Source organism: Sphingomonas sp. SAFR-052 (assembly GCF_051965015.1).
Lineage (GTDB): Bacteria > Pseudomonadota > Alphaproteobacteria > Sphingomonadales > Sphingomonadaceae > Sphingomonas.
Map to the genome: position 1 here is coordinate 57,672 of NZ_JBQCMO010000009.1, position 57,671 is coordinate 115,342.

The 57,671-nt window shown below is 66.7% G+C and carries 44 protein-coding genes (2 of these 44 cut by a window edge); 31 read left to right on the forward strand and 13 right to left on the reverse strand.

The window, feature by feature from the left end:
* Both ACTHQV_RS15205 and ACTHQV_RS15210 read left to right on the forward strand, forming a co-directional pair.
* Positions 1-735 carry the 3' portion of a purine nucleoside permease gene (locus ACTHQV_RS15205; RefSeq protein ID WP_440491449.1) on the forward strand. 366 nt of this gene lie to the left of the window's left edge, so 735 of the gene's 1,101 nt are visible here — the last part of the coding sequence; the start codon falls outside the window, past its left edge; the stop codon is at positions 733-735.
* The gene (locus tag ACTHQV_RS15210) at positions 735-2,093 is read left to right on the forward strand and encodes an 8-oxoguanine deaminase (RefSeq protein ID WP_440491451.1); all 1,359 of its coding nucleotides are present in this window, start codon (positions 735-737) and stop codon (positions 2,091-2,093) included. Before ACTHQV_RS15205 ends, ACTHQV_RS15210 begins: the two co-directional genes overlap by 1 nt.
* Here ACTHQV_RS15210 and ACTHQV_RS15215 read toward each other — a convergent pair.
* Positions 2,083-3,471, reverse strand: coding sequence for a nucleobase:cation symporter-2 family protein (locus ACTHQV_RS15215; protein WP_440491452.1), 1,389 nt, complete (start codon positions 3,469-3,471; stop codon positions 2,083-2,085). The two genes, ACTHQV_RS15210 and ACTHQV_RS15215, sit on opposite strands and share 11 nt — an antisense overlap.
* Positions 3,472-3,661: 190 nt before the next feature.
* Here ACTHQV_RS15215 and ACTHQV_RS15220 point away from each other — a divergent pair, with 190 nt between their 5' ends.
* Together ACTHQV_RS15220 and ACTHQV_RS15225 are read left to right on the forward strand one after the other, a co-directional pair.
* A complete protein-coding gene (locus ACTHQV_RS15220; RefSeq protein WP_440491454.1) occupies positions 3,662-4,699 on the forward strand; it encodes an adenosine deaminase in 1,038 nt (345 codons plus the stop codon).
* 46 nt (positions 4,700-4,745) lie between these two features.
* Positions 4,746-5,297 carry a phosphoribosyltransferase gene (locus ACTHQV_RS15225; RefSeq protein ID WP_440491455.1) on the forward strand — a complete coding sequence of 184 codons (552 nt, stop codon included), beginning with the start codon at positions 4,746-4,748 and terminating at the stop codon, positions 5,295-5,297.
* Positions 5,298-5,327: 30 nt separating this feature from the next.
* Here ACTHQV_RS15225 and ACTHQV_RS15230 read toward each other — a convergent pair whose 3' ends face one another.
* Together ACTHQV_RS15230 and ACTHQV_RS15235 are read right to left on the reverse strand one after the other, a co-directional pair.
* On the reverse strand, positions 5,328-6,353 hold the full coding sequence (locus tag ACTHQV_RS15230; protein WP_440491458.1) for a class 1 fructose-bisphosphatase: 1,026 nt from the start codon (positions 6,351-6,353) through the stop codon (positions 5,328-5,330).
* Between the two features lie 126 nt (positions 6,354-6,479).
* Positions 6,480-9,365 carry a TonB-dependent receptor domain-containing protein gene (locus ACTHQV_RS15235; RefSeq protein WP_440491460.1) on the reverse strand — a complete coding sequence of 962 codons (2,886 nt, stop codon included), beginning with the start codon at positions 9,363-9,365 and terminating at the stop codon, positions 6,480-6,482.
* Between the two features lie 439 nt (positions 9,366-9,804).
* On the opposite strand from ACTHQV_RS15235, the gene ACTHQV_RS15240 reads away from it, so the two are divergent.
* From ACTHQV_RS15240 to katG, 3 genes are all read left to right on the forward strand, one after another.
* On the forward strand, positions 9,805-11,388 hold the full coding sequence (locus ACTHQV_RS15240) for a Na+/H+ antiporter (RefSeq protein WP_440491461.1): 1,584 nt from the start codon (positions 9,805-9,807) through the stop codon (positions 11,386-11,388).
* Positions 11,389-11,478: 90 nt separating this feature from the next.
* Positions 11,479-13,353, forward strand: coding sequence for a glycoside hydrolase family 2 protein (locus tag ACTHQV_RS15245; RefSeq protein WP_440491463.1), 1,875 nt, complete (start codon positions 11,479-11,481; stop codon positions 13,351-13,353).
* Positions 13,354-13,460: 107 nt separating this feature from the next.
* Positions 13,461-15,680, forward strand: a complete 2,220-nt coding sequence (gene katG, locus ACTHQV_RS15250; RefSeq protein ID WP_440491465.1) for a catalase/peroxidase HPI — start codon at positions 13,461-13,463, stop codon at positions 15,678-15,680.
* A gap of 155 nt (positions 15,681-15,835) precedes the next feature.
* Here katG and ACTHQV_RS15255 read toward each other — a convergent pair whose 3' ends face one another.
* Positions 15,836-17,449 carry a M28 family peptidase gene (locus tag ACTHQV_RS15255; RefSeq protein ID WP_440491467.1) on the reverse strand — a complete coding sequence of 538 codons (1,614 nt, stop codon included), beginning with the start codon at positions 17,447-17,449 and terminating at the stop codon, positions 15,836-15,838.
* A 159-nt stretch (positions 17,450-17,608) separates the two neighbouring features.
* On the opposite strand from ACTHQV_RS15255, the gene ACTHQV_RS15260 reads away from it, so the two are divergent.
* The 4 genes from ACTHQV_RS15260 to ACTHQV_RS15275 all read left to right on the forward strand — a co-directional run bounded on the left by ACTHQV_RS15260 (position 17,609) and on the right by ACTHQV_RS15275 (position 21,264).
* Positions 17,609-18,805: an AAA family ATPase gene (locus ACTHQV_RS15260; RefSeq protein WP_440491468.1), complete on the forward strand. Its 1,197-nt coding sequence runs from the start codon at positions 17,609-17,611 to the stop codon at positions 18,803-18,805.
* Positions 18,792-18,959, forward strand: coding sequence for a hypothetical protein (locus ACTHQV_RS15265; protein WP_440491469.1), 168 nt, complete (start codon positions 18,792-18,794; stop codon positions 18,957-18,959). The genes ACTHQV_RS15260 and ACTHQV_RS15265 overlap by 14 nt, the downstream gene beginning before the upstream one ends.
* Entirely contained in the window at positions 18,949-19,992 is a 1,044-nt protein-coding gene (locus ACTHQV_RS15270) for a ParB/RepB/Spo0J family partition protein (RefSeq protein ID WP_440491471.1), read from the forward strand. Before ACTHQV_RS15265 ends, ACTHQV_RS15270 begins: the two co-directional genes overlap by 11 nt.
* 99 nt (positions 19,993-20,091) lie before the next feature.
* Positions 20,092-21,264 carry a replication initiator protein A gene (locus ACTHQV_RS15275; protein ID WP_440491472.1) on the forward strand — a complete coding sequence of 391 codons (1,173 nt, stop codon included), beginning with the start codon at positions 20,092-20,094 and terminating at the stop codon, positions 21,262-21,264.
* A gap of 390 nt (positions 21,265-21,654) precedes the next feature.
* Here the strand turns inward: ACTHQV_RS15275 and ACTHQV_RS15280 are convergent, their stop codons facing one another.
* Entirely contained in the window at positions 21,655-22,119 is a 465-nt protein-coding gene (locus ACTHQV_RS15280) for a hypothetical protein (RefSeq protein ID WP_440491474.1), read from the reverse strand.
* Between the two features lie 140 nt (positions 22,120-22,259).
* Here ACTHQV_RS15280 and ACTHQV_RS15285 point away from each other — a divergent pair, with 140 nt between their 5' ends.
* The gene (locus ACTHQV_RS15285) at positions 22,260-22,754 is read left to right on the forward strand and encodes a homogentisate 1,2-dioxygenase (protein ID WP_440491476.1); all 495 of its coding nucleotides are present in this window, start codon (positions 22,260-22,262) and stop codon (positions 22,752-22,754) included.
* On the opposite strand, the gene ACTHQV_RS15290 is transcribed toward ACTHQV_RS15285, so the two are convergent.
* The gene (locus ACTHQV_RS15290; protein WP_440491477.1) at positions 22,749-23,972 is read right to left on the reverse strand and encodes a threonine synthase; all 1,224 of its coding nucleotides are present in this window, start codon (positions 23,970-23,972) and stop codon (positions 22,749-22,751) included. The genes ACTHQV_RS15285 and ACTHQV_RS15290 overlap by 6 nt on opposite strands.
* A gap of 407 nt (positions 23,973-24,379) precedes the next feature.
* Between ACTHQV_RS15290 and ACTHQV_RS15295 the strand changes: the two genes are divergently transcribed.
* Genes ACTHQV_RS15295 through pelF form a run of 8 tightly spaced genes read left to right on the forward strand, consistent with a single transcriptional unit; the run spans position 24,380 to position 37,175 of the window.
* Positions 24,380-28,462: a cadherin domain-containing protein gene (locus ACTHQV_RS15295; RefSeq protein WP_440491478.1), complete on the forward strand. Its 4,083-nt coding sequence runs from the start codon at positions 24,380-24,382 to the stop codon at positions 28,460-28,462.
* Positions 28,463-28,499: 37 nt separating this feature from the next.
* On the forward strand, positions 28,500-29,897 hold the full coding sequence (gene pelG / locus ACTHQV_RS15300; protein ID WP_440491480.1) for an exopolysaccharide Pel transporter PelG: 1,398 nt from the start codon (positions 28,500-28,502) through the stop codon (positions 29,895-29,897).
* Positions 29,894-30,769: an endo alpha-1,4 polygalactosaminidase gene (locus tag ACTHQV_RS15305; protein ID WP_440491481.1), complete on the forward strand. Its 876-nt coding sequence runs from the start codon at positions 29,894-29,896 to the stop codon at positions 30,767-30,769. Before pelG ends, ACTHQV_RS15305 begins: the two co-directional genes overlap by 4 nt.
* On the forward strand, positions 30,766-32,466 hold the full coding sequence (locus tag ACTHQV_RS15310; RefSeq protein WP_440491483.1) for a hypothetical protein: 1,701 nt from the start codon (positions 30,766-30,768) through the stop codon (positions 32,464-32,466). Before ACTHQV_RS15305 ends, ACTHQV_RS15310 begins: the two co-directional genes overlap by 4 nt.
* A complete protein-coding gene (locus tag ACTHQV_RS15315) occupies positions 32,463-33,911 on the forward strand; it encodes a hypothetical protein (protein ID WP_440491484.1) in 1,449 nt (482 codons plus the stop codon). Before ACTHQV_RS15310 ends, ACTHQV_RS15315 begins: the two co-directional genes overlap by 4 nt.
* The gene (locus ACTHQV_RS15320) at positions 33,908-34,852 is read left to right on the forward strand and encodes a hypothetical protein (RefSeq protein ID WP_440491486.1); all 945 of its coding nucleotides are present in this window, start codon (positions 33,908-33,910) and stop codon (positions 34,850-34,852) included. The genes ACTHQV_RS15315 and ACTHQV_RS15320 overlap by 4 nt, the downstream gene beginning before the upstream one ends.
* Positions 34,849-35,697 carry a hypothetical protein gene (locus tag ACTHQV_RS15325; RefSeq protein ID WP_440491487.1) on the forward strand — a complete coding sequence of 283 codons (849 nt, stop codon included), beginning with the start codon at positions 34,849-34,851 and terminating at the stop codon, positions 35,695-35,697. Before ACTHQV_RS15320 ends, ACTHQV_RS15325 begins: the two co-directional genes overlap by 4 nt.
* Entirely contained in the window at positions 35,694-37,175 is a 1,482-nt protein-coding gene (pelF, locus tag ACTHQV_RS15330) for a GT4 family glycosyltransferase PelF (protein WP_440491489.1), read from the forward strand. The genes ACTHQV_RS15325 and pelF overlap by 4 nt, the downstream gene beginning before the upstream one ends.
* A gap of 161 nt (positions 37,176-37,336) precedes the next feature.
* On the opposite strand, the gene ACTHQV_RS15335 is transcribed toward pelF, so the two are convergent.
* Both ACTHQV_RS15335 and ACTHQV_RS15340 read right to left on the reverse strand, forming a co-directional pair.
* Positions 37,337-37,549 carry a hypothetical protein gene (locus ACTHQV_RS15335; RefSeq protein ID WP_440491491.1) on the reverse strand — a complete coding sequence of 71 codons (213 nt, stop codon included), beginning with the start codon at positions 37,547-37,549 and terminating at the stop codon, positions 37,337-37,339.
* A gap of 48 nt (positions 37,550-37,597) precedes the next feature.
* Positions 37,598-40,300: a TonB-dependent receptor gene (locus ACTHQV_RS15340; RefSeq protein ID WP_440491493.1), complete on the reverse strand. Its 2,703-nt coding sequence runs from the start codon at positions 40,298-40,300 to the stop codon at positions 37,598-37,600.
* A 227-nt stretch (positions 40,301-40,527) separates the two neighbouring features.
* Here ACTHQV_RS15340 and ACTHQV_RS15345 point away from each other — a divergent pair, with 227 nt between their 5' ends.
* Together ACTHQV_RS15345 and ACTHQV_RS15350 are read left to right on the forward strand one after the other, a co-directional pair.
* Complete coding sequence (locus tag ACTHQV_RS15345) at positions 40,528-40,794, forward strand: antitoxin (protein ID WP_440491494.1); 267 nt, start codon at positions 40,528-40,530, stop codon at positions 40,792-40,794.
* Entirely contained in the window at positions 40,791-41,198 is a 408-nt protein-coding gene (locus tag ACTHQV_RS15350) for a type II toxin-antitoxin system VapC family toxin (protein WP_440491496.1), read from the forward strand. Before ACTHQV_RS15345 ends, ACTHQV_RS15350 begins: the two co-directional genes overlap by 4 nt.
* A gap of 23 nt (positions 41,199-41,221) precedes the next feature.
* Here the strand turns inward: ACTHQV_RS15350 and ACTHQV_RS15355 are convergent, their stop codons facing one another.
* The 3 genes from ACTHQV_RS15355 to ACTHQV_RS15365 form a co-directional block, all read right to left on the reverse strand.
* Positions 41,222-41,407 (reverse strand): hypothetical protein, encoded by a 186-nt coding sequence (locus ACTHQV_RS15355; protein ID WP_440491497.1) that lies wholly within the window; start codon positions 41,405-41,407, stop codon positions 41,222-41,224.
* A gap of 174 nt (positions 41,408-41,581) precedes the next feature.
* Positions 41,582-42,652, reverse strand: a complete 1,071-nt coding sequence (locus tag ACTHQV_RS15360) for an ABC transporter ATP-binding protein (RefSeq protein ID WP_440491499.1) — start codon at positions 42,650-42,652, stop codon at positions 41,582-41,584.
* The gene (locus ACTHQV_RS15365) at positions 42,649-43,725 is read right to left on the reverse strand and encodes a LacI family DNA-binding transcriptional regulator (protein WP_440491501.1); all 1,077 of its coding nucleotides are present in this window, start codon (positions 43,723-43,725) and stop codon (positions 42,649-42,651) included. The genes ACTHQV_RS15360 and ACTHQV_RS15365 overlap by 4 nt, the downstream gene beginning before the upstream one ends.
* Positions 43,726-43,855: 130 nt before the next feature.
* On the opposite strand from ACTHQV_RS15365, the gene ACTHQV_RS15370 reads away from it, so the two are divergent.
* The 9 genes from ACTHQV_RS15370 (at position 43,856) to ACTHQV_RS15410 (ending at position 51,883) form a co-directional block, all read left to right on the forward strand.
* Positions 43,856-45,103 carry a hypothetical protein gene (locus ACTHQV_RS15370; protein WP_440491503.1) on the forward strand — a complete coding sequence of 416 codons (1,248 nt, stop codon included), beginning with the start codon at positions 43,856-43,858 and terminating at the stop codon, positions 45,101-45,103.
* Positions 45,100-46,383: an extracellular solute-binding protein gene (locus ACTHQV_RS15375; RefSeq protein ID WP_440491505.1), complete on the forward strand. Its 1,284-nt coding sequence runs from the start codon at positions 45,100-45,102 to the stop codon at positions 46,381-46,383. The genes ACTHQV_RS15370 and ACTHQV_RS15375 overlap by 4 nt, the downstream gene beginning before the upstream one ends.
* On the forward strand, positions 46,380-47,261 hold the full coding sequence (locus ACTHQV_RS15380; RefSeq protein ID WP_440491506.1) for a carbohydrate ABC transporter permease: 882 nt from the start codon (positions 46,380-46,382) through the stop codon (positions 47,259-47,261). Before ACTHQV_RS15375 ends, ACTHQV_RS15380 begins: the two co-directional genes overlap by 4 nt.
* On the forward strand, positions 47,258-48,097 hold the full coding sequence (locus ACTHQV_RS15385) for a carbohydrate ABC transporter permease (RefSeq protein ID WP_440491508.1): 840 nt from the start codon (positions 47,258-47,260) through the stop codon (positions 48,095-48,097). The genes ACTHQV_RS15380 and ACTHQV_RS15385 overlap by 4 nt, the downstream gene beginning before the upstream one ends.
* An 11-nt stretch (positions 48,098-48,108) precedes the next feature.
* Positions 48,109-49,167, forward strand: coding sequence for a glycoside hydrolase family 130 protein (locus ACTHQV_RS15390; protein ID WP_440491510.1), 1,059 nt, complete (start codon positions 48,109-48,111; stop codon positions 49,165-49,167).
* Between the two features lie 121 nt (positions 49,168-49,288).
* Positions 49,289-50,281 (forward strand): DUF1861 family protein, encoded by a 993-nt coding sequence (locus ACTHQV_RS15395; protein ID WP_440491511.1) that lies wholly within the window; start codon positions 49,289-49,291, stop codon positions 50,279-50,281.
* Positions 50,278-51,171: an aldo/keto reductase gene (locus ACTHQV_RS15400; protein WP_440491513.1), complete on the forward strand. Its 894-nt coding sequence runs from the start codon at positions 50,278-50,280 to the stop codon at positions 51,169-51,171. Before ACTHQV_RS15395 ends, ACTHQV_RS15400 begins: the two co-directional genes overlap by 4 nt.
* A gap of 75 nt (positions 51,172-51,246) precedes the next feature.
* Positions 51,247-51,495, forward strand: coding sequence for an AbrB/MazE/SpoVT family DNA-binding domain-containing protein (locus ACTHQV_RS15405; protein WP_440491515.1), 249 nt, complete (start codon positions 51,247-51,249; stop codon positions 51,493-51,495).
* Entirely contained in the window at positions 51,488-51,883 is a 396-nt protein-coding gene (locus ACTHQV_RS15410; RefSeq protein WP_440491517.1) for a type II toxin-antitoxin system VapC family toxin, read from the forward strand. Before ACTHQV_RS15405 ends, ACTHQV_RS15410 begins: the two co-directional genes overlap by 8 nt.
* 55 nt (positions 51,884-51,938) lie before the next feature.
* On the opposite strand, the gene ACTHQV_RS15415 is transcribed toward ACTHQV_RS15410, so the two are convergent.
* Entirely contained in the window at positions 51,939-54,902 is a 2,964-nt protein-coding gene (locus tag ACTHQV_RS15415; RefSeq protein WP_440491518.1) for a TonB-dependent receptor, read from the reverse strand.
* Positions 54,903-55,075: 173 nt separating this feature from the next.
* Positions 55,076-57,671: the 3' portion of a TonB-dependent receptor domain-containing protein gene (locus ACTHQV_RS15420; protein WP_440491519.1), read on the reverse strand. 449 nt of this gene lie beyond the right edge of the window; 2,596 of the gene's 3,045 nt are visible here — the last part of the coding sequence; its start codon lies beyond the right edge, outside the window; the stop codon is at positions 55,076-55,078.

Sequence of the window (57,671 nt, forward strand, 5' to 3'; positions counted from 1 at the left end):
CTGTCGCACGCCTATTGGCTGGTGGCGGGGATCGCCGGCATCGATCCCGAGGACGCCTCGATCGGTTCGGCGGCATGGGCGCGCTATGTCGTCGACGGCGATCTGGCGCATGAGATCGACGCGCGCGAAATCCCGGCCGACTGGAAGAGCGGCTATTTCCCGCTCGACCGCCAGGGGCCGGACGACCCTGCCCCGCCGCGTACCGATGGCGGGGAGGTGTTCGCACTCAACCCGAAACTCGCCGAATGGGCCTATCGCCTGACCCGCGACACCGCGCTGCCCGACGATCCCGGCATCGCCCGCGAACGCGCGCGCTATACCGATCACCCCAATGCGCGAAAGCCGCCCTTCGTGCTGATGGGCGACCAGTTTTCCGCGATGACCTTCTGGCATGGCAGCCTGCTCAACCGCTGGGCCAACGACCACACCCGCTATTTCACGCAAGGGAAAGGCAGCTTCGTCACTAGCGCGATGGAGGAGACCGGCACGCTCCAGGCGATCGAATATCTCTCGAAGATCGGCCGCGTCGACAAGGACCGCGTCCTCGTCCTGCGCACCGGCAGCAACTATACCATGCCGCCGCCGGGCGTCACCGCCGCCGACTATCTGCTGCGCGAGAATGAAGGCTATGCCGGGCTGAACGCCTCGGTCGAAAGCCTGTACCGCGTCGGCAACCGGGTGGTCGACGAACTGCTCGCCCATTGGGACCGCTACCGCACCACGCCGCCGCAATAATGCTGACCGTCCTCCATTCGGCCGCCGCGCTTGTCACCATGGACGATGACGGGCGCGAGATCGCCGATGGCGCGATCGCGTGGCGTGACGGGGTGATCGCCGCGATCGGCACGACCGATGCGCTGGCCCCGCTGCGCCAGGTCGCCGACCGGACGATCGATGCGCGCGGCTGCGTGGTGACGCCGGGGCTGGTCAACACCCATCACCACCTGTTCCAGTCGCTGACCCGTGCGGTGCCGGGCGCGACCGATGCCTCGCTGTTCGGTTGGCTCAAGCGGCTCTATCCGATCTGGGCGCGCTATCGCCCCGACGACGTCCATGCCGCCACGCGCCTCGGGCTGGCCGAACTGGCGCTGTCGGGCTGCTCGCTCAGCACCGACCATCTATATCTCTACCCGAACGGCGTCACCCTCGACGACACCATCGCCGCCGCTGCCGATATCGGCCTGCGCTTCCATGCCACGCGCGGCAGCATGAGTGTCGGCGAAAGCGCAGGCGGCCTGCCCCCCGATGCGCTGGTCGAACGCGAGCCGGCGATCCTTGCCGACACGATCCGCGTGATCGACCGGTTCCACGATCCCGCTCCCGGTGCGATGGTCCGCATCGCCGTCGCCCCCTGTTCGCCCTTTTCGGTCAGCGAGGGGCTGATGCGCGACGCGGCGCTGCTCGCCCGCGACAAGCGGGTGATGCTCCACACCCATCTGGCCGAGGATGCCGATGACGTCGCCTTCTCGCTCGAACGGTTCGGTTGCCGGCCGGGCGTCTATGCCGAACGCCTGGGCTGGACCGGGCCGGACGTGTGGCTGGCGCATTGCGTGAAGCTCGACGCCGACGAGATCGCGCTGTTCGCCGCGACCGGTACCGGCGTCGCCCACTGTCCCTGCTCGAACTGCCGCCTCGGCGCCGGCATCGCGCCGGTCGCGGCGATGCTGGCCGCCGGAGTGCCGCTCGGCCTCGGCGTCGACGGATCGGCATCGAACGACAGCGGCAATTTGTTGCAGGAGGCGCGTCAGGCGATGCTCCTCCAACGCGTCACCGCCGGCGCGGAGGCGCTGTCGCCGCGCGCCGCGCTGCGATTGGCGACGCGCGGCGGGGCGGAAATGCTGGGCCGTGACGATTGCGGTGCGCTGACGGTCGGTCGTCGCGCGGATCTGGCGGTATGGGACGTCGCGACCGCCGACAATACCGGCGCCTGGGATATGGTCGCCGGGCTGGTGCTGTGTCCGCCCGCCGGGGTGCGCGACCTGTTCGTCGAGGGGCGCGCGGTGGTTGCGGGCGGGGCGCTGCTCGGCGTGCCGATGGCAACGATCCTCGCCGATGCCCGCCGCTCTATCGCCCGCCTGAGCACTACACCATAGCGTCCTCCGCCGTCGAACGCGCACTGAAGAAGGCGTTGAGCCCGACCGCGCTGATCGATGCCAGCACGATCCCCGAATGGAGCAGCGGGGCGAGCGCCGCCGGCATCGCCTGGAAAAACCGGTCGGACAGCACTGGGATCAACCCGATGGCGATTGACACCGCGATCGTGACCAGCCGTTCAAAGGTCAGCTCGACCGATCCGAGGATGCGGATGCCGGTCGCCGCGATCATCCCGAACATGACCAGCGCCGCCCCGCCCAGCACCGGCAGCGGCACCGCCGCGACCAGCGCCGCCAGCTTCGGACAGAAGCCGAGGGCGAGCAGGATTACCCCCGCCCCGGCACAGACGAAACGCGACCGTACGCCGGTGATGCTCAGCAACCCGATATTCTGCGCGAAGGAGGTATAGGGAAAGGTGTTGAACACCCCTCCCAGCACCGTCCCCGCGGCATCGCCGCGCAGACCGCGTACCAGCTGCCGCCGGTCGACCGGGCGGCCGACCATCTGCCCGGCGGCCATGAACATGCCGAACGATTCGATCATCACCGTCATCATGACCAGGCACATCGCGATCGATGCCGGCAGGTTGAACATCGGCAACCCGAACTGGAACGGCCGCACCACCGCGAACCACGGCGCCTCGCGCACGGGGTCCAGGTCGACCTGTCCCATCGCGCCGGCGATGACCGTGCCGGCGACGGTCCCGGCCAGCACCGCGCCGCTGCGCAGCAACCCATGGCCGAACCGCATCAGGCACAACACCACGCCGAGCGTCAGCAATGCCAGCAACAGATGCGCCGGCGCGCCATAGCCGGGATCGGTCGGCTGCCCGCCCGCGGTCCAATTGATGCCGACCCGCATCAGGCTGAGCCCGATCAACAGGATCACCGTGCCGGTCACGGCGGGCGGGAACAACCGCGATACCCGCCCGACGAACGGCGCGACCAGAAACCCAAACAGCCCGGCGACGATCACCGCGCCATAGATTCCGCGCAGCACCGTTTCGGGCGGCGTGCGAGCTGCGTTGCCGGTCGCGATCATCGCCAGCATCGGGCTGATCGATGCGAAGGTCACCCCCATCACGATCGGCAGGCGGATGCCGACCTTGGGCAGGCCCAGCGTCTGGATCAGCGTCGCGAAACCGCACGCGACCAGATCGGCGCTGATGAGCAACCCCAGCTGCGCGGGCGGCAGGTTCAGCGCGCGCCCGACCACCAGCGGCACCGCCACCGCCCCGGCATACATCACGAGCACATGCTGGCACGCCAGCGGCAACAGCCGCCGCGCGGGCAGCATCGCATCGACGTCGTCCGCGATCACGGCGGCGGTGGCGGGTCCCTGCCCGGCGAGGGGCAACTGCGTCGTCGCCGATGGCATGGGACCGGTCTCCGTCTGTTGATTGCGTGCTGCGGCGCAACCTATCGACAGCCGGTCGCTCGCCACCAGCGCCGTTTCTGGAACGAAGCGATCGAGAAAAGGCATCGCTCGGCGGCCACGCCGAGGCTATCGCCCGCGCCGCCGATTGCGCATGATGCGCGCCATGCCCGATCCGATGGAATTTGCCCGCATGACCGACGACGCCTTCATCACCGCGCTGCCCAAGGCCGAACTGCATCTGCATATCGAAGGCAGCCTCGAACCCGAACTGATGTTCGACCTTGCCCGTCGCAACCGTGTCGCCATCCCGTTCGCCTCGGTCGAGGAGGTGCGCGCCGCCTATGCCTTTTCCAATCTGCAGGATTTCCTCGACATCTATTATGCCGGTGCCGACGTGCTGCGCACCGCCGAGGATTTCCACGATCTGGCGGTCGCCTATTTCGACCGGGCGGCGGCGGACGGCGTAGTCCATGCCGAAATCTTCTTCGATCCGCAGACCCATACCGATCGCAGCATTCCGTTCGACACGGTGATGGAGGGACTGCTTTCGGGCATGCGGGTGGCCGAAGACCGGCATGGGCTGACGTCGAAGCTGATCCTGTGCTTCCTGCGCCATCTCGACGAGGATGCCGCGTTCGCGACCTTTGCGCAGGCGGAAAAATGGCTCGACCGGATCGACGGCGTCGGGCTCGATTCGTCGGAGGTCGGCCACCCGCCCGCTAAATTCGCGCGCGTGTTCGCCGCGGCTGGCGATGCCGGGTTGAAGCGTGTCGCCCATGCCGGCGAGGAAGGGCCCCCCGCCTATGTCCATGAGGCGCTCGACCTGTTGCGCATCGACCGGCTCGACCATGGCAATCGCGCGCTCGAGGATCCGTTGTTGACCGCACGTCTCGCGCGGGAGGCGATGACGCTGACCGTCTGCCCGCTCTCCAACCACAAGCTGTGCGTGGTCAAGGACATGGCCGATCACCCGATCGACCGGATGCTGGCGCTGGGGCTGCGCGCGACGATAAATTCGGACGATCCGGCCTATTTCGGCGGCTATATCGGCGACAATTACCGTGCGGTCGCGCAGGCACGCGGTCTGTCGCGTGCCGATCTGGTCACGCTTGCGCGCAACAGCTTCCTCGGATCGTTTCTCGACGACGTCGCCATCGCCGGGCATCTCGCCCGATTGGATGGTTTCGCGCGGTCGGCAGGCGGTGGACAAGCGAACCCGGTCTTGTAGGAATGCGGCGGTCCTGCCGCCCGTCCGGCCCTTCGATGGAAACGCCGTGGTACCCAAAATCTATCTGTCCGCCGACCGCCTGCTCGAGGATTCGTTCCGCCTCGGCAACCTCGTCTTCGATTCCGGATTCCGCCCGACGCACATCGTCGGCATCTGGCGCGGCGGCGCGCCGGTTGGCATCGCGGTGCAGGAACTGCTCGAATATCGCGGGGTGCACAGCGACCATATCGCCATCCGCACCGCCTCCTATACCGGGATCGACCAGCAGGAACCGCAGGTCCGCATCTACGGCCTCGGCCATCTGGTCGACGTCCTCAATCCCGAGGACCGGCTGCTGCTCATCGACGACGTGTTCGATTCGGGCCGCTCGATCCGTGCACTGCTTAAGGAATTGAAGGATCGCTGCCGCAACAACCTGCCCGACGAGGTGAAGGTCGCGACCGTCTATTATAAACCGTCGCGCAACGTCACCGACCTGAAGCCCGACTTCTTCGTGCACCAGACAAACGACTGGCTGATCTTCCCGCACGAGATCAACGGCCTGACCACCGACGAAATCCGCGCGCACAAGCACGGCGCCGACATAATCCTGCGCTGACGGCAGCAGGGGCGTCCGCGCCCCCCGCCCCTATTGCCCCGCGCTCGCGACCGCCACTTCCTGCACGTCGCCGATCACCACCCCGACCCGCTGGTGCAGCCCGTGCGGCGCGATGTCGAGGATGCGGTCATGGCCGTCGGTCGCGCTGCCGCCGGCCTGTTCGACCAGCATCGCCATCGGGTTCGCCTCGTACAGCAGCCGCAGCCGTGCCTTGCCCGCTTCGCGGTGGTCTGCGGGATAGAGGAACACGCCGCCGCGCTTCAGAATGCGGTGGATGTCGGCGACCATCGATGCGGTCCAGCGCATGTTGTAATCGATGCCGATCGGCCCTTCGCTGCCGAGGATGCGTTCCTCGATATAGCCGGCAATGGTCGGCGACCATTGCCGGCGGCGCGCCATGTTGATCGCGAATTCGCGGGTGCCAGCGGGAATCCGCATCGGCCCGTCGGTCAGCCGCCACGAACCCACCTCGCGGTCGAGGGTGAATTCATACACCCCGTCGCCGACCGTCAACACCAGCAGCGTCTGCGGCCCGTAGATCGCATAGCCCGCCGCCACCTGATCGCGGCCGGGCTGCAGAAAGTCCGCCTCGGTCACGTCGCGCCCGGCGCAGTCCTCGGGCGCGCGAAGCACCGAAAAGATCGTGCCGACCGACAGGTCGACATCAATGTTGCTCGACCCGTCGATCGGATCGAACAGCAGCAGATATTCGCCCTTGGGATAGCGATTGGGGATACGGTGGATCGTCTCCATCTCCTCGGACGCCATACCCCCCAGATGCCCGCCCCATTCATTGGCATCCAGCAGCAGTTCGTTGGCGATCACGTCCAGCTTCTTCTGGACCTCGCCCTGCACATTCTCGCTGCCCAGCGCCCCGAGCACGTCGCCCAGCGCCCCCTTCGAAATCGCATGGCCGATCGTCTTGCACGCCCGCGCGACGGTCTCGATCAGCAGGCGCAGTTCCGCCGGACAGCTTTCGGCGTCGCGGCGCTGCTGTTCGATCAGGAACCGCGACAGGGTGATCGCGCCCTGTGTCGCCGGTTGGGGATTCGTCATTCGGTGTCCTTTCGTCGGCCTGCCGGCGCTCGCCCCTGTATGCGATGCATTCGTTTCGCGCGGAAGACAGAAGGACGGCGCAGGCGACCGGTCGGAGCGGGCGTCCGCCGCCCGCTCCGCCGCTGCTTACAAGCCGTAGGACAGGCGCAGATAGCCGAAGCGTCCCGGCACGTCATAGGTCGTCGGATCGTAATTGTTCAGGCTGCACGAGAAACAGGCCGGCGGGTCCTGATCGAACACGTTGTTGACGCCGACCGTCAGCGCGAACCGGCTGTCCATCCACGCCGGACGCAGCGCAAGCTGGACGTCGCCGTACAGCCGTTCCTTCAACGTAGTCGTGTTCTGGATCTCGCGGACATCGTCGATATAGCGGCCGGTGATCGACGCCGTGACCGGCCCGATCGCCCAGTCGATCGTCGCCAGCCCCTTGAACCGGGGATAGGCCTGATCGGGGCTGCCGCGCTCGGTACCCTCATAACGGGTCGTGGTGGTCCCGTTGGTAGCCGGCACGGTCTCTTGATAGCCCAACAGATAGTTGCCGATCACCGACAGCCCGAACACCCCCGCCCCGGTATCGCGGGTGCGCAGCGTGAAGGTCGCGTCGACGCCGCGCGTGCGGATGCCGCCGGTGTTCAGCAACAGGCCGCTAATTGCCGACACGAAGCCGTTGGCGGTCCGCGTCGTTGCCGAACAGGACAGCGGATCGCCGGTCAGCGCGCATCGGCCGAGCAGCACGTTGGCCGGGATCGCCGCGATCGCATCGCGCACGCGGATGTCGTAATAATTGACTTCCAGGCTGAGCGCGCTGGCGAAGCCGCCCCGCGCCCAGGCGGGGCTGTAGACGCCGCCGAACAACAGCGTCCGCGCCTTTTCCGGCTGCAACGCCGCATTGCCGCCGGTCAGCACCGGCAACTGCCCGGCAGGCTCGGCATAGCTGCCATCGGCCGGAACCCCGTCGGCGATACAGTTGGTGCGGGCGGTGGCATTGGTGCGGAACAGGCTGCCGGCGACGTTCGAACACGGATCGGGCAGCGACTGGTCGAAGCGCGACTGCGCGCCGAACAATTCGCCGATCGAGGGCGCCCGGACGCTCTCGGCATAGGAACCGCGCAGCAACAGGTCCGCCGCCGGCTTCCACAACGCGCCGCCCGTCAGCGTCGTATTGCCGCCAAAGGTCGAATAGTCCGAATGGCGAACCGCGCCGTTCAGTTCGAGGCTGTTGAAGAACGGCACGTCCTTCAGGATCGGCAGGCGGATTTCGCCATAGACTTCGTCGACATTGAAGCTGCCGCGCGCCGCCTGTGCCGGAATGTCGGCGCCCAGTCCGGCCTGGATCAACGGATCGGGCGTGAAGCTGCCCGACTGGAACCGGTGTTCATAGCCGATCGCGATCCCGACCGGGCCGCCGGGCAGATCGAACAGCTGGCCCGACAGGTTGGCGGTATAGTCGTTCAGCACCTGGTTGCTGCGCGCGCGTTCGTCGAACCCGATGAAGCCGAGCATCGCCGGGGTGATCGACCCGACCCCGCCAAAGACGTTGAGCGGTACGCATTCGCCGGTGCACTGGGCGACGGGCCCCAGCGCTTGGCGCAAGCGCGCGACGTTGACGTTGCCGGTGAACAGCTGCTTGGCATCGTTATAGCCGACCACCGCGCTGGCATCCCAATACCAGTTGCGGCCCATCATCTCGAACTGTCCGTCGAGCGTGCCGGTCACCGACATCGTGTCGACCGTCTGGCTGTAGGTCCGCTGCCCGGCCTCGACCAGTCGGCGGAAGATCGCCGAATAGGTCGCGGGCTGTCCGTTGCCGCCGCCGTTCAGCGTCCGGCCGAACGGGTTGAACGGGTTGGTGACGTCGATCGAGATGGTGCGCGTCAGCGGCCCGCCACCCGCGTCCGGTCCGATCGGCAGCGGCAGGAACGCCGCCTGGTTCTGCGACTGGCGATGGTTGTACACCGCCTTCACCCGCAGGTTCAGCGCCTCCGAAAATTCGGCGCGGGCGTTGACGAACCCGCCATAGCGTTCGCTGGGCGTCAGGAAATAGTTGAACGGCGCGAAATTGAACCGGTCGGCGTTGGTGAACGCCTTGAAATCGCCGGTCGCCAGCGTCGGATCATACACCGCGTTGCGACCGATGACCGGCGCGCGCAGCGTCAGGTTCTGACCGTTGACGATGAACCGGCCGAGCGGCGTATAGCTCGAACAGCCGCCGATCGGATCGCCGCAGCTGGTCTGGCCCGGATTGGGGAATTGCGAGATGTCGCGATCGGCGGCGCTGACCGACTGCTGCCGAATGTAGAAGGCACCGGCGACGAAATCGACGGGCTGGTTCGATCCGTTGCCCCAGCTCAACTGGTAATTCTCGGTCTCGCCATCGCCCTGTTCGAGGAACTGGCCATATTGCGCCTGGGCGTGGAACCCCCGCTGGCTCGATTTGGTGATGATGTTCACCACCCCGGCGATCGCGTCCGACCCATAAAGCGGCGACGCGCCCGACTGCAGCACCTCGACCCGGCCGATCATCACGTCGGGGATCGAGTTGAGGTCGACCGAGGCCGGAATGCCGCTGGCCGAAGCGCCGCTGACATAGCGCAGGCCATCGACCAGCACGAGCGTCCGCTTCGCGCCCAGATAGCGCAGGTCGATCGCCGCCGACCCGGCGCCGACACCGCCGCCATCGGGCGGGTTGCCGAAATTGCCCGAATTGTTGAATTTGGTGTTCAGCCCGCCGGCCGAACTCGGGATGCGTTGCAGCACATCGGCAATCGACGACAGGCCGGTGCGCGCGATCGCCTGTTCATCGACGTTGATGACCGGCGACGGCTGGTCGAGCGGATCGCGACGGATGCGCGAACCGGTCACCACGATCTCCCCGGTGGCATCGGGATCCTCGGCCACGTTCGGGCTCGACACGGCAGGCGCCACCTGCGCGTGCGCAGCGGTGGCGAGGGTCGTGGAGCAGATGGCGAGGACGGCGCCACCGCACAGAATGGCCGATCGGAAACGCAGCATGATGAAACCCCCATGTTCCTGTTTTATTATGGGACAAGGCTCGCGGGGCGGACGGCGATGCGCAAGCGGGTTTTTGACGATGCGCGCATTTGGTGACGTAATTGTCGCACCATGTTGTCGATCGGCAACATTCCTCGGACGCCGACGTTCTTATGATTACGCAAGTATTTTAATTTGCCATCATCACGGCCGAACGGAAATTTTTGTATGCTGTACGCGCCGCACGAGATAGTCCGTTCCGGTAGACCTTTTCCGAACGTGGCAACGTTCGTTCTACTCTTCCTGCGCACGCGATCCGAAGGCCGTCGCGGGGCAGCGTTTCGCTATCGCCGGAGTTTCGCGCCTGCTGCCCCTGCCCGCGGGCGGTCATGGACCGTTCGCCTTGATCGGTCCGGCTTTTTCCGCTTTCGATCGAGCGTCGGAACGGGGGAACAGCGATATGCATGCCGCGGCGGGGTTCGAGCTGATTATCGCGATGTTCCTCGTGATCGTCGCCCTGCACCATGTCGCACGGCGTCTGTCGTTGCCGCCCGCCGCGGCGCTGATCGTCGGTGGCGGTGCGGTGGCGTTCATCCCCGGCCTGCCCGCCGTCGCCATCGATCCCGAACTGGTCCTTGTCCTGTTCCTGCCGCCCCTGTTGATGGACGGCGCGTGGTTCACCGCGATCGCGCCGTTCCGCCGCCATATGGCCGGCATCCTGTCGCTGGCGGTCGGTGCGGTGTTCTTCACCACGGCGGTCGTGGCGGTGGTCGCGAAACTGCTGCTGCCGGCATTGCCTTGGGCGGCCTGCGTCGCGCTGGGTGCGATCCTGTCGCCGCCCGACGCGGTATCGGCACGCGCCGTCCTGCAACGGGTTCGGTTGCCGCGCCGCCTGTCCACGTTGCTGGAGGGGGAGAGCCTGCTCAACGATGCCGCCGGCCTGGTGCTGTTTCGCTTCGCGGTTGCGGCGGTGGTGACGGGGGCGTTCAGCCTCGGCGCGGCGACGGGTACCTTCTTCCTGCTGGTCGCGGGCGGCATTGCGGTGGGTGCGGCGATCGGCGGGCTGTGGGTGTTGCTGCTGCGTCGGTTGAACGACGATACGCTGATGATCGCGGCGACGTTGCTCGTATGCTGGAGCGCCTATATCGCCGGCGAACTGCTCCACGTGTCGGGCGTGATCGCGGTGGTGACCGCGGGCCTGACCTGTGGTTGGTTTCAGCATGTCGTATTTAGCGCCAGCGTGCGTATCCGCGCGCTCGCCTTCTGGCAGGTGCTCGTCTTCCTGCTGGAGGCGGCGGTGTTCACGCTGATCGGCCTGTCGCTGCGCGGCCTGCTCGACCGCGTCGGCGATCCGGCACGCATCGTCGACACGATGGCGGTGCCGGTCCTGGTCATCGTCGCGGCGGTGGTCGTCGCGCGCTTCGTGTGGATCTTCGCCGCCGATGCGGTCGTCGCCATCCTCCACCGGACCGGCGTGACCGCCGCGCGTCCGCTGGGGGGACGCGCCGCACTGGTCATGAGCTGGGCGGGGATGCGCGGGGTGGTGACGCTCGCGGTCGCCCTGTCGCTGCCCGAAACGATGCCCGAACGCGACCTGATGCTGGTCACCGCCTTTGCCGTCATCCTCGTCACCGTCCTGATCCAGGGGACGTCGCTTGGCTGGGTGATCCGGCGTGCCTGCCCGGCGGAGGACCCGTCCGCGCTGCCGCCGCTCGATCTGCACGCCGCCGAGCATGCGATGTTTCGTGCGCAGCTGGCGGCGGTCGAACGGGACGCCTATGACGATCGCGGAACGCTGATCCACCCGCAGCTGCTGCGCCGCTATACCGTGCGTGCGACGGCGGGCGAGGCGTTCGACGGCACGCCCGAGGAACGGACCGACGCGATCGCGCGCCATTTCGACGTCATCATCGCCGCGGTCGCCGCCGGGCGCGCCGAACTGGTCCGGCTGCACCGCGCCGGGCAGATCGATGACGAGACGCTCCACGATCTCGAACACGACCTCGATCTCGAGGAATTGGGCGCGGTCGCCGCCAAGGGTTGAGGCGCGGCGTGGCGATGGCGGAGTCGCCGCGATTTTGGGCATGGGCGCAATCCCCTTGTCCCCCGTCCCGCCAACGGCAATGATGCCGCGATGATCGCCCGCCTGCCCCTCGCTCTGCTCGGCGCGTTCGCGCTGCTGCTCCCCGCCCGCCCGGCGCTTGCCCAGACGCCGCCGCCCCCGGTCGCGATGGTTGCGGGCGACCTGCGCCCGGGCAGCGACCTGACCGGGCAATGGCATTATTCGATCGACCCGTACCGCGCGGGCATGCGCGGCTTTCATGGCGAGGATGCGAACGTCACCGAACGCCGCTGGGCCGAGGTCGACGTGCCCGCCGAACTGCGCCGCAACCAGCAGGCGCTGTTCGAATATGACATGGACGCCGCCCCGCTCGCGACGCTGCCCGGCGGGTGGATGACCCATGCGGCGGAGATGCGCCATTATCAGGGGCTGGTCTGGTATCAGCGGCATTTCAGCGCCCAGCCGAGCGCGGGCAAGCGCCGCTTCCTGCGCTTCGGCGCGGTCAATTACCGCGCGCGCGTGTTCCTAAACGGGCAGTTCGTCGGCGAGCATGAAGGCGGCTTCACCCCCTTCGCGATCGAGGTGACCGATCGGGTGCGCGCCGGCGACAACCAGATCACCGTCGCGGTCGATTCCGCGGTCGACGCCAGCAGCGTGCCGCCGCCGGTCACCGACTGGGAGAATTATGGCGGCATCACCCGCGACATCCGCCTGATCGAAACGCCCGCGACCTTCGTCGACGATGCATGGGTCCGGCTGACCCGCACTGGCCGGATCGCGATCGATGCGAAGCTGAACGGCAGCACCGCCGCCAATGCGCTGATGCGGCTCACCATTCCGGCGCTGGGGGTCACGCTGTCGGGGCGCACCGATGGCGAGGGCCGCTGGCATGGCGAGATCGCCGCCCCGAAGCGTATGCGCCGCTGGTCGCCCGAGACGCCGACCCTCTATGACGTGACGCTCGAAGCGGGCGAGGATCGCTGGCACGACCGTATCGGCTTCCGCACGATCGAGCGGCGCGGCGCACAGATCCTGCTCAACGGCCGCCCGGTCTTCCTGCGCGGGATCAGCGTGCATGAGGAGGAATTCGGCAACAATCCCGCGCGCAGCATCACGCCCGCTGCGGCACGCGCGCTGCTGGCCGAGGCGAAGGACGGACTGCATGCCAATTTCGTCCGCCTCGCCCATTATCCGCATGGCGAGGTGACGACGCGGCTTGCCGACGAACTGGGGCTGCTCGTGTGGAGCGAGGTGCCGGTCTATTGGCTGATCGCGTGGGATAATCCCGCGACGCTCAAGACCGCCCGCGCGATGCTGGCCGACAATATCGTGCGCGACCGCAACCGCGCGTCGATCGCGATCTGGAGCATCGCCAACGAAACCCCCAATTCGCCCGCGCGCAACGCCTTCCTCGGCGCGCTGGCAGACGATGTCCGGCGGCTCGACGATACGCGGCTGCTCGGCGCGGCGCTGCTGACCGATCGGTCAACCCGCGACGGTCATCCGCTGATGACGATCAACGATCCGCTCGCCGAACGGCTCGATGTGATGGGCGTCAACACCTATAACGGTTGGTATTCGCCCGACCGCCTCGCCGACCTGCCCGCGATCGCGTGGCAGGTGCCGACCGACAAGCCGCTGATCCTGTCCGAGTTCGGCGCGGGCGCGAAGGCCGGTTTCCACGACGACCGCCCCGCCCCGCAGAAATTCTCCGAGGAATATCAGCGCGACTATTACCGCGCGACCCTGGCCATGGCCGATCGCATCCCGACCCTGACCGGCCTGTCGCCGTGGCTGCTCAAGGATTTCCGCTCGCCGCGCCGCCAGAACGGTTGGCAGCAGGGCTATAACCGCAAGGGATTGGTATCCGAAACCGGGCAGCGCAAGCTGGCGTTCGACGTGCTGGCGGGATTTTATACGGAGCGGGCGCAGCGCGAGGCGAAATAGGCGCGATCGATCGAAAAAACCGATCAATGGCATTGGTTCAAGTCATTAGCCTTACCCAACCCGCTGGTTCATCCTGCCGCCATTAGACGGTCGAGAGGAATTTACCGATGGACGCCATTACCGAAGGCAGCCCGATCAACGATCCCAAGAAACAGCCGGCCGCGATGCGCCGCCTGCTGGGCCAGACCGCCCGCGACTGGTGGCCCGAAGCGCTGTCGATCGACATCCTGCATCAAAAGGGTGTCAGCGGGAATCCGATGGGCAACGACTTCGATTACCGCAAGCAGTTCGAAGCGATCGATTATGCCGCGCTGAAGGCCGACCTGACCGCGCTGATGACCGACAGCCAGCCTTGGTGGCCGGCAGACTATGGCCATTACGGCCCATTCTTCATCCGCATGGCGTGGCACTCGGCCGGCACCTATCGCACCGGCGACGGTCGCGGCGGGTCGTCGGCGGGGCAGCAGCGCTTCGCCCCGCTCAATTCGTGGCCGGACAACGGCAATCTCGACAAGGCGCGTCGCCTGCTGTGGCCGATCAAGCAGAAGTACGGACGGCAGTTGAGCTGGGCCGACCTGTTCATCCTGGCGGGCAATGTCGCGATTGAATCGATGGGCGGCCCGACCTTCGGCTTCGGCGGCGGACGCGAGGACGTGTTCGAGCCGGAGAAGGACGTCTATTGGGGCACTGAGGAGGAATGGCTCGGCCAGACCCGCATCGATGAGGAAGCCGGCCTCGCGCTCGAAAGCCCGCTCGCCGCGATCCAGCACGGGCTGATCTACGTCAATCCCGAAGGTCCGGGCGGCTGCCCGATGCCCAAGGGGTCGGCGCGCGACATGCGCGAAACCTTTGCGCGCATGGGCATGAACGACGAGGAAACCGTCGCGCTGACCGCTGGCGGCCATACCTTCGGCAAGGCGCATGGCGCGGGTGACCCCAAGCATGTCGGCCGCGAGCCCGAAGGTGCCGATATCGCCGCACAGGGTCTGGGCTGGGCCTCGACCCACGAGACCGGCATGGGCGACCATACCATCACCTCCGGCCTCGAAGGGGCATGGACGCCGACGCCGACGAAATGGGACATGACCTATTTCGACATGCTGTTCGACCATGAGTACGAGCTGGTGAAGAGCCCGGCGGGCGCGCACCAGTGGCAGCCGGTCGGCAATCCCGAGGATACGCTGGCCCCGGCCGCGCATACCCCGGGCAAGAAGGTGCCGACGATGATGTCGACCGCCGACATGGCGCTGAAGGTCGACCCGGCCTATAACGCGATCTGCCAGAAATTCCGCGCCGATCCCGATTATTTCGCCGATGTCTGGGCGCGGGCATGGTTCAAGCTGACGCACCGCGACATGGGACCCAACGTCCGCCTGATCGGCCCGGAAGTGCCGAAGGAAGACCTGATCTGGCAGGACCCGGTCCCGAAGCTGGAAGGCGAACCGCTGGGCGAAGGCGACGTCGCCACGCTGAAGCAGGCGATCGCCGCATCGGGCCTGTCGATCGCCGAACTGGTGACGACGGCCTGGGCCTCGGCCTCGACCTATCGCGGGTCGGACAAGCGCGGCGGCGCCAATGGCGGCCGCATCCGCCTTGCCCCGCAAAAGGACTGGGAGATCAACGAACCGGAACAGCTCGCCAAGGTGCTGAACGTCTATGAAGGCATCAAGGCCGATTTCGACGGCAAGGGCGGCAAGACCGTCTCGATCGCCGACCTGATCGTGCTGGGCGGTGTCGTCGGGCTGGAACAGGCGATCGCGCCGACCGGTCATGACGTCGCCGTGCCGTTCACGCCGGGGCGGACCGACGCGACGCAGGAATGGACCGATGTCGAGAGCTTCGCGGTGCTCGAGCCGAAGGCCGATGCGTTCCGCAACTATCTGCAGGTGCAGTTCAACGTTCCGACCGAGGAGCTGATGATCGACCGGGCGCAGTTGCTGGGTCTGTCGGCGCCGGAAATGGCGGTGCTGGTCGCGGGGCTGCGCGTGCTGGGCGCGAACCACAGCAAGGCGAAGGAACACGGCGTGTTCACCACCCGTCCGGGCCAGCTGACCAACGACTTCTTCGTCAACCTGCTCGACATGGGCACGGCGTGGAAGCAGATCAGCGACGAAAGCGACCAGGAGTTCGTCGGCACCGATCGCCACACCAAGGAGCAGAAGTGGACCGCGTCGCGGACCGACCTCGTCTATGGCTCCAACTCGCAGCTGCGCGCGATCGCCGAAGTGTATGCGTGCGCCGATGCCGGTGAGAAGTTCGTGCAGGACTTCGTCGCGGCATGGACCAAGGTGATGATGGCCGACCGCTTCGACCTCGGTCAGGCATAAGCGTCACCATCGCTGGAAAAGGGAAACGCCCGGGCCGCAAGGCTCGGGCGTTTTCTTATGCGTGGCGACCGGGAAACCGATCCATCCATCCCGAGCCGAACGTCATCCCAGCGCAGGCTGAAGCGACGTTCTGGTATGGTGGCTCGGACGCCCCCTTACCGCCGCTGATCGGTCGTCTTCGCCCGCTCGGCGGCGAACGCTTCCGACGGATGCCAGCCCGGCCAGCCCCGCCCCTCGGCCACCTCGCGACCCAGCGCATAGGCGACGCTCCCTTCCTGCGCCGCACCGGTCAGGTCCCAGCGCGCATCATATTCGTCGCAGGTCTGGTGATAGCACTCGGCATTATACCGCGCCCGTTCGCGTTCACCCGCGGCCACCCCGCCCCGCACCAGATCGCGGCCGGCACGGAAATACACGCCCGGCACGCCCTTTTGCGCCAGCGCATAATGGTCGGAACGGTAATACCAGCCCGCTTCGGTATTCTCCTCGGGCACGATCTTCAGCCCCTGTGCCGCCGCGACCCGTGTCAGATCGGCCTCCAGCGGGGTGCGCCCGACCCCGATCAGTTCGAGGTCGCGGGTCCGGCCGAGCACGACATGCGGGTCGAGGTTGAACTGCGCCGCCGTGGTCGCCAGCGGCAGCACCGGATGCTCGGCATACCAGCTGGCACCCAGCAGCCCCTTTTCCTCGGCCGTCCACAGCGCGAAGACGACCGACCGCCGCGGTCGCTTAGCGCCGGCAAAGGCCCGCGCGATCTCCAGCAGCGTGGCGGTGCCGGTACCGTTGTCGACCGCGCCGTTGCGGATGCGATCGGCGGGCGGATCGAACGCATTCTCGCCATAGGCATCCCAGTGCGCGCCATACAGGATGCTGCCCGCCGCCGGATCGGTCCCCGGCAGTACGCCGACGATATTGTGGCTGACCACCCGGTCCATCGCGACCTCGGTCTCGGCGTTCAGCGACACGCCCTGCAGCGTCACGCCGCGGAACGTCGCCGCCTGGGCCGCGCGCTTGGCGGCGGCATAGTCGAGCCCGCCCTGCCGCAGCATCGCCACGCCGATATCGTTGCGCAGCGTGCCGCGCAGCCCGAACGCCGCCGGCATCGTTCCGGTATCGAGCGCATAGCCCGGCACCGCATCGCTCTTCGCCAGTTGCAGCCACGGATAGCTCGACGGAAAGGTGTCGTGGATCTGGAAGAAGGCAATCGCCCCGCGCTGCTGCGCCTCGCTCAGCTTGGTCCGCGCCGCCGGGCTCGACGCCCGCCCGCCAAAGCCCAGATCGCGCCCCGCCTCGACATCGGGATCGCCGGCCAGCGCGACCACAACCTTGCCGCGCACGTCGACGCCCTTATACGGGTCGTAACCGAGCGCCGGCGCGACGATGCCGTAGCCGACGAACACCACCGGCGCATCGCGAAACGCCGTCGTCCCCGTGATCCGCGACGACGCGGCGATTTCGACGCCCGGCGTCAGCGTCCGCGTCGTCCCGCCAACGGTCAGCGCGATCGCGGCCCGGTTGCGCGTCCAGCGCAGCAACGGTACCCGCTGCCGATACCCTTGGTCGCCCGCCGGCCGCAGCCCCAGCGCCTTGAACCTCCCTTGGAGGAAATCGAGCGTCTTCTCCTCGCCGATCTGGGTCGGCCCGCGCCCATGGAAATCATCGGCGCTCAGCGTCTTCACATCGGCCTTGATCCGTTCGGGCGACAGGATCGGCGGGGCGGGATCGGCGGCGGCGGTCAGCAGCAGCAGCAGCGGTAGCATCGATTTCATGCGCACAGACTGACGCGGCGACGCCGGGGATACAAGCTCGTGTCGTGGCCCGTCACGGACTGACAATTCCCGGAACGTTCCCAGATTCCACTTGTCGATTTGAAGCTTCCGATGGCATATCGCTATCGACAAGCTTCAATTAGCGGATCGGACCCAAACATGAATGCAATCGTCGCGCAGATCGGCGATCTTGCCGAAGCTGGCGAGCGGATGATCGAGCGGCTGAGGCGCAAGGCGTTTCTGCCCGAAAGCCGCAAGGCACTCAATGTCCGCTTCGGCATTGCCGAGGCGGCGCAACTGCTCGGCTGTTCGACCAACCGCATCCGCATGGCCGAGGATGACGGCCGCCTGCCCCCCGCCCCCGCCGCCGAAAACGGCCGGCGCCTGGGCTATAGCGTCGACGAACTGCTGCACATGCGGCAAGTGCTCGGTGCCTCCCCGGCCCGTGCGCCGCTCGACGTGCCGGCGGTGATCGCGGTACAGAATTTCAAGGGCGGCGTCGGCAAGTCGACGGTTACCACCCATCTCGCCCATTATTTCGCGGTGCAGGGGTATCGCGTGCTGGTCGTCGATTGCGACAGCCAGGCGACGACGACCACGTTGTTCGGCTTCAACCCGCATTTCAACATCACGCGCGAAGAAACGCTCTACCCCTATCTGTCGATCGATCCGACGCAGAACGACTTGTCCTATGCGGTCAAATCGACGTCGTGGCCCAATGTCGACCTGATCCCGTCGAACCTCGAACTGTTCGACGTCGAATATGAACTGGCGGCGTCGGGATCGGACGGCCAATCGGTATTGGCCGCACGTTTTCGCAAACTTAAACAGGGACTTATCGATCTAGCGCGCCATTACGACATCGTCCTGCTTGACCCGCCGCCCGCGCTCGGCACGATCAGCCTCGCGGTGATGCAGGCGGCGAACGCGCTACTGGTGCCCCTCGCCGCGACCACCCCGGATTTTTGTTCGACCGTCCAGTTCCTGTCGATGATGGATCAGGTGTTGCAGCAATTGGGCAGTGCGGGGATCGAGGTCGATTACAGTTTCGTCCGGCTGATCTGTTCGAAATTCGACGGCAACGATCCCAGCCACGCCATGGTCCGCGCGATCATGGAACAGAGTTTCGGCCCGGCGCTCCTCCCCGTCCCGATCCTCGAATCGGCGGAGATCAGCCATGCGGCGATGCGAATGATGACCGTCTACGAACTCGAAAAGCCGATCGGCACGCCCAAGACCCATAAGCGATGCCGCGCTAATCTCGACGAGGCGTTGGGGCAGATCGAGCAGCTCGTGCGGCAGGGTTGGGGCAGGGTCGCGCCGGCGGGGGAGGAGGTTTTGTATGCGGCGGTTTGACAGCGCGCAGCGCGGGGCGGAGGCGCTGAAAGCGCCAACCGCCCTCAAACCGCCCGGCCGGCGGGCGCCGCGCCCGTCCGACGCGTTGGCGAAGGCCAACGCGGCGCTGAGTCTCCAAACCGAAACCCACAAGGCCAACCCCCATGGCGCGTAAACAATCCGACTATCTCGCCGCGCTGCTCTCCGACGAGGCACCGCAACCGACTGAAGCCCCCCCTGCCCCGCCCGAACGCGGCTCCGACCGGCTGCGCGGCACCACGCTGCTCGGTCGCGAATCCGCGCTCGCGCGCGTCGCATCGGGCGAGGTCCGGCAGGTCACCCAATTGCTGCTCGATCCGGCGCGCGTGCGCATCTGGCCGGGCAATGCGCGCTCCTATGCGCATCTGACCGAGGCGAGCTGCCGCGAACTGATCGATTCGATCATCGCCGAGGGTGGGCAGAAGGTCCCCGCCGTGGTCCGCCGCGTCGAGGGCGATGCCGCGCATGACTATGAGGTGATCGCCGGCACCCGCCGGCACTGGTCGATCTCGTGGCTGCGCGCGCACAGCTATCCCGACATGATGTTCGTCGCGCAGGTCGCGACGCTCGACGACGAAGCCGCCTTCCGCCTCGCCGATCTGGAGAACCGGGCGCGCGCCGACGTGTCCGACCTCGAACGCGCGCGCAACTATGCCGCCGCGCTCAAGACGCATTACGGCAACCACGCCTCGCGCATGGCCGAACGGCTGAAGCTGTCGAAGGGTTGGTTGTCGAAGATGCTGCGGGTCGCGGCGCTACCCGACGCGATCGTCGCCGCCTTCGCCTCGCCCGGCGACGTGCAGCTGAAGGGCGGCTATGCGCTGGCGCAGGCGCTCGACGATCGTGCCGCCGCTGCGGTGATCGGTGGCGAGGCGAAGGCGCTGGCGCGCGAACAGCAGCATCGCCGCGACAAGGGGCTGCCTCCCATCCCCGCCGCCGATGTGCTGCGCCGGTTGATCGACGCGCCGAAACGCGGGCAAGAGGCGAAGGACCGGTTCGTATGGACCACGCCGCACGGCCGGGTCGCGGTAACGGCGCAGACGATCAACCGGCAGGGGGTGACGCTGCGGCTGCATGCCGGGTCGGGCCTCGGCCAGGACGACATGGTCGAAATGGTCCGCAAGGCGCTGATCGAGCTCGACGGCCACGGCCGCGGACTGCAACGGTGACTGGGCGGGGTCCCCGAGTTTCCCCGGGGAAACATCGCCCGCCCCCTGCCCACTTCTCCCGAAGTTTCCCCGGGGAAACCCGTTTGCGGACCCGATAACATGACCCGCCCGACCCCCGAAAAAATCCCCGAACAGTTCGACCTGTTCCTCCCCTATCTCGCCGACATGCCACTGCGCGACCAGCGCGAGATGATGGAGCGGCCGTTCTTCAGCCTCGCCAAGACCAAACGGGTCAAACCGATTGACTATCGCAGTCCCGACGGCAAGCTGTGGGTCCATGTCTCCGCCAACGCGGATTACGGCATGGCGACGATCTGGGACGCCGACATCCTGATCTATTGCGCGAGCGTGCTGGCCGACATGGCGCGGCGGGGGGTCAACGACGTGCCGCGCAAGCTGCACCTGATGCCCTACGACCTGTTGCGCGCGATCGGGCGGCCGACGACGGGGCGGGCCTATGAACTGCTCGGCCAAGCGCTCGATCGGTTGGTCGCGACGACGATCAAGACCAATATCCGTGCCGAAAACCGGCGCGAGGCGACGTTCAGCTGGCTCGATGGCTGGACGCAGCTGGTCGACGAGAAGACCGAACGCTCGCGCGGCATGACGATCGAGCTGTCGAACTGGTTCTGGGAAGGGGTGATGATGACCGGCGGCGTGCTGTCGATCGACCGCGCCTATTTCGATCTGACCGGCGGGCGCGAGCGCTGGCTGTACCGCGTCGCACGCAAACATGCCGGCGGCGCGGGCGAGGCCGGCTTCGCGATCTCGATGCCGACGCTGTTCGAGAAATCGGGGGCCGAGGGGCAATATCGCCGCTTCAAGTTCGAAATCGCCAAGATTGCCGAACGCAACGAACTGCCCGGCTACGCCCTGTCACTCGAACAGCCCGCCGACAAGCGCGAGCCGCTGCTGCGGATGCGCAAGCGTGCCGGCGGCGCCGCGCGGACGACGGTGGTCAGCGCCTCCCCTGCCCCTGCCCCTTCGCCCGCCCCCTCGCCCGAACGCACCGAGGAACTGGTCGATGCGGCAGCGATGATCCGCGCCTCGATCAAGGGGCTGGCCAACCGCGCGACCGAGGGCGAGATCACGCCGCAGACGCTGGCGCTGCTACGCGCCGAATGTCCGGGCTGGGATTACCAGACGCTACATGCCGAATTCCGCGCATGGATCGATGCCGATGCGACGCGGACTCCGGTCAGCTATCAGGCGGCGTTCATCGGCTATGTCCGCCGCTGGGACGCGCAGCACCGCCACGAACTGGGGCGCTGAGCGTCCCCGAAAGATCGAGGGCAACTGGTTTCCGTTCCCGAAGTGTCGTCCGCCCCGCCGCCGGCCGCGCCGGTTGCATATCAAGTTGAAGATCGCCCCCAATTTTGAACGTCCCCAACCTCCGCCATTCCATTATTGATTCAATCGCCGCGATGGATCGGGCTGGGGCAGGGGGTCATCGACACTCCGGGAACGCCACTCGACCCTTTCGGAACGCGGCCCCGACACTTCGGGAACGCGGCCGTCGATCCTTCGGGAACGAACCCCCGATCCTTCCGGAACGGGATCGAGCATGCGAATCGTGGACCAAAGCCGGTTTCGGTCCGGTCGAGCACCGCTTAACCTGCTAACCTTCCTATAAACCGTCTAACTGGTTCGGATGGTTGGATTTCAATTTTTCAGAGAAGAAGGGCGCAAGGCCGCGAGCCTTTTGCGGGTGAGGGGAGGGTGTTCGTACAGGTCGCGCACAGCCCGGTAGCGAAACCGATTCCACCAGCGTTGCCAGCGATGCTCGGCCGCATCGTGGAGGATATGGCATCGCTGGCACAGTGCGGCGAGGTTCGCCGGCGCATTGTTGCCGGGATCATGGTCGAGATGCGCACAGGCGAGCACCACGCGGGTCAGGCGAACGCGGGCGAGGGGAACGCCGACCCCGGCGATGCGCCGGCCCCGTGGCGAACGCCAGCACCGTTGCTGCGCATCCCACCAGCGCCCGTCGCCCAGATGCGCCACCCGCGCCAGATGCGGCCGCCCACAGCGCTCACAGCGCCCCCCGGCACGGTCGAACCGGATCGCAGCGGACAATTGCGTCCAGTCGATGGGATAGAGCCAGCGGTTCTCGGCGCGGATCGGCATGACGATTCTATGAGTCGGTCGGGCGCGAAAGGGAAGCGAAATGTTCCCGGCCCGTCGCCGCTTCGTTTCCACCGACGAACGCCGTGGCGCGCGACGCGATCGCGGCTATACCATGGATCCCGTTGCCGGAGTCGCCGACCATGAACGACCTGCTGCTTGCCGCGCTGGTGTCGCAAGCCGCTCCGACCGCCTGTACCGCGGTCGCGCCGCCACCCGCCGAACTGGCGGGCTGGAACGACCGCCGAACCGTGACCGCAGGCGCCGATGGGGGCAGGGCGACCCCGCTCACCCCCGGAACCGCGGTGACCGCGACCCTGCTGCCGACGTCCGACCTGCGCTATGTCGCGACGCCGGCAAAGCCTGGATCGGCCGATAGCCGCGGGGGGCTGTTCGCCTTCACCGTCGCCACGCCGGGGCGGTACCGAGTCGCGCTGGGATCGGCGGCATGGATCGACATACTGGCCGACGGTAAACCGGTCGCATCGACCACCCACGGTCACGGCCCCGCCTGTTCGGGCATCCGCAAGATGGTCGATTTCGAACTGGGGCGCGGGCGGCATCTGCTGCAGATCGCCGGCAGCCGTGACGCGGCCGTCGCGCTGATGGTCGCCCGCCTGCCCGATACCCCGCTATAACCGGTCGAAATCGATCTCGGCGAACCGGTCGAGCGTCGCCTCGGCCGGGGGCAGGGGGTATTTCAGACCGGTCGCGCAGTTGAACAGCACGACCTCCTCCTCGGCATCGACTTCGCCGTCGCGCAACGCCTGGCGATAGGCGGCAAGCGTTGCGCCGCCCTCGGGACACAACAACAGCCCGTCGCGCCGCGCGCAATCGTCGACCGCCTTCAGGATCGCCGGATCGCCGACTGCCAGCGCCTTGCCGCCCGACTCCCGCACCGCGCGCAGGATCAGGAAATCGCCGACCGCGCGCGGCACGCGGATGCCGGCGGCAACGGTATGGGCATCTTCCCAGCGTTCGGCATGTTCCTCGCCCGCCTCGAACGCGCGGACGATCGGGGCGCAGCCGGCGGCCTGCACCGCATACATGCGCGGGCGTTCGGGACCGATCCAGCCCAGCGCCTCCAGCTCGTCAAACGCCTTCCACATACCGATCAGGCCGGTACCGCCACCGGTTGGGTAGAAGATGGCGTCCGGCAACCGCCAGCCCAACTGTGCCGCGAGTTCGAGGCCCATCGTCTTCTTGCCCTCGATCCGGTACGGCTCCTTCAGCGTCGAGAAGTCGAACCAGCGCCCCTCCGCCGCGCCCTTGGCGACGATCGCGCCGCAGTCGTCGATCAGGCCGTTAACCCGCCACACCCGGCTGCCCTGCGCGGCGATCTCGCGGACGTTCACTTCGGGCGTATCCTCGGGACAGAATATGATCGTCTCGATTCCGGCACGCGCGGTATAGGCGGCAAGCGCGGCGCCGGCATTGCCGTTGGTTGGCATGGCGATGCGGCGCACGCCCAATTCCTTGGCCATCGCCACTGCCATCACCAGCCCGCGCGCCTTGAAACTGCCGGTCGGTAGGCGGCCCTCGTCCTTGACCAGCACGCGCTCGCCGCCCGAGCGGGGGATGGGGATCAACGGCGTTTCGATCTCGCCCAGGCTGACGATGTTGGCGGTGTCGCGCACCGGCAGCAATTCGCGCCAGCGCCATAGATCGGTGTCGCGCGTCGGCAAGGTGCTGCGCGATAGCGCCGCCCCAACCGCCGGAAGATCGTAACGCACCAGCAACGGTTTGCCGGCCCGCGACAGATTGTGAAGCGTGTCGGCCGGATAGACTTCGCCGGTCAGCGAACATTCGAGCCGGGTGACGAAGGTCGGGCGGTGTGCGGTGAGGTTATCGTGCATGACCAGCAATGTAGCGGCTATGCCGGCCCGGTCCATGGCGATCGCGTTAACCCCGTTCGCCAAGCATTCCGTGCCCAAGCGCCACCGTCGTCACCGCAAGTCGTCGTATAACACCCCCGATTCGCCGTATCTTCGGCAAGTGGTACCGTTTCGAACAATAGAAACGCTTTTAGGGTTCGCCGATCTGCAATAGCTATATAGTTAATATTGAAAGCTTTATTGGTCAATACGCCGATCCTGTCCCGAATCCGTACAGGTCGTATCGTGATGATACGAAGTATTGAGCGTTAACCGTACCCCGCACGCTCCCACTACTTGCAGCGATCGCGCCGAGATGCGAAGCGCGCAGCCACCGAACCGCCGGGGGACAGGGCGGGGGATCGGTGGCGATACAGGGATGGAACGAGATGGCGAACGCGACCCCGATCATGGTGGATGGCAATCTGGGCGACTGGACGGCGCAGGACCGGATCGATCGCGGGCTGGACGACGGCTATGCCATCTATGCCAAGAGCGACGGTGACGCCTTCGCCTTCGCGCTGAAGGTGCCGGGTACGGTCGGCACCAATACCACCGTTTGGCTGAACACCGATCGCAACGCCCAGACCGGCTACCAGATCTTCGGCTTTGCCGGCGGTGCCGAATACAGCGTCAATTTCGACGCCGATGGCAAGGTATCGCTCTACAGCGGCGCACCGGGCGCCAGCCCGGCGATCGCGACGCTGGAGGCGATGTGGTCGGAGGATCGCTCGACCGTCGAATTCCGCGTCGACAAGGCGGCGATCGGCAACCCGCAGGCGATCGACACGCTGTACGACGTCAACGACCAGATGTTCCTGCCCGGCAGCTATTCGGCAACCCCGTTCACCGTCTTCAACGACATGGACTATGCCACCGACCAGGCGCACCGCATCGCGATCGTGTGGTCGGAAAGCACCGCCAACGCCTATTTCAGCAAGACCGCCTATTCGCAGCTGTTCATGGCGACCCAGGCGCAGGCGATGCAGGCGGGTGTCCCGTTCGACATCCTGACCGAAGACGACCTGACCAGCCTAGCCACCGTCGCCAAGTACGACACGATTGTGTTCCCGTCGTTCCGCAACGTCGATGCGACCAAGGTGACGGCGATTGCGCAGACGCTGGAACAGGCGACCAAGCAGTACGGCATCGGCCTGGTCGCCGCCGGCGAGTTCATGACCAACGACGCGGCCGGTAATGCGCTGGCCGGCGACAGCTATGCGCGCATGAAGTTGTTGTTCGATGCGACGCGCGTGACCGGCGGTTTCCCGGCCGACGTGACGGTCAAGGCGACCGACGCGGCGGGGCTGGTGTTCGACGGCTATGCCGACGGTCAGGTCGTGCATGATTACAAGAATGTGGGCTGGAACGCCTTCGCCAGCGTCAGCGGCACCGGCCAGACGATCGCGACCTCGACGATCGACGGCCAGACCTATGCCGCGGCGATCGCAACCCAGACCGGCGGGCGCAACGTCATCTTCTCGTCGGAAGCGGTGATGGCCGATGAAAACCTGCTGCAAAAGGCGATCGATTATTCGGTGCATGGCGGGGGGCTGTCGGTCGGTTTGCAGATGACACGCAACACCGGCCTGTTCGCGTCGCGCGTCGACATGGACCAGAGCCAGGAAAAGGGCGAGGTGAAGATCGAGGAAGGCGCACCCGGCATCTATGACAAGATGCTGCCGATCCTGGCCGAATGGAAAGCCAAGTATAATTTCGTCGGCAGCTATTACGTCAATATCGGCAACGACCCGGCCAATGGCCAAGCGACCGACTGGGCGGTGTCGCTGCCCTATTACAAGCAGCTGATCGACATGGGCAACGAGATCGGCACCCACAGCTATACCCATCCGCATGACACCAACCTGCTGACCGACGAACAGATCCGATTCGAATTCGGCGAGAGCCGCGCCGAGCTGGAAGCGAAGCTGAGCGATTATCTGGGCCGCACCGTGACGGTCGGTGGCGCGGCGGTGCCCGGCGCCCCCGAACAGATCGCGACGTCGCAGGAAATCCTGAAATACGTGCAGTATCTTTCGGGCGGCTATTCGGGCGTCGGCGCGGGCTATCCCAACGCGATCGGGTACATGAACCCGGCCAATGCCGCATCGGACCAGGTCTATATCGCGCCGAACACCTCGTTCGATTTCTCGCTGATGGAATTCCAGAAGAAGACCGTCGCCGAGGCGGAAGCGGTGTGGGCCAAGGAACTGGCGAACCTGACCGGCAATGCCGATGCGCCGGTCGTCGTGTGGCCGTGGCACGATTACGGCCCCACCGAATGGGTGCTCGACAATGACGGCGTGCCGAGCAGCACCGGCAGCCCTTATGTCCGGTCGATGTTCGACAATTTCGTCGCGGCGGCCGCGGCCAAGGGGCTCGAATTCGTCACCCTCGCCGATCTCGCCAACCGCGTGAACGCGTTCGACAAGGCACAGATCGTCAGCAGCGTCGTGGGCAACACGATCAAGGCGAGCGTCGCGTCGCCGATGGGCACCGGGCTGTTCGCGCTCGACGTCGACGGGCAGAAGACGGGGCAGGTGATTCAGAGCGTCACGGGCTGGTACGCCTATAGCGACGACAAGGTGTTCCTGCCGAAGAACGGCGGCAGCTTCGAGATCGTGATGGGCGACAAGGCCGACGACGTCACCCACATCACCGCGTTGCCGATGCGCGCCTCGCTGGAGACGCTGTCGGGCGACGGCCGCGACCTGGCGTTCACCGTGGCAGGCGAGGGCAAGGTCGTCATCGACCTGAAGGCGCCGGGCACCAACTGGCTGGCGGTCGAGGGCGGCAAGCTCGAATCGCTGGTCGGCGAGATCGCGACGATCGATATCGGTGCGATCGGCACCCATGCGGTCAAGGTCACGCAGGTCGCCAATGCCGGCCCGACGATCACGTCGGCGGGCGGCGGCGACTGGGGATCGATGACGATGAATGAGAATGCGACGCTGGTCGGCACCGTCACCGCCAGCGACCCCAATATCGCGCAGGGCGACCAGGTCCGCTATTCGATCGGCGCGGGCGGCGAAGGATCGCTGTTCACCATCGATGCGAACACCGGCGTGCTCAAATTCATCACCGCACCCGATTACGAGAACGCACGCGATTCGAACCGCGACAACATCTACGACGTGACCGTGGTCGCCACCGATGCGCGTGGCGTCAGCGACAGCCAGCTGATGTGGGTCTATGTCAAGAACGTGACCGAACAGACCGGCGGCCCGACCATCACCTCCTCGGGCGGTGGCAATTGGGGCACGATGTCGCTGAACGAGAATGCGACGCTGGTCGGCACGGTCACCGCGACCGATCCCGACATGCGCGACGGCGACCGGGTCCGCTATTCGATCGCGGCGGGCGGCGAGGGTTCGCTGTTCACCATCGACGCCGATACCGGCGTGCTGAAGTTCCTGACCGCACCCAATTTTGAGGATGCGAAGGATTCGAACCGCGACAACATCTATGACGTGACCGTCGTCGCCACCGACAGTTTCGGTGCGACCGACACCCAGTCGCTGTGGGTCTATGTCAACAACGTGTTCGAACAGACCGGCGGTCCGACCATCACCTCGTCGGGCGGCGGCGACCGCGGCACGATGTCGATCCTCGAGAACAGCACCAGCGTCGGCACCGTCACCGCGACCGATCCCGACACCCGCGACGGCGATTTCATCCGCTATTCGATCGCGCAGGGCGGCGAGGGCACGCTGTTCAACATCGATCCGGTCACCGGCGCGCTGACATTCAAGACCGCGCCCGATTTCGAGAATGCGCAGGATTCGAACCGCGACAACATCTATGACGTGACCGTCGTCGCCACCGACTCCTATGGCCGCGCCGACAGCCAGCTGCTGTGGGTGTATGTGAAGGACGTCGCCGGGCTGAACCAGACCGGCAGCCTGCGCGACGACGTGATGAACGGCACCGGCGAGGGCGATACGCTCGACGGCAGCTGGGGCCAGGACGTGCTGAACGGGCTGGGCGGGAACGACCGGCTGATCGGCAATTATGGCAACGACACGCTGAACGGCGGCGACGGCAACGACACGCTGGAAGGCGGCGACGGCAAGGACGTGCTGAACGGCGGCAATGGCGACGACCTGCTGATCGGCGGCGACGATCGCGACATGATGACCGGCGGGATGGGCAACGACATCTTCCGGTTCGACCGGACCGGCGACAGCCTGACCCATTCCAGCCTGCGCGACGTCATCACCGATTTCAGCCGCGGTGCGGACCGCATCGACCTGTCGGCGATCGATGCCAACTCCCGGTTGCGCGGCGATCAGGCGTTCAGCCTGATCGGCACCGGGCGGTTCACCGATGCCGGGCAGATCCGCTACAGCTACGAACGGATCGACGGCAAGGACTATACGATCGTCGAGGGCACGACCAACGGGTGGATCGCCGATTTCTCGATCGCGCTCGAAGGGCGGCATGCGCTGACCGCGTCCGATTTCTTCTTGTAAGGATTTTTCACTTACAGAACCGTCGGCAGGGGGCCGGATGGCGGGAATCGGATTCAAACTGGCACAGGTGGCACGCGAGGGCGGCGTCGGCGGAATCGTCGGCGCCGCAGCGCATGGTGCGGTCATCAGCGCGGGGCCATGGTTGCTGACCGCTGTGGCGATGGGGCTGCTCGAACATTGGGCGGCGGTGCATCTGCTGCCCGTCGATTCGACGGTGGTGCAGACGGTGCTGATCTATGCGTTCAGCCTGTCGGCGCTGGCGGCGGCGCCGATCGGCATCGTCGCCATCCGTATGGTCGCCGACCGCATCTTCGCGCGCGATGCGGCGGGGATACCGGGGATCGTGCTGCTGGCGCTGGCCGCCGGGGGCGGGATCGGCCTCGCGATCGGTGCGTTCGTGTTCGGGGTGCTGGGCGGATTGCCCTTCGCACAGGCACTGACCGCCACCGTCGCGCTCGCATGGCTGGCGCAGGTGTGGATCGCCGCGCCCATGCTGACAGCGCTCGACCGCTACCGAGTCGTGCCGCTCGCCTATCTCGCTGGCATCGGTGCGGCGGCGGGGGCGCTGTGGCTGTGGCCGCATGGCGAACTGATCGGCGTGCTGCTGGTCATCGCCGGCGGCATCGGGCTGACGCTCGCCGCGATCTTGCTGGTGCTCCGGCGGCATTTCAGCGGCAACGTGGTGCTGCCGCCGCGCGATGCGATGCATCCGCGTCATGCCGGCATCATCGCCCTGGCGGGGATCGCCGGAGTCGCGGCGATCTGGATCGACAAATGGCTGTTGTGGCTCGGCCCGGCGAGCCGGGCGGCGGTCGGTGCGCTGCGGCTGAACCCGATCAACGACGAGGGCAGCTTCCTTGGCCTGCTGACGATCGTGCCGGGGCTGACGCTGTTGCTGATCGTCACCGAAACCCGGTTCGACCGCGCGTTCGGCAGCATGCTGGCGCGCTGTACCGGCACGTCGACGCTGGAGCGGATCGAGGAGGCGCGCGGCGAGGTAATTGCGGTGATGGGCAACAGCCTGCGCCTGCTGGTACTGGTACAGCTGCTGATCGCCGCCTTTGCGTGGGTGCTTGCGGTGCCGTTGTTCGATGCGATCGGCGCCGATGTCCGCGCGATCTTCGCCTTTCGCCAGACATCGGCGGGGGTGGTGTTCCATCTGGTGGTGATCGCGACGACGGTCGTGCTCGCCTATTACGACCTGTTCGGGCGCATCCTGTTCACCTGGGCCAGCTTCGCGCTCGCCAGCGCACTGGCGACCTGGGTCCAGTTCGATGCCGGTTTCGCGGCGTTCGGCTGGGGCTATATGGCCGGCGCAGTCGTGGGGGCGTTCGTTGGCCTCGCGCTGGTCGCGGAGGCAAGCATGGACATGACGTATCTGTTGTTCGTCGGCAACAACCCGGCGGTGGTTGGCCATGGCGGACGCTGGCTGTGATCGGCCGCAGACAGGCGATGTCGCTGGCGGCGGGCACGCTGGCGCTGACTCTCGGGCTGCGGCGCGCGACGTCGGGACAGGTGCGGCAGGGCGGAGATGCGGCGCTGCGTTGGGCGGTCGATTACGGCGCGGCGACCGATCCGGTGTTGGCGCGGGGGTATCAGCTGCTGGTGCTCGAACCGCATCATGCCCGGCCGGTCGCGCCGCTGCGCGGGCCGGGCGCGACGTTGCTCGGCTATGTCAGCCTGGGCGAGGTCGAGAAGCGCCGGCCTTATTTCGCCGCGCTGGAGCGTGCCGGCGCGCTCGGCATCGCCAATCCCGACTGGCCCGATGCCAGGCGCGCGGACCTGCGCCATCCGGCATGGACCGCGGCGGTGCTCGACCAGATCGTCCCGCAAATTCTGCAACTTGGCTATGACGGAATCTTCATCGATACGATGGATAATGCCGAGGCGATGGAACGGCAGGATCCCCAGGGCGCAAACGACATGGTGGCGGCGGGCGCGCGTCTGATCGCCGCGATCCGCGCGCGCTTCCCCGGTATCCGCATCATGCTGAACCGCGGCTATGCCCTGCTCGACCGGGTCGCGGTGTCGATCGACTATGTGCTGGGCGAATCTATGGCGTCGCGCTGGAACTTCGCGACCAAACGCTACGACCTGCTGTCGGACAGCGACTGGACGTGGCAGGCCGACCGGTTGCGCGCGGCCAAGGCGATCAACCCGGCGATGGTCGTCACCACGCTCGATTACTGGGACATGGCCGATACGCGGCAGGTCGCCAACCTCTATGCCCGCGAGCGCGCGGGCGGATTCGCGCCCTATGTGTCGACGCTGGCGCTCGACCGGTTGTGGCCGGAGCCGGCGGGATGAGCGCGCGCGATCAACGCTGGCTGGCGATCGGGGTGCCGATGGTGGCGGGCGGCGGCGTGCTGCTCGCCGCGATCCTGCTGCTGCCCGGCCGGACCGAGGTGCTGCACGTCGAACGCCGCGCGCAGCCGGTGTCGATCGCGCTGCCGCCGCCATTGCCGCTGCCGACGCCCGCCGCCGCACCGCAAGTGCCGGTGCTGGCCGATGCGATCAAGCGTGCCGATGCGAGCGAACTCGCCGCGTTGACCGAAACGTTGCAGGCGGCGGGCCAGAAGGTCACGACGTTGCAGGTCGCCTATGACCTGAAGGCCGCGGGGCGCGGGCCGGTGGCGCTCGCCTATCTGGCGGCGCGGCCCGATGGGCAGGCGGCCGAGACATGGCCGCTGCGCATCGACCTGCTGGCCGAGACCGGACAGCGTGATGCGGCGGCGAGGCTGTTCGACGCGGCGCAGGGCGTGCCGGGGCCGGCGATCGTCGCCGCCGCTTATGCGCTCGACCGGCCCGACCTGCTGCTGGTAGCCGCCGAGCGCGGCACGATCTCGCGGCCCGATGCGGCGCTGTCGCTCGACCTCGCCCGGCGACTGGAGCGGGCGGGGCAGGGGGCGATGATCGCGCGGCTCGACCGGGTCGGCAGCGACTGGCGGCCACGCGATCCATGGCTGGCGATCCGCGTGGCGCAGGCGGCGGGCGACCGGCGTGCGGCGCTGGCGGCGGCGGGGCTGCTGCCCGTCAATCAGCGCGATGCCGCGCGCGAGGCGATCCTGACCCGTGCCGGCGACCGCGCGGGGCTGCGGCAGATGCTGCTCGCCCGCGCGCAGGCGCCCGGTGCCGATGCGCTGCCGATCGCCGAGCAATTGCTGGCGGCGGGCGCGCGCGACGATGCGGTTTCGGTACTGGCGGCGGCGGTGGGGCAGGGGGGTCCCGACGGGCCGGCGGCGCGGCGGCTGCTCTATCTGCTGGGCCCCCGTCCGGGCGCGCGTGACGTCGCATGGCTGCGGCAGAGGACGCTGGCCGGGTCGGGCGCGCAACAGCTCGACTGGATCGCCGCCTATGCCGATCGCGACCGGCCGGGCGAGGCGGCCGCGTTCCTCGCGCGCCATCCACTCGCGGATCGCACGCCGGTGCTGCTCACCCGGTTGCGGCTCGCGCAGGCGGCGGGGGACGATGGTGCGGGGCGGGCGGTGCTGGCTCGGCTGCTCGACGGGCGGGCGCTGTCGGCCGATGCGGTGCGCGCGGCGGGCGATTTCGCACCTCGCAAGCCCGATCCGGCGCAGCTGACGGCCCTGCTGCGCGCCCGCATCGCCACCGGCATCGCCGCGCCGCGCGACCGCATGGATCTGGCGTGGAGCGCGTGGAATGCCGGCGATGCGCCACGCACGGTGCAGCTGCTGCGCGACTATCTGGCGAACGATGGCGACGACCTGCCCGCGCTGCGGCTGATGGCCGATGCGCAGGCGAAGATCGGTGGCGACCGCGCAGCGCGGCCGTGGCTCGAAAAGGCGCTGGCGCAGACGCCTGCCGACAGCCGCGCCTATGCCGAACTGCTCGATCGACTGGGCCGCCGGCGCGAGGCGGTGGCGCTGGTCGAACGGCTGCGGCAGAAGACGCCAGGCGACCGGCAACTGGTCGCGCTGCATGCCCGGCTGTTGATCGCCGACGGCCAGCCCGGCCGCGCGCGGATGCTGTTGTCGCAGCAATGATCGCGGCGCTGATCCTGATCGCGGCCGATACGGGGCCGGTGCTGCGCGTGCCCGCGGGGCTGCTCGCCGACGGCGAAGTGGCGGGTGGCGATCCGCAGCTGGTCTGGCCCGAAGGCGCGACACTGAAGGTCGAGGGCGATGGCGGCGAGATCGTGGTGCGCGCCGACCGCGCGATCGACGAACGCGCGATCGATGCGTTCCGGGGCGCGGCGGGCGATGCGATCGGCGACCTGCGCTGGAACGACGACAGCCTCGTCCTGCGCCCCGCCACCGGGCGCGACCTGCGCTGGCGGCTGACCGGCAACCGGGTGACGATCGGGTTCACCGCGCCCGCTGCCGAACCCGCTCCAGCTGGCGACGACGCCCCCGATCTCGATCCGCAATTGCTCGCGATCGAGGCCGATGTCGCCGCCGGCTATCCGGGCGAGGGGCGCCGGCGGGCCGAGGCGCTCGCCGCAACATACCCGAACGACCGCCGCGTTACCCGCATCCTTGCCGACGCGCGCAGCGCCGATGGCGACGCCGCCGGGGCCACCAGACTGTACCGACAGCTGGGCGCGACCGACCGGACCGCACGGCGCGCGGCGGCCTTCGCCCCCGGCGCGGCATCGGTCGGCGTGACGCTGCGCGACGGCAGCGACCTGTCGCAGGTCGAAAGCGCCGCGCGCGTCGATGTCGCGCTCAACGATCGCACCACGATCGGCGGTGGCGTCCGCCATGTCGCGAGCAGCATCGGCGACGAACGGCGCGGATCGCCGGTGGTCGAGGCGAGCGCGACCGTCCGCGTCGGCGACGAGGCGCGGATGCAGGCGGTGCTGGCCGGCGCGCTTGACAGCGGCGTCACCGGCGGCGGCATCCGCTATGCATCGGGGTCGGCCGAGGGACAGTGGCGCGCCGGGATCACGCTGCACCAGCCCGATTATTCGACCCGCGAACAGGCGCTCTATGATGGCTGGCTGACGCGCGTGTCGGCCGGGGCCACCTATCGCATCGCGCCGGGGCTGGTCGGGCAGATCGATCTCGGCGGCAATCGCTACGGGCTGGCGGGTGCGGACGGCGCGGTCGACACGATCACCCTGGCCGGCGGGATCGATTACATCCGCCGGCGCGGCGGCTTCGCCTTCGGCCTCACCTACCGGCTCGAGGCGGAATATGTGCAGCGCCGCCGAGGCGGCATCGATTTCGCGACGCGCGAGAATCATACGGTGCAGGGGCTGGTGAGCGGTGCGATCGGCGAGGCGCAGCTCACCGGCCTTGCCGGATGGACGGTCGACCGCTTCGGCGGCGACGGTCCCAATGCCAGCCTCGGCCTTGCGCTGCCGGTCGGCGATGCGTGGCGGATCGAGGGCAGCGGCGGGATCAGCTCGGTCACCCGGCCGGGCTTCGCCGGGCAACAGGTGTTCGCGCGCGCCGGGGTGACGCGCGGGCTGGGGAGCGGCCGATGAGCGCGGCATGGCGGCGGTCGCTGCGGATCGCGATGGAACTGGCGGCGGCGTTCGGGGTGCTCCTCGCCTTCGACCGGCTGCTGCTGGACGGCACCGCCTTTTCCGGCATCGCCCCCAACCCGCTGTGGCTGCCGGTGGTGGTCATGGCGCTCGCCTATGGCACTTTTCCCGCGCTGGCGGCGGCGGCCATCGCCAGCACCCTGTGGTTGGCGCTGGGGCACGAACCGGGCAGCGAGCGCGACTATCTCGACCATCTGCTCCATCTGTCGCTGCCGCCGCTCCTGTGGTTCATGGCGGCGGTGGCGATCGGCGAGGTGACCATGGTCCGTGCGCAGCGGCTCGTCCGGCTCGATCGGACCAAGAATATTGCCCGGCGCAACGTCACGCGATTGACCGAGGCATTCCACCAGCTGGTCCACACCAACCGCGCGCTACAGGTACAGGTCGCGACCGACCGGCGCAGCATCGGCCATGTCGTCGCCACCGCCGCGCGGCTCGGCGATGCCGATCCGGCCGAACGCCGCGCTGCGCTGGTCGCGCTGATCGCGCTGGCGGCGCAGACCCGCGACTTCACCTGTTACCGCGTCACCGGCGGCGAGGCGCGGGCATGGCTGCGCGGCGAGGGGGCACAGGCGCGGCTCGACACGCTGCCCGCACCCCTGCTGTCGCTCGCCCAGCGGCGCGGCGCGGCGATCCATGTCGGCCGGGCGAGCGACCGCGAGGCACTGTCCGGGATCGGCATGGTTGCGCTGCCGCTGACCGAGGGCGATCCGGCGCGGCTGATGGCTGTGCTGGTACTGCACGACCTGCCCTTTGCCGCGATGGGCGCGCACCTGCTCGCCGAGCTGAGCGAGATCTGCCGCTGGCTCGGCCCGCTGCTGGTCGAGGAACCGCGCCGCGCCGCGCCGCTGGCGGTACAGCCGCCGGGGATGGTCGCATGAGGGCGGCGATCGTCGCGCTGGCGCTGGCCGACGTGGCGATGCTGGCTTCGGCACCGGTCCTGCCGGGAGCGTTGCTGGTGCTGGCGCATAGCGGCTGTTCGATCGTGGCGATCGTGCTCCGGCTGCGCGACGGGCGGGCGCTGCGTTTCGGTGCGGTCGTGGGCGGGATGATCGCACCGGCCATACTGCTGTTCGGCGATTGGCTGAGCCGCGCGCTGCCCCGGGAGGACCGCGACCCCGCACCGCTGCCCGAACCGGTGGTGCGGCCGAAAGGGGCCCAGCGCGGTGCCAGCCTGACCGTCGCGCGGATGCTCGACGGACGCGTGCTCCATGCCGACGCGCATGCGCTGCATTCGCTGGTCACGGTGATGCGCCATGGTCAGGTCGCCGAGCGGCGCCGTGCGCTCGAAACGGTGGTGCGCTCGTTCGAACCGTCGCTCTCCCCGCTGATCGCGCTGGCGCTGACCGATGGCGACCAGACGATCCGCGCGCTTGCCGCCGCCGCCTCGGCACGGGTCGTGCAGAATCTGGCGACCGGCCGCGCCGCGCTGGAGTCGGCGGGCGGGCCGGAGCGCGATGCGGCGCTTGCGGCGATGCTTGCCGACCATGCGCGCGGCAACGTGCTGCTGTCCGATACCCAGCGCGCGCATCTGCGGGCCGAGGCGCTGGGCCTGATCGGCGACGACCCGCTCGACCCGACCCGGATCGAGGCTCTGTGGGCGGCGGGCGATTATGCCGCGATCGACGCGATCGTCGAACAGCTGCCGGTCGTGGAGACGACGCACGATCCCTTCGCCCGCGCGACCCGCTGGTGGCGGGGCCAGACGATCGAGCATCGGCCGTGAACGCGCGGATCAACACCGGCCCGCCCGCCGATATCTGCCTGATCGTCGAGGGGGCATACCCCTATGTCGTCGGCGGCGTGTCGGGGTGGTTGCAGGACCTCATCACCCATCTGCCCGAAATCCGCTTCGCGATCGTCGCGATCAAGCCGTCGTCCGCCCCGCTGGCGATGCAGCTGACCCCGCCCGACAATGTCGTCGAACTGGTCGAGATCGCGCTCGCCCCCGAAGCGACGATGCCGCGCGGCTATCCGGCGGCACAGGCACAGGCGATCGCCGATGCGCTGATCGATTTCGTCGGCGGGGGCGGGGCGGGGACGCTGGGCAGGCTGATCGAACTGATCGACGGGGGCAGGCACGCGCTGACGCCGGGCGACATCCTCGCCCATCCCGCGACCTTCGCCCGGTTGCGCCGCCATTACCAGGCGCTGCTGCCCAAGGCGTCGTTCCATCATTATTTCTGGGCGATGCGGGTGCTGTTAGGCGGATTGCTGGCGGTGCTGACCGCGCCGCTGCCCAAGGCGCGCGCCTATCACACCATCTCGACCGGCTTTGCCGGCTTGCTCGCGGCACGCGCGGCCCAGGTCAGCGGCCGGCCCGCCTTCATCACCGAACATGGCATCTATCTGCTCGAGCGGCAGATCGAGGTGATGATGGCCGAATGGATCGGCGACCAGGTCGATACCGGCCTCGCCATGGACCGCACCGTCAACGACCTGCGCGACCTGTGGGTGCGCGCCTTCACCAGCTATGCCGGCGCCTGTTACGATGCCTGCGACCCGATCGTCGCCCTGTACGGCGACAACAATGCGGTGCAGCGGCGACTGGGGGCGGCGCCCGATCGGGTGCGGGTGATTCCCAACGGCATCGACGCGCGGCGCTTTTCGCACTTGGCCGACGCGCGCGATCCCGAGCATCCGCTGGTTGCGCTATTGGGGCGGGTGGTGCCGATCAAGGATATCAAGACCTTCGTCCGCGCCTGCGCCATCGCCCACGCCGAAAAGCCGCATTTACGCTTCGTCGTCCTGGGGCCGGAGGACGAGGACCCCGAATATGCCGCCGAGTGCAACCAGCTGGTCAGCGACCTCGGGCTGAACGCCGTGCTGCACTTCGCCGGGCGGGTGCGGATCGAGGACTGGATGAACCGCATCGACCTGCTCGTGCTGACCAGCCTGTCCGAAGCACAACCGCTGGTGATTTTGGAAGGGGGCGCGTGCGGCATCCCGGTCGTCGCGCCCGATGTCGGCAGCTGCCGCGAGATGATTGAGGGGCGGGGCCCGCATGACCCGGGCCATGGCGGCATCGTCACGCCACTGGTCAATCCGCAGGCGACCGCTGCGGGCATCTGCGCCATCGCCGGCGAACCCGCGGTCCGCTGGGAAATGGGCGAAGCGATGCGCCGCCGGGTGCTGCGCGATTACGACCACCCGACGATCATCGGGTCATATCGCGCATTATATGGCGAGTTGGTCGGGCAGTAGGGAAGTCCCCCACCTAATCGAACCCGTTCGGTTCGAGCAGCTTCGAGCGAAGTCGAGAAGCGCCCGTCGAGAACGGGCCGCTTGCGGCAACCCCTTCTCGACTTCGGTTCTCGACAGGCTCGAACCTCCGCTCGAAGCGAACGGAGAGGGTAAGTCAGGTCTTACGACAGCTTCTTGCCCCGGAGCGTGTTCAGCACCGCGATCGCCGCCACGCCGGCCAGCGCCGCGCTGGTCCACGGACGCTCCTTGGCGAAACCCTTCGCCTTGTCGGCGATCGGCGCATCACCGCCGAAATGCTTCCTGAACGCATCGGTCAGCTTGGTCTTGCCGTTCGAGACAGGGACATCGCGGTGGTTGACGAGCGTATCGGTCATGGTTTCACTCCTGATGCTGGGGTTCGGCGGTCGTAACGCGCATCGCCATCAGAAGTTCAGCCGCACCCCCAGCGCATAGCGCGGACCATAGGTTTCGAACGTAATCACCCGTTCCTTGTACACCGAATAGAGGAACGTCTTTTCGTTGAACAGATTGAGCCCCTGCGCGAACAACGTCACCTGATCGTTCAGCGCATAGTTGATGCTCGCGTCCCAGATGCCATAGGCATCGACATTGACCGGCTGTCCGCGGTTACCCTGCTGCGTCTGTTCGTACGCATTGCGATAGTTATACGCGATACGCGCTTGCAACGGTCCCTTTTCATAGAAGGCGACCGCGTTGTACGTCGTCGCATCGGGTTCGACGAGGCTAATATTGGCCTGCACCCCCAGCCCGTCGAGTGGTGCTGGCAGGCCGGTAAAGGTATATTGCCCCGAAAATTCGATGCCGCGATAACTGCGGCTGCCGATATTTTCCGGCCGCGTCCGCCGGAAATCCAATCCGAGCAGCTGGATCGTCGAGGTGACCGATTCCGAGATATTGTTCAGATCCTTGGCGAACAGCGCGACGCTCAGGAAGCTGGAGCGGTCGAGATACCAGGTCAGCGCCGCATCGTAATTCCACCCGATCATCGGCTCCAGCCCCGGATTGCCATCGGTGATCGCCCGTTCGCGCGGACGCGGGTTGATGTTGCGGATGAGCAGCAGGTCGGACAGCGTCGCGCGGGTCAGCGTCTTGGCGACCGCCGCCTGCAGCACCACGTCCTCGAACACGTCGATCTTGAAATTGGCGCTGGGCAGCCACTGCGCATAGGAGCCGGTCTCGCGGATCGGCTGCGGCGCGGACAGGTTGACGATCGGATCGCCGCCCGGCGGGGCGGGGGTGATGCTGACGATCTCCTGCCCGAACCCGCGCGAGATCACGTCGGTGCGGGTATAGCGCACCCCGATATTGCCCGACCATGCCCGCGACCCGAAATCGCCGCCGAACGTCGCCTGGACATAGCCGCCGATCGTTCGCTCCTGCGCCGACCCGCTATTGCCCGGCACCGGAATAACCGCGAAGCTGCCGCCATTGGCCGCCAGCGCCGCGCGCGCCGCCGCCGGATTGGCAAGCTGGTTGATCGCCGCGTCGCTGAGCAGGTAGCTTGCCAGATCGGCCGCGGCATAGGTCGGATAGGCGCTGTCGAACATGCCGGTGCCGAGGAAGTTGGTCGCCTCCGCCGGCCGCCCGAACACGCTCTGCGGCACGCCGACGCCCGCCCCGCAATACAGGCATTGCAGCGCATCGGGCGTCTTGAACGAGAAACGCGATTTCTTGCGGTCCGAGAAGTTATAGCCGCCCGAAATCCGCGTCAGGATACCCATATCGGCATCCCATTTCAGGTTCGCATTGCCCTGATAGATCTCGTCCTCGACGCTGACCCCCTCGTACGTCAGGAACCCGGCCTTCGCGTTCGACGTGTCGAGGATGTTGCCAAGCCCCGTATAGACCGGCATCCCCGTCGGCCCGATCGCAAACCGCACGCCCGCAGGCGAATAGCTGGGCGTGGCGAGGTTGCTTTCGAACCATGCCTGATTACCGCCGGTATCGTCGCTCGCCTTCGACCACGAGAAATCGACCGTGCCGCTCAACCGGTCGGACGGGTTCCACGCCAGATTGGCCCCGGCCTGATAGGTGGTGGCAAGCCGCGGGCGCACCTGGTTGGTGATGTTCGGGCCGGAGGCGATGCCGGTATAGCTGGTGATGGTGTTGTTCGCATCGACCGTCGCGGCGGTGATGTCACCCGGCCCGCCATAGACGAAGAACACCTTGTTATCGTCATTGACGTCCAGCTTCGAATACAGGCCGTCGAGCGTGAACAGCAACGTATCGCTTGCCCGCCACTGCGCGGTCAGCAGCCCCGACAGCCGCTTGCGGTTGGTGCGGTTGGTGCCCCATTCGACATAGGTCGGCAGCGACACACCGGTGAATTCCGCCGTCCCGTCCTTGTTCAGGTCGAGCGACTGGTTCGCTTCCCACCCGTCGGTGAAGATGCGCTTCCCCTCGATCTTGCGGTCGATGTACGAGAAGGCGCCGAGGATGCCGAAATCGCCATCGCCGAAGGTCGTGCTGAACAGCCCCGAGGCTTGCGGCGAGAATTGCCCGCGAATCTTGTCGTAATTGGCCTGTCCCGACAGCGAGACCTTGGTCCCCGAAAAGTCGAACGGCCGCGCGGTGTACATGTCGACCGTCGCGGCGATGCCGCCCTCGATCTGCGCCGCGGTCGGCGTCTTGGACACGTCGACGCGGTTGATCAGTTCGGCGGGTAATATGTCGAAGCTGAACTCGCGCCCCTGATTCTCGGTCGCGAGGATGCGGCCATTGTACAGCGCGCTGCTGAACGCCGGCCCCAGCCCGCGCACGGTGATGAACTGCCCCTCGCCATTGTCGCGCGAGATGGTGACGCCGGGAATGCGCTGGATCGCCTCGGCGATATTCTGGTCGGGCAGCTTGCCGATATCGTCGGCGACGATCGAATCGAGGATGTTGTCGGCATTGCGCTTGATATCGGTCGCGCGGCGCAGGCTCTCGCGCAGGCCCGTGACGATGATCTCGCCGTCGTCGGCGGCGTTCGTTGCGTCCTGCACCGGGGCCGCGGGCGGCGCCGGATTGTCGGCCCCCTGCGTCTGCGCTGTGGCGGGGGTAGTGGCCAAAACGGTGGCCATCCCGGCCATCGCAAGCAAGCGGAACCGCGTATCGGGTTTCATGCCGAATCCTCTCCCTATGGCTTCCGGTCCGTGGCCATTCGTGCGGCCATTATTCGCGGAAGTGGTGGGCAGGTTTAACGATCAACCTGCCCAGGAGCAAGCGGGTACGTGCGGCAGCGTACTGAGATTGCCGAAGAATCATGGGCATTGGGCCGTCGTTCCCCCGGCCATTTGGAGGAGGGCGACAATGATGGTATATGCATGGCATATCCATTCGAGGGTCGAAGATGGCCGAACCCGCGCCGAACCGCGACATTCGCGAAGCCAAGCTATTCCGCAACAACCGTAGTCAAGCGGTCCGCATCCCCGCGGAATTCGAATTTCCAGGTAGCCGGGTACTGATCCACAAGGAGGGCGCGCGACTGATTATCGAACCGAAGCCGCGTCCCGACCTGCTCGAGACGCTGCGGTCGCTCCGCGACCTCGATCCGGCCGATGCGCTGCCCGACGATCTCGATGCCACGCTGTTGCCGCTTAAGGACATCGATCTTTGAGCAGGTCGCGCTACATGCTCGACACCAATATCGTGTCCGATCTGGTCCGCCATCCGCACGGCAAGGTGTTCGAGCGGATCGCGAACATCGGCAGCGATGCCGTCTGCATTAGCATCATCACCGCTGCCGAAATGCGTTACGGTTGCGCAAAGAAGGCCTCGATCCGTCTGACGACGCAGGTCGAAGCGATCCTCGACAGCCTCGACATATTGCCCTTCGACGTACCCGGCGACGCTCGCTATGGCCATATCCGCTCCGCACTGGAGGTGGCAGGCACGCCGATCGGCCCCAACGATTTGCTGATCGCCGTGCATGCCGATACGGTCGGCGCGACGCTGGTTACCGACAATGTCCGCGAATTTGCGCGGGTAGCGACGCTCCGCGTCGAGAACTGGCTATCGTAACCGGCGAACGCTGCGCCCGATCGTCAGATCGACTGCCACACCGCATAGCCCAGCAGCAGCACCGAAGCCGCCGCCGACATGCCGACCAGCAGATAGCCGATATAGGTCAGCATCGCCGGATTGGGCCGCTCCATCCGCTTGTTGCGCGCCGCGCCCGACAGCACGAAGCTCGCCAACAACCCATAGGTGAACACCGCCGTCTCGACCATCGCCCGCTTGTCCCATGCTGCCTGTGCGGGTCGGCCCCCCGGCTCACCGCTGCTTGACCTAAATCATAGCTAACGACGGCTGACAAATGGTTAAGATGGAACCGAACGCTCGGATAAGGCGTTTTGTCGTGTTGGCTTGGTGAAATCGCTTCGATCAGGTGCAAGCGGCGCCTTCTACAACGCCACCCCATCCGCACCGAACACCAGCACCCGTGCCGGATCGGCGTACAGCGTCACCGCGCCGGTGACCGCGTGATGCCCGTCGAGTTTCGCGCGAAACTCCCCGCCTGCCGCCAGTTGGCCATAGAGATAGGTCGAATGGCCCAGCGCCTCGACCGCCTCGACGATCATCGGCAGGGGAACGCCGCCGGCACCAGCGTCCAGCCGCAGATGCTCGGGCCGCAGCCCCAGCGTCACCCGCTCACCTGCCGCCGGCCCTTCGACATCGCAGGCGATGCGCACGCCCCCGGCCAGTTCGAACAGCGTCGCCGCGCCATCGCGTGCCACGACCACCGCGTCGAGCAGGTTGATGCGCGGACTGCCGATGAACCCGGCGGTGAAGACGTTGGCCGGCCGGTCATAGATTTCCAGCGGAGTGCCGACCTGCGCGATCCGTCCTTGATCGAGGATCACGAGCCGGTCGGCCAGCGTCATCGCCTCGACCTGATCGTGCGTCACATAGATCATCGTCGCGCCCAATCGCCGATGCAGCGCCGCCAGTTCGTGCCGCATCCGCACCCGCAGATCGGCGTCGAGGTTGGACAGCGGTTCGTCGAACAGGAAGATCGCCGGATCGCGCACGATCGCCCGACCGATCGCGACCCGTTGCCGCTGCCCGCCCGACAATTGGTGCGGCATCCGGTCGAGCAGGGCCCCCAGTTCGAGGATCGTCGCCGCATGGTCGACGGCCTGCGCGATCGCCGCCTTGGGCGTGCGGATATTCTTCAGCCCGAACGCCAGATTCTCGCGCACGGTCATGTGCGGGTAGAGCGCGTAGGACTGGAACACCATCGCCACCCCGCGATCGGCCGCAGGCGCGCGGGTCACGTCGCGCGCGCCGATGCGGATCGTACCCTCGTCCACGCTTTCGAGGCCGGCGATCATCCGCAGCACCGTCGACTTGCCGCAGCCCGACGACCCGACCAGCACGACGAACTCGCCCGATCGTACGTGCAAGTCGATGCCGCGGATCGTTTCGACCCCCTCATAGGACTTGCCGAGCCCTTCGAGCACCAGCGAGGTCATGCGCCGGCTCCTTCCCATGCCGTCGCGCTGCTGTCGCCAATTACGAACGCGGCATCGATGGCGATGGGCGCGACACCGCCCTCGCTGTCGCACAGCAGCCGTTCGGCGGCCTTGCGTCCCTTCTCGAACGCATTCTGCCGCACCGTGGTCAGCCGCAGGCCCCCCGCCGCGCGGCCCGGCGGGTCGATCCCGTCATAGCCGGTCACCGACATCCGTCCCGGCACCGGCCGCCCGATCGCCGCGCACGCCGCGATCACGCCATGCGCCAACCGGTCGGAAAAGCAGACGATCGCGGTCAGGTCGCGTTGCCGCTGCAACAGCCGCTCGACCGCGCGCGCGCCGCCTTCCTCCGAATTCAGCGTCTCGCACACCAGCACGGTCTCTTGCGCGATGCCGGCGGCGTCGAAGGCGTCGCGACAGCCGAGGATACGTTCGTGGACGACGTAATTCTCGTCGGAGAAATCGCGGTCGAGGCCGTAGATCTCGCCGTGATTCTCGGTCCAGGGAAAGGTGACGATCGCGATCCGGCGATGGCCGAGCGCCAGCAGGTGCGACACCACCTGCCGCATCATCGCCCGGTCGTTGGTCAGTACGCTCGGCAGCCCCGGCGCGTCGAAATCGACGACCACCGTCGGCAACCCCCGCGCGAGTGCTTTCCGGATCGTCGGATTGCTCTTGTACGGGGCGTTCAGGATATAGCCGTCGACAATGGCGGTGAGGGTATCGAGCCGTTCGGGATGCTTGTCCTTCAGCGGGATCAGGACGATGTTGGCGCCTTCCTCCTCGCACACCGACGATATGCCGCGCAGGAACGCGATGTCGTGCGGATCGGTGAAGGCATAGCTCAGCTGGTCGTTGAACAGCACCCCGATCGCGCCGCACCGCCCGGTCCGGAGCGAGCGGGCGGCGGGGTTCGGCCCCTCATAGTGCAAACTTCGCGCATGGGCGAAGATGCGGTCGCGCAGCGCCGGCGACACCTTGGCCGGGTTGTTATAGGCGTTGGACACCGACGTATGGGTGATCCCCAGATCGGCCGCGATCGATTTCAGGGTGGCACGTTTCGCGCGGGCCATGGCTTCCTCTCCGGGCGGTACTTCCGCCGCTCACCGCCTGCCTAGCCCGCCCGCTTGACAGCCGCAACCGCGAAAGTTTAACGATAAACCTGCATCCCAACAGGGAGCGATCGGAGAGGAGCGGCCGCCCGTGACAACCCTGCGCATCGCCGCGCTGCTCGCCCTCGCGATCCCCCTGCCGGTCATCGCGTCGGCGCAATCGATTGCAGGCGTGTCGAACGTTGCTGTACGTGGCACCTTCGTCCACTTCGACCACCTCTATGCCGAGCGCGACCTGAACGGCGAACGCGTCGGCATCGTCCATATCTACAGCGAAGCCCCCGACTATCGCTTCGCCATCGAACCGCGCGAAGGCTATACCTGCGTCGACGACGTTGCCCGCGCGATCGTCCTGCTCGCTGCCGGCAACCCTGATCCGAAACGCCGTCGCCAGATCGAGATGCTGACCCGTTTCGTCCTGCAAATGCAGGCGGATAACGGCTATTTCCACAATTTCCTGTGGGGCGACGGTCGCATCAACCGCGAATACCGTACCTCGCTCGCCGAGCTGAACTGGTGGTCACTGCGCGCTTTGTGGGGGCTGGAGGCGGCGCTGCCGCACCTCTCCCCCGACACCGCGAAGCGCGCCCGCACCGCCGCCGACCGCTTGGTCGCCAATCTGAAGCGCGACCTGCCGCCCGGCCGGGGCACGAAGACGGTGGAGGGACTGACCGTCCCGACCTGGCTGCCGCTCGAATCCGGTGCCGATGCCGGATCGACCGCGCTGCTCGGCCTGCTACCCCATTGGCAGCGCACGCAGGATCCCACGACCCGCGCCCTGATCGGGCGGATCGGCGACGGCTTGGTCGCGATGCAGGCGGGCGATGCGCAGCGCTTCCCGCATGGCGCGTTCCTCAGCTGGGAAATTCGCTGGCACGCCTGGGGCAATGCGCAGGCCTATGCGCTGCTGCGCGCCGGCAAGTTGCTCGGCCGCCCCGACTTTACCGCCAGTGCCTTGCGCGAAGTCGACCATTTCTACCCCTATCTGCTGCGGACCGGCATGCGCTCGGCCTTCGCGCTGCGCCGGGACGGGGCGGGGTACAAGGCATATGAGGCCGAACGCTTCCCCCAGATTGCCTATGGCATTGCGCCGATGGTCCTCGCCGCGACCGAAGCGCATCGCCAGACCGGCCAGCCGCGCTATCGCGCGCTGGCGCAGCGACTCGGCAGTTGGTTCACCGGCAGCAACCCCGCCCGCCGGGTGATGCTCGATCCCGCTACCGGGCGCGGTTATGACGGGATCATCGCGCCGGGCCGGATCAACCCCAATGCCGGCGCGGAATCGACGATCGAGGGGCTGTTCGCCGCGACCGCGCTGAACGGCACCCCGCTGCCATGACCAGCAGGCGCGACGCGCTATTGCTCGCGTTGGGCGGCGCGGCGCTGCTCGCCGGCTGCGGGCAGGAACGGCGCGAGAAGCGTATCGACCGCATCCAGCTATGGGTTGCGCCCAATGCGGCGGAGGAGGGGTTCTGGAAGATCGCGGTGGCGAAATGGAACGCCGCGCGTCTCGGCCTGCCCGTCCAGTTCACCACCATCCCGACCGCCGGCAATTCGGAGGATACGGTGCTCTCCGCGCTGGTTGCGGGCACCGAACCCGATCTGTGTACCAACGTATTTTCGGGGTTCGCGGTGCAACTCGCGGCGCTGGGACAGGTCGCCAATCTCGTATCGATGCCAGGCTATGACGCCCTGCTCGACCGGCGGCGCATGCGGTCGATCATGGCCGGATGGGAACAGGGCGGGCAGGTCGTGGCGCTGCCCATCTATTCCAGCCCGACGCTGATCTGGTGGCGCGCCGACCTGCTCGAAGCCAATGGCCTGTCCGCGCCCCCCGCAACCTATGCCGACGTCTATCGCTTCTGCGAACGCTATGCCATGCGCGGATCGCGCTACGGGATGCAGGTCGTCGCGGGCCGGGCGTGGCAGGACCGGTGGTTCGACTATATCTCCTATTATTACGCCGCGTCGGGCGGGCAGCCCTATCTGACTGGCAACAAGGCGCTGTACGACAACCCGGCCGGATTTCAGGCGGCGGGGTTCATCGACCGCATGTACCGGCAGGGTTGGACCGCGCTTGATTTCGATGCCGAGGAACCGCTGGTGTCCGGCTTGGCGGCGGGCGCGGTGCGGGGTCCGTGGGATGTCGAGCGCTTCGCGAACATCTACCCTGAAACGCTTGCCCGCATCGCCGTCGGCCCGATGATCGCGGAAGCGCCGACGTCGAGGCCGCGATCGACCTTTTCCGACAGCAAGGGCGTCGTGATCTTCCGCAACAGCAAGGTGCAGCGCGAAGCGTTCGCGTTCCTCAGTTGGGTGTTGGGCGAGGAAGCGCTGAACCTGCTCTGGCTGCAACGCACCGGCCTGTCGCCCGCGCGCGACGACCTGCTGACCAATCCCGCCTTTGCCGATTATTATCGCGGCAACGCCATCGCCCGCGCCTATGCCGATCATGTCGCGACCGCACGACCGCCGGCACTGTCCGAACACACCATCGATATCCAGAAGATCATGAGCGCGCGTCTGGTCGAGCCACTGATGCTGGGCACGACCAGCCCCGCCGCCGCACTCGCCGATGCGGTGGCGCGAACCGACCGGATGTTGGAGGTGCAGGGATGAGGATACACAACGTCCTGTCGCGCGAAGCGGTGATCGGGCTGTCGCTGGCCGGTGCCTATCTGCTCTTTACCGCCGTCTTCTGGGCCTATCCCTTCTACTGGTTGGCCAAGCTGTCGGTGACGCAGTGGCGCTTCTTCGACGAACCGATGTTCACGGGGACACGCAACCTGTTGCTGACCGTGCAGGACCCGCAGTTCCTGCAGGCGCTGTGGAATGTCGTGCGCTTCCTCGGCTTCTATCTGCCGATCGCGTTCGGCGGCGCGCTGATCGTCGCATTCGGGTTGCAGCATGTCGGGCGGGGCAAGGCGTTCGTAGCGCTGTGCTTCCTGCTGTCGAACGTGTCGTCGGGGGTCGCGCTGTCGCTGGTATTCGCGAAGGTGTTCAGCTCGACCGGGCCGCTTAACACGATGCTGTTCGAATGGACCGGCGTGCGGGTGCCGTGGACCAACGATCCGACGCTGGCGATGCTGGCGATCGCGCTGGTCGTCGCGTGGAAGTTCGTCGGCTATTACGGCCTGATCCTCTATTCGGGGCTGCTGGCGATCCCCAAGGAAATCTATGACGCCGCCCGGCTCGACCATGCGGGGCCATGGACACGGCTTACCCGGATCACGCTGCCGATGATGAACCCGCAGCTGATGATGGTGCTGACCTTTGCGATCCTCGTATCGTTCGGGCTGTTCACCGAACCGTTCATCATCACCGGCGGCGGCCCCAGCGACAGCACGGCGACGCCGCAGATGATGATCTACGAAACCGCGTTCCGCCGCCTGCAACCCAGCCATGCGGCGATGATGAGCATATTGGTCGCGCTGGTCACCTATGCGCTGGTGCAGATCGCCCGGCGGTTGTTCGAACGGAAGGTGGTGCTGGCATGAAGGCGTTCCTTGCCAAACGCAGCATCGGCGGATGGGCGGCGACGATCGCCATCTATGCGCTGGCGCTGACTTGGCTCTATCCGTTTGCGTGGATGGTCGCCGCGTCGCTCAAACCCGCGGCGCAGATCTACAATACCGGATTGTTCGAAGGCGACTTCACGCTCGACAATTTCGCGTTCCTGTTCGCGACCGCCGACAAGCTCGACCGGCCGTTCCTCGGCGCACTCGGCGTATCGGCGGTGGTGACGCTGACCGTCACCGCATCGGTGCTGCTGACCTCGGCCTTCATCGCCTTTGCATTGGCGCGGATGCGGTTTCCGGGCGCCAAGCTGTTCGGCGATTTTCTGCTGCTGCAAATGGTCATTCCGACCAGCATGTTCATCCTGCCTTTGTTCGTGCTCATCAAGGAAATGGGACTGCTTAACTCGCTGGGCGCGCTGATCCTGCCGTCGATGATGTCGGGCTGGGGTATCTATATGATGTCGCAGTCGTTTCGGACGATGCCCGAGGAATATTTCGACGCGGCGCGGCTCGACCGGGCCAGCCTGTGGCAGACGGTGACGAAGATCGTCGTGCCGCTGAACAAGTCGATCATCGCCATCGTCGCGCTGTTCACCTTCACCGGCACCTGGGACAATTTCCTGTGGCCCCTGATCGCGATCTCCGACATCGACCGGATGCCGTTGTCGGTGCTGCTAGCGACGTTCAGCAAGCAATATGGCGGCTATGCCGGGCCGGTGATGGCGGGCGCGGTGCTACAGACGCTGCCGCTGGTGCTGCTGTTCATCCTGTTCCGGCGTCATTTCCTGCAAGGCATGTCGCTGTCGCTCAAATGAGAAGGTTTCCCATGTTGCAGCGTGATCCGCGCAATCCCGTCGTCACGCCCGAAATGGTCCGGCCAAGCCGTCCCGAATGGCAGGTCGACGGCAGTTTCAATGCCGGGGTTACCCGCTTCGGCGAGGAGACGATCCTGCTGGTGCGGATCGCCGAGAGCGTGGCCGGGGCAGGGGAGGGCGAGATGCGCGTGCCGTTGCTTGAGGAGGTCGCGGGCGAGTGGCGCTGCACCACCCGCAGCTTCGCGCGCGACGATCCGGCATGGGATTTTTCCGATCCCCGCATGGTCCGCTCGCGCGCCGATCCGCGCGACGTGTTCCTGACCTCGCTGTCGCACCTCCGCCTCGCGCGCAGTCGCGACGGCGTGAGCTTCACGGTCGACCATGCGCCGTTCCTGTTCCCCGCCAATCGCAGCGAACGTTTCGGGTGCGAGGATGCGCGGATCACCGCGATCGAGGGGCGCTGGTACATCAACTATACCGCCGTCTCCGACCTCGGCATCGCCACCGCGCTGGCGGTGACCGACGATTTCGTGACCGTCGAGCGGCTCGGCATCATCCATGCGCCCGACAATCGCGACGTGTGCCTGTTTCCGCGCAAGATACGCGGCCATTACTGGTGCCTGCACCGACCGGCGCCGCTACACCTCGGCACACCGGAAATCTGGATCGCGACGTCGCCCGACCTGCTGCACTGGGGCGATCACCGCCATCTGGCCGGGCGGACCAGCGCGGCATGGGAGACGATGAAGATCGGCGGCGGCGCGCAGATGATCGAGACGACACGCGGCTGGCTGCAACTCTATCACGGGGTCGATGCCGATCAGCGCTACAGTCTGGGCGTGCTGCTGCTCGATCTTGACGATCCGCGCATCGTGCGGGCGCGGTTGGATCGGGCGCTGGCGGTACCGGACGAAGCTTATGAACGCAGCGGCTTTTTCGACAATGTGCTGTTCAGTTGCGGGGCGCTGGTCGAGGGGGACGAACTGCGCGTCTATTATGGCGCGGCTGACCGGGTGATGGCGCTGGGGACGGTATCGCTTGCCGCATTGTGGCAGGCGATGGGGGTTTGATTTCGGGCCCGACCGTACTCCCGCGCAGGCGGGAGTCCACGGCCAAGCAACGCAGCGTCCCGTTTGGGACCCTGGCCCCCCGCCTCCGCGGGGGTACGGATACAGGTACAGGATTCATTCGATGCACCACGACCACATCCCCCGCGTCAAAACCCGCCATGCCGCCTTCGCCGCCGATCCGCCGCAGGCGCGGACCGGCAGGCTGACCTTCACCGGGGTCGACGGGCTCGACGTCTACAACATTTCCGCACCGTTCCGCGTCGGCGGACGCACCATTATCGCCGGGCGGGTCGAGGCGCGCGACAGCGAACATGCGACCGCGGTTTTCTTCGAGGAAGCGGGCGGCGTCTGGCACCCGGTCGACGGCGCGCCGCGCTTCGCGTTGCAGGACCCGTTCGTGACCTTCGTCGGCGGCGAACTGGTGTTCGGCGGGGTCGAGGTCCGCTTCGGCGTGGGCGAACCCGAATGGTGGACGGTCTTCTACCGGGGCAGCGACCTGTTCGACCTGAAACCGTTCTTCGCCGGGCCATTGGGCATGAAGGATATCCGCTTGTGCGAACTGGCCGATGGGCGGGTCGCGGTGTTCACCCGCCCGCGTGGGGTGAAGGGCGGGCGCGGGACGATCGGCTATACCGAGGTCGCCTCGCTCGATGCGCTGACGGTGGAGGCGATCGACGCCGCGCCGATGCTGGAGCGCATGTTCCATCCGCTCGACTGGGGCGGGGTGAACGAGGCGCATCTACTGGCCGATGGCGAGATCGGGCTGATCGCGCACATCGCCTATTTCGAGGACGATACCATGTATAGCGCGCGGCATTATTATGCCGTGTCGTTCGTGTTCGATCCGGCGAGCCGGGCGTGGCGCGACCTGAAGATCCTCGCCGGGCGCGATCAGTTCGGACCGGGCGAGGCGAAACGCCCCGACCTGACCGATGTCGTGTTTTCGTCGGGGATCGAGCGGATTGGCGACGTCATGCGCCTCTATGCCGGCACGTCGGATGCCGAGGCGCATTGGGTCGAGATCGCCTATCCGTTCGACGTGCCGCTGGCGGGGGAAAGCGCGGCGGTTGATGTGTCGCAATTGATCGCTCCGCCGCAGCGGTTACAGGCATGACCATGTTGCGCATCGATCCCAATCCTCGCCCGCTCGGCAAGAGCGATATCGTCACTTCCCGCATGGCGTGGGGCATGTGGCGCTTTACCGGTGCGGTCGCCCCTGCGCGCGCGCTGGTCGAGGCGGCACTGGAAACGGGCATCACCCTGTTCGATACCGCCGATATCTATGGCGCCGACACGCCCGCCGGGTTCGGATCGGCCGAGGCGCTGTTCGGGGAGGTGCTGGCAGAGGCACCCTATCTGCGTGAGCGGATGGTGATCGCGACCAAGGGCGGCATCCGGCCGGGCATCCCCTATCGATCGGACCGCGCGTATCTGACCGACGCCGTCGAGGCGTCGCTGTCGCGGATGGGGATCGAGCGGATCGACCTGTACCAAATCCATCGCCGCGACTTCCTGACCCATCCGCAGGAAGTGGCGAAGAGTCTGACCGCGATGGTGGAGGCGGGCAAGGTGCGCGGGATCGGCGTGTCGAACCACAGCCCGGCCGAGGTCGATGCGTTGCAGGCGTTTCTGAACCTGCCGATCCTGTCGACCCAGCCCGAATTTTCGCCGCTGCACGCCGCGCCGTTGTTCGACGGGACGCTGGATCAAGCGATGGCGAAGGACATGGCGGTGCTCGCTTGGTCGCCGCTCGGCGGGGGACGGTTGAGGGATGGTTCGTATCCCGCTGGTGCGCTGCTGGCCGAACAGGGCGCTCGGTTCGGCGTCGATGCCGCGACGGCGGCGCTGTCATGGGCGATGGTCCATCCGGCGCGGATCATTCCGATCATCGGGTCGCAGAACGCCGATCGCATCCACGCGGCGGCGGGCGCCCTGCGCGTCGAATGGACACCGACGGAATGGTATGCGGTGTTGCAGGCCGGGATGGGGGCTGGCCTGCCCTGACGCCCGCCGGTTGTAGCGGGACCGTCGCATCTGTATATTGATCCTGCATCTGTAGCATCGTAAGGCGGCAGGACGATGAACGCGCATAATGGACGGTTGGTGAGCGGGGGGCGGTTGCAGCTGCCGTCCGACGTCCGTCGCGAACTGGGCCTTGCCGATGGCGATCAGGTGGTGATGCGTGTCGTCGACGGCGAACTGCATATCCGGCCGCGCCGCGACGTGCTGAAGCGGATTCAGGCGATGTTGCAACCCTATGCGCGGAGCGACGCCCCGGTCGTCGACGAGCTGATCGCCGAACGCCGCGCCGAAGCCGAGCGTGGCTGATCCGGTTTACGTCCTCGACGCATCGGCATTGCTGGCGGCGTTCTTCGACGAACCGGGTGCCGAGGTCGTTGCCGACCGGATGAGCGGCGCGCTGATGAGTGCGGTGAACCTGTCCGAGGTCGTCTCCAAGCTGATTGATCGCGGTGCGTCGCCGGACCAGATCGCCGAGATCATGACGCAGCTCGATATCGACGTCGTGCCGCACGACGAACGGCAGGCGATGACCGCCGGATTGCTGCGCCGGGAAACCCGGTCGTCGGGACTGTCGCTCGGCGATCGCGCCTGTCTGGCGCTGGCGATCGAGCGTCGGGCCGTCGCGCTGACCGGGGATCGGGCATGGCTGGCGCTGGCGGAACCGCTGCAGGTCGAGGTCATGGCGATCCGGTAAGGGCGTTGAGTGTGGAAAAGGCCCCCGCCCGGTCGGGGCGGGGGCAGGGGGGAACTCAGAACCGGACGTTGACGCCCGCCGTGACCGTGCGGCCGATGCGCGTTTCGAACAGCGTGTCCTGCCGAGCGCTGTCGGTGTAGAGGACATTGCGTTCGTCGGTCAGGTTTGTCGCCTCGACGATCAGTTTGATCTGGTCGGTGATGCCGTACGACGCCGAGGCATCGACATAGAGCGTCGGCTTGTTCCCCTGAAGATCGCTGCCGGGCGACGCCGGAATGCCGCGGATGAAGCGGTCGCGGTAGTTGGCGGTCGAGCGGATGCTGAACTTGTCATCCTCGTAATAGAGCGTGCCCGAGGCGGTGTTCTTCGACAGGCCGACCAGATCGTTGGTGGTGGTGACCGTCGGCACGCCGCCGACGCTGGCAAGGATATATTCGATCTCCGACGTCACCCGCGTATAGTTGCCGAGCACACCGAAGTTGCCGAGGAAGCCGGGCAAGAAGTCGAGGCGGAACTGCGCGTTGACCTCGAAGCCCTTGAGCGGGCCACCGGGCGTGTTGAATGGCTGCGACACGGTGAACAATTCGGTCGGCGAGGTCTGGCTGTTTTCGAGCAGGGCGTTGGGCAGGCCCAGTTCGTTGAACGGGATCTGGCTGTTCACATTCTGGATATAGCTTTTGATATCCTTGTAGAAATAGGCGACCGACAGCAGCGAGCCGGGTTTGAAATACCATTCGACCGCAGCGTCGAAGGTATTGGCGCGGATCGGTTCGAGGAACGGGTTGTTTACGTTGCCGACGCGGGTCACCGGGTTCACGCCGCTGGTGGGCGTCAGGATGCCGAGTTCGGGGCGGGTCATCACCTTCGCCGCCGACAGGCGGACCAGCAGGTCGCGGACCGGTTCGACGACGATGTTCGCGGACGGCAGCCAGTCCTGATACCCGCGCCGCGCCTGCGCATATTGGCCGATCAGGCCGGTCGGCGAGGTCTGTCCGGCGGGCGGCGCGACGGCGATATAGCCCGAGGTGAACAGGTCGGTCTTGACGTAGCGCATGCCGACATCGCCGCGCAGGCCCAGCCCGACCATGTCGGTCAGGTCGAAATTGCCCATCAGATAGGCGCCCTTGACCTCTTCCTTCACCCGGCTGCGGCCCGCGCCGCATTCGACGCCGCAATAACGGACCTGGTCGAAGCCGAAGGTCGAGGCCCACTTGTCGGGATCGATCGCCGCCCATGCGTTCGGCGCGCCCGACCCGAACAGGTCGCCCACGCCCTCGATCTGGCGGGTAATGCTGGCGAGCGACGTGCCGGCGGGCAGCGCGCGGACGACGGTGTCGGCGTTGTAGGGGCGAAGGAATGAGGAGACGAAATCGCTTTCGCGATACTGGCCGCCCGCCTTTACCGTGAAGCCTTCGGCGACCGTCCAGCCCAGATTGACCTCGCCGGTCATGTTGTCGGTGGTGTTCTTGGACGGCTTGCCCTGGAAGCTGAACCCGCCGAGCACGGTGCCGTCGGACAGGCCGGGGGCATAGTTGAAGTTCGCCGGGTCGGCGACGTCGAAGCCGAAGCCTATCGTCGGCGTGCTGCCCTTACCCCGGAAATCGATCGAGAAATTGTCGCTGTCGATCACGTCCATGAACGTCTGCAACCGCTTGCGCCCGTCCCACACCGACTGGTTGCGCCCGACCAGCATGGTCAGTTCGAGCGCGTCGTTGAAGCGGTGCTTCAGGTTGAAATTGGCTTGCTTGAAGGTCGAGACGAAATGATCGACGAGGCCCTCGGAACGGACGTCGACGCCGTCGAACAGGCCGTAGAGCAGCGAGCCCTTGTCGCTGAACTGCGCGTCGCGCACCGACACCATCGGTTGCCCGTTGTTCGCGATCGAGCGGCCGAACGAAATGCCGGCAATGTAATTGTCGCGGCGGGTCACGTCGAAGCGCGAATAGAGCAGGTCGACCGAGATATCGGTATCGTCGTCGGGCTTGAACTGGACGGTGAAGGTGCCGCCGATCCGTTCCTGATCCTGTTCGGAGTTGAGGTAGCGCGGCAGGCGCGGGAAGAAGGCACCGCTGCCCGGGGTGTTGGGCAGGTCGGCGCGACGCAGGCCGGAGATGGTGTTATAGGCAGCGACCGAGCCGGTACGCGGGTTGTTCGTCGAACAGTCGGTAGCGGTCGCGCCCTTCGTCCCGACGGCCGGATAGATGGGCGTTACCCCGAGCGGCGAACAGAACAGGCCGTTGGTGTTGGCCGACAGGATATCGACCGCCGAATAGCCGACCTCGCGCAGGTGCCGTTTCTGATACGCGACCGAGGCGAGCACGCCGAAGGTGCCGTCGGCGAACTTCTTCGACACCAGCATCGACGCCCGCGGATCGACCCGCTTCGACAATTCGTTCCAAATGCCGCGCGCGGTCGCGGTCAGCACGAAATCCTCGCGCGAATCAAGCGGCTTGGGCGCGGTCAGGTCGACGGTTGCGCCGAGCGATCCTTCCTCGACATCGGCCGAGGGGGTCTTGCGCACCGACAGCGCCGAGAAGATCTCGGTCGGGAAGACGTTGAAGTCGAAGCTGCGGCCGTTATTGCCCGCGCCGTAGATGTCGGACGACCCGGTCTGCGCCGTGCCCTCCATCCCGTTGATGCGCACGCGGGTGAAGCCGGCGCCGAGGCCGCGGACCGAAATGTTGCGCCCTTCGCCGCCGTCGCCGCGCGCCAGGGCGACGCCGGGCACGCGCTGCATCGATTCGGCGAGGTTCGCGTCGGGGAATTTGCCGATATCCTCCGCGACGATGCTGTCGACCGCCGCCGTCTCGCGCCGCTTTTGCCCAAGCGCGCTGTTGAGCGAGGCGCGGAAGCCGGTGACGATGATCTCGCCTTCGTCAACTTGTTGCGGGGTTGCAGTGTCGCCACCGGTATCGGCGGGCACGTCCTGCGCCATTGCCGGCGACGCGGCGGCCAGCACGAATGCCAAGGCGGCGATCGAAGCGCCGCGCGTTGCGGCAGCAGCACGAAATACGGCCATATGTCCCTCTCCCTGTACCGGACCGCCCATCTACGCGGGCTGTTCCAATATGTGATACAATGAGTCACATATTAAACGGGTTTGGAAAGGCTGTCATTCGTATTTTGTGAAACCGGTCTGGCGATACCGGCAAAGGAGAAAAGGCCCCGATCGCTCGGGGCCTTTCCGGGTCATCAGAACTTGATATTGGCGTTGGCGAAGAATTGTCGCCCGACATAATCATAGCCCGAGTAGAGCGGGGCGTTGGCGATGGTGGTGAAGCCGACCGCGCTGATCCGCGGCGGTTTGGTGTCGAGCAGATTGCGGACGCCAAAGGTGAATTGATATTGTTTCTGGACGTTGAATTGCAGCGACAGCGAATGCAGGAAGTAGCTGGGCGCTTCCAGATAATAGTTGTCGCGATATTCCTGGACGAGATCGGGATCGATTTCACCGGTCAGGTTGTCGAACGCGAAATAGTCATAGGTCCGGTTGCGGTCGCCACCGGTCCAGTCGAGACCGTAGCGGATCGTGACCGGATCGATGCTGAACGTCGCGTCGAAATTGCCGACCCAATCGGGCGCGGTCAGGATGCCGTTGGAATCGGTCAGGAATTCCTCCGGGAACAGGCGCGTCGACTGTTCGGTATATTTGGTGACGTTGGCGTTCAGGATGAAGCGTCCGCCGAGCAGTTCGCGGGCATAGCGGCCGTTGAATTCGAAACCCTTGACGATGTTTTCCGACAGGTTGACGAAGCTGCTGGTGACGGTCAGCGCCTGGTTGGTATCGCGCTGGACGAAGCGGCAGAAGCCCTCGGTCGGGTTGAAGTTGGCACTGCCATAGCAGCGCTGGAGGATCGTCGTGCCGCTCAGGTCCGACACGCCATTGTCGACCTTCACATCGAAATAGTCGAGCGAGAGCGACAGCTGTCCGATCGATTCGGGCAGGCGCGGGCTGACCACCGCACCGAGCGTCCAGTTGGTCGAGGTCTCGGCGCTCAGCCCCGCCTCGGCACCGCCGACGCGGAACGAGGTGATGCCACTGCGCTGTTCGAAGTCCGCCGGCAGGCCAATCGAGGCGCAGTTGCGCGCGACGATCTGCTGGTTGGGCGACTGTTCGCCCGCGACCGGCAGCGCGCTGCACGGATCGCTGTTGGCGCCGAGGAAGCCGCTGGTCGCGCCGAGGAACTGTTCGGCCAGCGCCGGTGCGCGGTACGACGTGCCATAGCTGCCCCGGATGCCGAAGCCGCGGATCGGTTCCCATTCGCCCGCGACCTTGTAGGTCACGTCCGAACCATAGGAGGCATAGTCGGTATAGCGCGCCGATCCGGTGAAGTTCAGGCGGTAGAAGAAGGGCTGATCCTCGAGCAGCGGCACGAAGATTTCGCCGAAGCCTTCCTTCACATTGTCCTTGCCGACCGTCGGCGTCGCGGCGGTCAGGCCATAGAGGTTGCCGTTGACAGAATTCAGGTCGGGCTGGTCGTTCAGGCTCTGTCGACGATGCTCGACGCCCAGCGCGACCTGCACGTCGCCCGCGGGCAGATGGACCAGCGGACCGTCGATGTTGAACGCATAGGTCGTCTCGCGGAAGCGGGTCTTCCCGATCGTGTTCTGGACGATGTAGTTGCGGAAGTCGGTCGGCAGCTGGCCGCCGATCACCGCCGCGGTCAGGAACGGCGCGGCGACGCAATTGGCGTTCGAGGCGATGCTGGCGCAGCTGAAGGTGCCGTTGCCGTTGGCGGTGACGTTCAGCGAATTGGCGAGGCGATCGATCAGGAACGATTCGGCTTCGTAGGTGCCGTCGTTGAACGACTTGCCGATATAGGCGTCGTAGCGCCAGTCGGGGAAGAAGAAGTCGCCGCGCACCCCGCCCGAGGCACGGACATAATCCACCGTCTGCGCCGATGAGGTCATGCCATAGCCGATGAACGCGCGCGCCGCGATGTTCCGGCCGCTCGAGGTGTTGGTCGGATTGGCGAACAGGCCGTTCCGGATATCTTCGGGAAGCAGCGGGCTGCCCTGCAGATAGTCGAGCGACAGCTGGCGATAGAGGTCGGTCGACGATTTGCGCCGCGTCGCCAGCAATTCGCCATACACCTCGGCATCGCCGAGGAAGTCGAGCTTGTAGGTGGCCGAGAGATAGCCGGTATAGATTTCGGTGTCGTTGATGAGCGGCTCTTCCTCCTGCCGCGGATCGAAGGTGTCGCGGTCGTAATTGCCGACGCCGAGATAGCCGGGGAAGGGGCCGGTGGTCTGGCCGGGGGCGGGTACGAAGCGGTTGAAGCGGCCGACGGTGCCGCTGGTCCGCCCGATCGCGTTGCGGGTCGGCAGGCCGAGCGTGTTGATCGTGACGCCGCCATTGTCGAGCGTGAAGCACGCGCGGGGATCGTCGGGCGAGAAATTGTCGCCCGAACCGAAGGCCGACCCTTCGCCGTTCAGAAAGCCGCCGATCGGGCAGCCGAAGAAGGGCACGTCGTTACGCGACAGCAGGTCACGCTTGCGATATTCGGCCGAGCCGATGACGCTCAGGCGTTCGTTGTTGAAACCAAAGCTGGCGCTGGCGCGGCGATCAATGCCGGCGCCGACCTCGGGCACGTTCATCTGGAAATTGAGCTGGAGGCCGGTCAGCTTCTGGTCGGTGATGATGTTGACGACGCCGGCGACCGCGTCCGAACCATAGACCGACGATGCGCCGGCCTTCAGCACCTCGATCCGTTCGACGATCGCATTGGGCAGGACGTTCAGGTCGGCAGCGAGCAGCGATCCGCGCGTGCCGCCCGGCGCCAGGCGG

What these genes read in the sequence shown, in the direction of transcription:
- ACTHQV_RS15210 (WP_440491451.1), top strand. Translation starts at nt 735, where the DNA reads ATGCTGACCGTCCTCCATTCGGCCGCCGCGCTTGTCACCATGGACGAT.
- ACTHQV_RS15215 (WP_440491452.1), bottom strand. Translation starts at nt 3,471, where the DNA reads ATGCCATCGGCGACGACGCAGTTGCCCCTCGCCGGGCAGGGACCCGCC.
- ACTHQV_RS15220 (WP_440491454.1), top strand. Translation starts at nt 3,662, where the DNA reads ATGACCGACGACGCCTTCATCACCGCGCTGCCCAAGGCCGAACTGCAT.
- ACTHQV_RS15230 (WP_440491458.1), bottom strand. Translation starts at nt 6,353, where the DNA reads ATGACGAATCCCCAACCGGCGACACAGGGCGCGATCACCCTGTCGCGG.
- ACTHQV_RS15235 (WP_440491460.1), bottom strand. Translation starts at nt 9,365, where the DNA reads ATGCTGCGTTTCCGATCGGCCATTCTGTGCGGTGGCGCCGTCCTCGCC.
- ACTHQV_RS15240 (WP_440491461.1), top strand. Translation starts at nt 9,805, where the DNA reads ATGCATGCCGCGGCGGGGTTCGAGCTGATTATCGCGATGTTCCTCGTG.
- ACTHQV_RS15245 (WP_440491463.1), top strand. Translation starts at nt 11,479, where the DNA reads ATGATCGCCCGCCTGCCCCTCGCTCTGCTCGGCGCGTTCGCGCTGCTG.
- katG (WP_440491465.1), top strand. Translation starts at nt 13,461, where the DNA reads ATGGACGCCATTACCGAAGGCAGCCCGATCAACGATCCCAAGAAACAG.
- ACTHQV_RS15255 (WP_440491467.1), bottom strand. Translation starts at nt 17,449, where the DNA reads ATGAAATCGATGCTACCGCTGCTGCTGCTGCTGACCGCCGCCGCCGAT.
- ACTHQV_RS15260 (WP_440491468.1), top strand. Translation starts at nt 17,609, where the DNA reads ATGAATGCAATCGTCGCGCAGATCGGCGATCTTGCCGAAGCTGGCGAG.
- ACTHQV_RS15265 (WP_440491469.1), top strand. Translation starts at nt 18,792, where the DNA reads ATGCGGCGGTTTGACAGCGCGCAGCGCGGGGCGGAGGCGCTGAAAGCG.
- ACTHQV_RS15270 (WP_440491471.1), top strand. Translation starts at nt 18,949, where the DNA reads ATGGCGCGTAAACAATCCGACTATCTCGCCGCGCTGCTCTCCGACGAG.
- ACTHQV_RS15275 (WP_440491472.1), top strand. Translation starts at nt 20,092, where the DNA reads ATGACCCGCCCGACCCCCGAAAAAATCCCCGAACAGTTCGACCTGTTC.
- ACTHQV_RS15280 (WP_440491474.1), bottom strand. Translation starts at nt 22,119, where the DNA reads ATGCCGATCCGCGCCGAGAACCGCTGGCTCTATCCCATCGACTGGACG.
- ACTHQV_RS15285 (WP_440491476.1), top strand. Translation starts at nt 22,260, where the DNA reads ATGAACGACCTGCTGCTTGCCGCGCTGGTGTCGCAAGCCGCTCCGACC.
- ACTHQV_RS15290 (WP_440491477.1), bottom strand. Translation starts at nt 23,972, where the DNA reads ATGCACGATAACCTCACCGCACACCGCCCGACCTTCGTCACCCGGCTC.
- ACTHQV_RS15295 (WP_440491478.1), top strand. Translation starts at nt 24,380, where the DNA reads ATGGCGAACGCGACCCCGATCATGGTGGATGGCAATCTGGGCGACTGG.
- pelG (WP_440491480.1), top strand. Translation starts at nt 28,500, where the DNA reads ATGGCGGGAATCGGATTCAAACTGGCACAGGTGGCACGCGAGGGCGGC.
- ACTHQV_RS15310 (WP_440491483.1), top strand. Translation starts at nt 30,766, where the DNA reads ATGAGCGCGCGCGATCAACGCTGGCTGGCGATCGGGGTGCCGATGGTG.
- ACTHQV_RS15315 (WP_440491484.1), top strand. Translation starts at nt 32,463, where the DNA reads ATGATCGCGGCGCTGATCCTGATCGCGGCCGATACGGGGCCGGTGCTG.
- ACTHQV_RS15320 (WP_440491486.1), top strand. Translation starts at nt 33,908, where the DNA reads ATGAGCGCGGCATGGCGGCGGTCGCTGCGGATCGCGATGGAACTGGCG.
- ACTHQV_RS15325 (WP_440491487.1), top strand. Translation starts at nt 34,849, where the DNA reads ATGAGGGCGGCGATCGTCGCGCTGGCGCTGGCCGACGTGGCGATGCTG.
- ACTHQV_RS15335 (WP_440491491.1), bottom strand. Translation starts at nt 37,549, where the DNA reads ATGACCGATACGCTCGTCAACCACCGCGATGTCCCTGTCTCGAACGGC.
- ACTHQV_RS15340 (WP_440491493.1), bottom strand. Translation starts at nt 40,300, where the DNA reads ATGAAACCCGATACGCGGTTCCGCTTGCTTGCGATGGCCGGGATGGCC.
- ACTHQV_RS15345 (WP_440491494.1), top strand. Translation starts at nt 40,528, where the DNA reads ATGGCCGAACCCGCGCCGAACCGCGACATTCGCGAAGCCAAGCTATTC.
- ACTHQV_RS15355 (WP_440491497.1), bottom strand. Translation starts at nt 41,407, where the DNA reads ATGGTCGAGACGGCGGTGTTCACCTATGGGTTGTTGGCGAGCTTCGTG.
- ACTHQV_RS15360 (WP_440491499.1), bottom strand. Translation starts at nt 42,652, where the DNA reads ATGACCTCGCTGGTGCTCGAAGGGCTCGGCAAGTCCTATGAGGGGGTC.
- ACTHQV_RS15365 (WP_440491501.1), bottom strand. Translation starts at nt 43,725, where the DNA reads ATGGCCCGCGCGAAACGTGCCACCCTGAAATCGATCGCGGCCGATCTG.
- ACTHQV_RS15375 (WP_440491505.1), top strand. Translation starts at nt 45,100, where the DNA reads ATGACCAGCAGGCGCGACGCGCTATTGCTCGCGTTGGGCGGCGCGGCG.
- ACTHQV_RS15380 (WP_440491506.1), top strand. Translation starts at nt 46,380, where the DNA reads ATGAGGATACACAACGTCCTGTCGCGCGAAGCGGTGATCGGGCTGTCG.
- ACTHQV_RS15385 (WP_440491508.1), top strand. Translation starts at nt 47,258, where the DNA reads ATGAAGGCGTTCCTTGCCAAACGCAGCATCGGCGGATGGGCGGCGACG.
- ACTHQV_RS15390 (WP_440491510.1), top strand. Translation starts at nt 48,109, where the DNA reads ATGTTGCAGCGTGATCCGCGCAATCCCGTCGTCACGCCCGAAATGGTC.
- ACTHQV_RS15395 (WP_440491511.1), top strand. Translation starts at nt 49,289, where the DNA reads ATGCACCACGACCACATCCCCCGCGTCAAAACCCGCCATGCCGCCTTC.
- ACTHQV_RS15400 (WP_440491513.1), top strand. Translation starts at nt 50,278, where the DNA reads ATGACCATGTTGCGCATCGATCCCAATCCTCGCCCGCTCGGCAAGAGC.
- ACTHQV_RS15405 (WP_440491515.1), top strand. Translation starts at nt 51,247, where the DNA reads ATGAACGCGCATAATGGACGGTTGGTGAGCGGGGGGCGGTTGCAGCTG.
- ACTHQV_RS15415 (WP_440491518.1), bottom strand. Translation starts at nt 54,902, where the DNA reads ATGGCCGTATTTCGTGCTGCTGCCGCAACGCGCGGCGCTTCGATCGCC.